At 48.2% G+C, this 44545-nt stretch carries 41 protein-coding genes, 1 pseudogene and 2 riboswitches (1 of these 44 running past the window's edge); of the genes and pseudogenes, 3 read left to right on the forward strand and 39 right to left on the reverse strand.

Annotation, left to right across the window (positions count from 1 at the left end; genetic code table 11):
* From REC12_RS07475 to cbiE, 13 genes are all read right to left on the reverse strand, one after another.
* Positions 1-201, reverse strand: the 5' portion of a protein-coding gene (locus REC12_RS07475) for a GHMP family kinase ATP-binding protein (protein ID WP_308893274.1). It extends 726 nt beyond the left edge of the window; the window shows 201 of its 927 coding nt (coding positions 1-201); its start codon is at positions 199-201; the stop codon falls past the left edge of the window.
* Positions 201-758, reverse strand: coding sequence for a cob(I)yrinic acid a,c-diamide adenosyltransferase (locus tag REC12_RS07480; protein WP_308893275.1), 558 nt, complete (start codon positions 756-758; stop codon positions 201-203). Before REC12_RS07480 ends, REC12_RS07475 begins: the two co-directional genes overlap by 1 nt.
* Positions 759-2180: a cobyrinic acid a,c-diamide synthase CobB gene (locus REC12_RS07485; RefSeq protein WP_308893277.1), complete on the reverse strand. Its 1422-nt coding sequence runs from the start codon at positions 2178-2180 to the stop codon at positions 759-761. It lies immediately after the preceding gene.
* An 83-nt stretch (positions 2181-2263) separates the two neighbouring features.
* Positions 2264-3223: an adenosylcobinamide-phosphate synthase CbiB gene (gene cbiB / locus REC12_RS07490; RefSeq protein WP_374214185.1), complete on the reverse strand. Its 960-nt coding sequence runs from the start codon at positions 3221-3223 to the stop codon at positions 2264-2266.
* Positions 3223-4830 carry a cobyric acid synthase gene (locus tag REC12_RS07495; RefSeq protein WP_308893280.1) on the reverse strand — a complete coding sequence of 536 codons (1608 nt, stop codon included), beginning with the start codon at positions 4828-4830 and terminating at the stop codon, positions 3223-3225. Before REC12_RS07495 ends, cbiB begins: the two co-directional genes overlap by 1 nt.
* A 43-nt stretch (positions 4831-4873) precedes the next feature.
* Entirely contained in the window at positions 4874-5506 is a 633-nt protein-coding gene (locus REC12_RS07500) for a precorrin-8X methylmutase (protein WP_308893281.1), read from the reverse strand.
* Positions 5503-5871 carry a sirohydrochlorin chelatase gene (locus tag REC12_RS07505; protein ID WP_308893283.1) on the reverse strand — a complete coding sequence of 123 codons (369 nt, stop codon included), beginning with the start codon at positions 5869-5871 and terminating at the stop codon, positions 5503-5505. Before REC12_RS07505 ends, REC12_RS07500 begins: the two co-directional genes overlap by 4 nt.
* Entirely contained in the window at positions 5868-6653 is a 786-nt protein-coding gene (gene cobK / locus REC12_RS07510) for a precorrin-6A reductase (protein ID WP_308893285.1), read from the reverse strand. Before cobK ends, REC12_RS07505 begins: the two co-directional genes overlap by 4 nt.
* Positions 6650-7339 (reverse strand): precorrin-3B C(17)-methyltransferase, encoded by a 690-nt coding sequence (gene cobJ / locus REC12_RS07515; RefSeq protein ID WP_308893286.1) that lies wholly within the window; start codon positions 7337-7339, stop codon positions 6650-6652. The genes cobK and cobJ overlap by 4 nt, the downstream gene beginning before the upstream one ends.
* On the reverse strand, positions 7336-8442 hold the full coding sequence (locus REC12_RS07520) for a cobalt-precorrin 5A hydrolase (RefSeq protein ID WP_308893288.1): 1107 nt from the start codon (positions 8440-8442) through the stop codon (positions 7336-7338). Before REC12_RS07520 ends, cobJ begins: the two co-directional genes overlap by 4 nt.
* Entirely contained in the window at positions 8439-9227 is a 789-nt protein-coding gene (cobM, locus tag REC12_RS07525; protein WP_308893289.1) for a precorrin-4 C(11)-methyltransferase, read from the reverse strand. The genes REC12_RS07520 and cobM overlap by 4 nt, the downstream gene beginning before the upstream one ends.
* On the reverse strand, positions 9214-9945 hold the full coding sequence (gene cobI, locus REC12_RS07530) for a precorrin-2 C(20)-methyltransferase (protein WP_308893290.1): 732 nt from the start codon (positions 9943-9945) through the stop codon (positions 9214-9216). The genes cobM and cobI overlap by 14 nt, the downstream gene beginning before the upstream one ends.
* Positions 9942-11183: a precorrin-6y C5,15-methyltransferase (decarboxylating) subunit CbiE gene (gene cbiE / locus REC12_RS07535; RefSeq protein WP_308893291.1), complete on the reverse strand. Its 1242-nt coding sequence runs from the start codon at positions 11181-11183 to the stop codon at positions 9942-9944. Before cbiE ends, cobI begins: the two co-directional genes overlap by 4 nt.
* 224 nt (positions 11184-11407) lie before the next feature.
* Positions 11408-11589, reverse strand: a riboswitch (cobalamin riboswitch).
* Between the two features lie 319 nt (positions 11590-11908).
* Here cbiE and REC12_RS07540 point away from each other — a divergent pair.
* On the forward strand, positions 11909-12313 hold the full coding sequence (locus REC12_RS07540) for a YtxH domain-containing protein (RefSeq protein ID WP_308893292.1): 405 nt from the start codon (positions 11909-11911) through the stop codon (positions 12311-12313).
* 24 nt (positions 12314-12337) lie between these two features.
* On the opposite strand, the gene cbiD is transcribed toward REC12_RS07540, so the two are convergent.
* From cbiD to REC12_RS07570, 6 genes are all read right to left on the reverse strand, one after another.
* A complete protein-coding gene (gene cbiD / locus REC12_RS07545; protein WP_308893293.1) occupies positions 12338-13513 on the reverse strand; it encodes a cobalt-precorrin-5B (C(1))-methyltransferase CbiD in 1176 nt (391 codons plus the stop codon).
* 184 nt (positions 13514-13697) lie between these two features.
* Positions 13698-14510: an energy-coupling factor transporter transmembrane component T family protein gene (locus REC12_RS07550; protein ID WP_308893295.1), complete on the reverse strand. Its 813-nt coding sequence runs from the start codon at positions 14508-14510 to the stop codon at positions 13698-13700.
* Positions 14510-16276, reverse strand: coding sequence for an ABC transporter ATP-binding protein (locus REC12_RS07555; protein ID WP_308893296.1), 1767 nt, complete (start codon positions 16274-16276; stop codon positions 14510-14512). Before REC12_RS07555 ends, REC12_RS07550 begins: the two co-directional genes overlap by 1 nt.
* A 27-nt stretch (positions 16277-16303) precedes the next feature.
* A complete protein-coding gene (locus tag REC12_RS07560) occupies positions 16304-16819 on the reverse strand; it encodes an ECF transporter S component (protein ID WP_308893297.1) in 516 nt (171 codons plus the stop codon).
* 76 nt (positions 16820-16895) lie between these two features.
* Positions 16896-17636, reverse strand: a complete 741-nt coding sequence (locus REC12_RS07565) for an AIR synthase related protein (protein WP_308893299.1) — start codon at positions 17634-17636, stop codon at positions 16896-16898.
* Between the two features lie 95 nt (positions 17637-17731).
* A riboswitch (cobalamin riboswitch) is annotated at positions 17732-17906 on the reverse strand.
* A gap of 89 nt (positions 17907-17995) precedes the next feature.
* A complete protein-coding gene (locus REC12_RS07570; RefSeq protein WP_308893300.1) occupies positions 17996-18814 on the reverse strand; it encodes a flavodoxin family protein in 819 nt (272 codons plus the stop codon).
* A gap of 170 nt (positions 18815-18984) precedes the next feature.
* On the opposite strand from REC12_RS07570, the gene REC12_RS07575 reads away from it, so the two are divergent.
* Together REC12_RS07575 and REC12_RS07580 are read left to right on the forward strand one after the other, a co-directional pair.
* Positions 18985-19158 carry a DUF1540 domain-containing protein gene (locus tag REC12_RS07575; RefSeq protein WP_308893301.1) on the forward strand — a complete coding sequence of 58 codons (174 nt, stop codon included), beginning with the start codon at positions 18985-18987 and terminating at the stop codon, positions 19156-19158.
* A gap of 363 nt (positions 19159-19521) precedes the next feature.
* Entirely contained in the window at positions 19522-19716 is a 195-nt protein-coding gene (locus tag REC12_RS07580) for a PspC domain-containing protein (RefSeq protein ID WP_308893302.1), read from the forward strand.
* Positions 19717-19761: 45 nt separating this feature from the next.
* Here REC12_RS07580 and REC12_RS07585 read toward each other — a convergent pair whose 3' ends face one another.
* The 20 genes and pseudogenes from REC12_RS07585 to REC12_RS07680 form a co-directional block, all read right to left on the reverse strand.
* Positions 19762-21534, reverse strand: coding sequence for an ABC transporter ATP-binding protein (locus REC12_RS07585; protein WP_308893303.1), 1773 nt, complete (start codon positions 21532-21534; stop codon positions 19762-19764).
* A 1-nt stretch (position 21535) separates the two neighbouring features.
* Positions 21536-23290 carry an ABC transporter transmembrane domain-containing protein gene (locus REC12_RS07590; protein ID WP_308893305.1) on the reverse strand — a complete coding sequence of 585 codons (1755 nt, stop codon included), beginning with the start codon at positions 23288-23290 and terminating at the stop codon, positions 21536-21538.
* 211 nt (positions 23291-23501) lie between these two features.
* Positions 23502-23849 (reverse strand): bacillithiol system redox-active protein YtxJ, encoded by a 348-nt coding sequence (ytxJ, locus tag REC12_RS07595; RefSeq protein WP_308893306.1) that lies wholly within the window; start codon positions 23847-23849, stop codon positions 23502-23504.
* A 101-nt stretch (positions 23850-23950) separates the two neighbouring features.
* Entirely contained in the window at positions 23951-24721 is a 771-nt protein-coding gene (locus tag REC12_RS07600; RefSeq protein WP_308893308.1) for an ABC transporter permease, read from the reverse strand.
* Entirely contained in the window at positions 24718-25473 is a 756-nt protein-coding gene (locus tag REC12_RS07605) for an ABC transporter ATP-binding protein (protein WP_308893309.1), read from the reverse strand. Before REC12_RS07605 ends, REC12_RS07600 begins: the two co-directional genes overlap by 4 nt.
* A gap of 55 nt (positions 25474-25528) precedes the next feature.
* Positions 25529-26512, reverse strand: a complete 984-nt coding sequence (locus REC12_RS07610) for an ABC transporter substrate-binding protein (RefSeq protein WP_308893310.1) — start codon at positions 26510-26512, stop codon at positions 25529-25531.
* 220 nt (positions 26513-26732) lie between these two features.
* Positions 26733-27683, reverse strand: coding sequence for an EamA family transporter (locus REC12_RS07615; protein WP_308893311.1), 951 nt, complete (start codon positions 27681-27683; stop codon positions 26733-26735).
* 30 nt (positions 27684-27713) lie between these two features.
* The gene (locus tag REC12_RS07620; RefSeq protein WP_308893312.1) at positions 27714-28859 is read right to left on the reverse strand and encodes a M20/M25/M40 family metallo-hydrolase; all 1146 of its coding nucleotides are present in this window, start codon (positions 28857-28859) and stop codon (positions 27714-27716) included.
* 257 nt (positions 28860-29116) lie between these two features.
* Positions 29117-31363, reverse strand: a complete 2247-nt coding sequence (locus REC12_RS07625) for a YcdB/YcdC domain-containing protein (RefSeq protein ID WP_308893313.1) — start codon at positions 31361-31363, stop codon at positions 29117-29119.
* A gap of 740 nt (positions 31364-32103) precedes the next feature.
* Positions 32104-32973 carry a DUF3102 domain-containing protein gene (locus tag REC12_RS07630; RefSeq protein ID WP_308893314.1) on the reverse strand — a complete coding sequence of 290 codons (870 nt, stop codon included), beginning with the start codon at positions 32971-32973 and terminating at the stop codon, positions 32104-32106.
* A 270-nt stretch (positions 32974-33243) separates the two neighbouring features.
* On the reverse strand, positions 33244-33480 hold the full coding sequence (locus REC12_RS07635; protein ID WP_308893315.1) for a MarR family transcriptional regulator: 237 nt from the start codon (positions 33478-33480) through the stop codon (positions 33244-33246).
* A 228-nt stretch (positions 33481-33708) separates the two neighbouring features.
* Positions 33709-33801: pseudogene (locus tag REC12_RS07640) on the reverse strand (flavodoxin family protein); the annotation flags it as partial.
* Between the two features lie 13 nt (positions 33802-33814).
* A complete protein-coding gene (locus REC12_RS07645) occupies positions 33815-34666 on the reverse strand; it encodes an aldo/keto reductase (RefSeq protein ID WP_308893316.1) in 852 nt (283 codons plus the stop codon).
* A gap of 116 nt (positions 34667-34782) precedes the next feature.
* A complete protein-coding gene (locus tag REC12_RS07650) occupies positions 34783-35019 on the reverse strand; it encodes an aldo/keto reductase (protein ID WP_308893317.1) in 237 nt (78 codons plus the stop codon).
* Positions 35016-36173, reverse strand: a complete 1158-nt coding sequence (locus tag REC12_RS07655) for an MFS transporter (protein ID WP_308893318.1) — start codon at positions 36171-36173, stop codon at positions 35016-35018. The genes REC12_RS07650 and REC12_RS07655 overlap by 4 nt, the downstream gene beginning before the upstream one ends.
* 264 nt (positions 36174-36437) lie before the next feature.
* Positions 36438-37337, reverse strand: coding sequence for a LysR family transcriptional regulator (locus REC12_RS07660; protein WP_308893319.1), 900 nt, complete (start codon positions 37335-37337; stop codon positions 36438-36440).
* Positions 37338-37766: 429 nt separating this feature from the next.
* Positions 37767-38123, reverse strand: a complete 357-nt coding sequence (locus REC12_RS07665) for a DsrE family protein (protein WP_308893320.1) — start codon at positions 38121-38123, stop codon at positions 37767-37769.
* A 45-nt stretch (positions 38124-38168) separates the two neighbouring features.
* Positions 38169-38480: a hypothetical protein gene (locus REC12_RS07670; protein WP_308893321.1), complete on the reverse strand. Its 312-nt coding sequence runs from the start codon at positions 38478-38480 to the stop codon at positions 38169-38171.
* Positions 38481-38684: 204 nt separating this feature from the next.
* Positions 38685-42491 (reverse strand): phosphoribosylformylglycinamidine synthase, encoded by a 3807-nt coding sequence (locus REC12_RS07675; protein ID WP_308893322.1) that lies wholly within the window; start codon positions 42489-42491, stop codon positions 38685-38687.
* A 249-nt stretch (positions 42492-42740) separates the two neighbouring features.
* Entirely contained in the window at positions 42741-43907 is a 1167-nt protein-coding gene (locus tag REC12_RS07680) for a MalY/PatB family protein (protein ID WP_308893324.1), read from the reverse strand.
* Positions 43908-44545: the final 638 nt, after the last annotated feature.

Consider the following 44545-nt stretch of genomic DNA (forward strand, 5'->3'; position numbering starts at 1 on the left):
TTCTTTCAATAACTCCAGCACCTGGAGAGCTTTGGTTTTCCGGAGGGGGATATGCCAAATTCCAGCCTGGATGTCCAGGTCCACTTTGACCTCTGAAAAGCGGTCAATTGGACAATCGATAAGAAAAGGAACTCCGGCGCGAGCCCCTTGTACCCATTCCCCACATGTCCCCGGACATCGGGCCAAACCGACGGTGTTCATTAATACTCAATCCCCCTACGACTGTGTATCCCTTGAGCAAAAGGATGTTTTAACGGGTTCAAGTCCCACCAGGAATCCACCCAGGGCTCTACCTCTTTGGGCATCCCCCGGCCCGTAAGGACCCAGTTGAGGGAAGAACCTGCCAGCAGAAGCTGCTGCAATTGGTCAAAGGTCAAAAAACCCTTGTTAAGAGCATGACTGACTTCATCCAGAATAATAACTTGATACGTGCCGCCGCCGGCTTCCTTGAGAACAAAGTCATAGGCCATGCTCACTAAATCCAAAGCAACTTCCGGATCTCGGTTCTGCCGAAAACATTCGCCGCATCCTGTGCAATGTTTCAGGCCGGTACGGATCATTCCTGACCAGCGGCATCCTACACCGAACTGCAGCAGCGGGATTCCCAGCCTGCTAAGCCCTATTAATTCCCCACTGTAGGTACTTCCTTTCAGAAATTGTACCATCAGAACCTTCTTACCTGCCGAAGAAGCCAGCAAAGCTTCGCCTAAGGCTGAGGTTGTTTTTCCTTTTCCCTGCCCCGTGTAAACAGTGATCATTCAGGTTCCCCTTCTCTGGCCGGCAGAATTAAACCAGTGTTCCAGCAACTCCGGATGACCGGCAAAGTTGAGATGAAGATAGGAGGCGAAGAGGTTGTCTTGCGCATAGCCTTCTCTGCGCACGGCCTGTTCACCTTTGAACAACTCGTAAGCGGCCGGTATTTCCGCCTCATAGGTGACTTTGGAATAATGAAATTCATGCCCTTGAACCGCAGTTCCGCGGGAGCCTAAAAAATTATCCTTTTGAAAAACTCCCCGGCGATACCCTATTCCTTGCAGACGTTTGGTCATTTCTGCTTTCATGGGAATGAGCCCGGCCATAGGATACTCCTCTCCCGCGAAATTTGTAATCGATTTTCCCAGGTACATGTATCCTCCGCATTCGGCATAAAGAGGCTTCCCACTGGCGGCAAAGGCCCGGAGGGAATTCAGGAAGGAGGTGTTTTCACTCAACTCCTTAAGGTGAAGCTCAGGGAAACCGCCGCCCAGAAAAACTCCGTCCAGGTTTTCCGGCAGAGAGGGATCGTGCAAAGGGCTGAAAGGCACAAGGGTATAATTTAAGCGTTCCGCCAAGTCCAGGGCATCTTGATAATAAAAAAGGAAAGCTTCGTCCCAGGCTAAACCCAAGCGAAATTTGTCGCCGTGATGAGACTGCGCGGCAGAAAACGGACTTCCGCCATGAGCTTTGGCATCAAGAGGTGAACCGGCCCCGCCGGCCATCATCGAGTCGCTGAAGTCAGGAGCACTGTGCATGATGCGCTCTACTTGATCCAGGTCAATATGATCCGTGATCAGCTTAGACAGGGTGTCAATAAATCCGGCCAGCAGCCCGCCTTCCCCCACAGGAATTAAGCCTAAATGCCGTTCCGGAAGATGAAGGGATGTTTCCTTCGGCAGGACGCCAAGGACCGGTACCTGAAGTTCCAGCAGAGCTTCTCTGAGTATTTTTTCCTGAGCCGGCGATTTTACGCGGTTGAGAATGACTCCTTGAAGGCTGACCCCGGGATCGTAGGTTTTAAACCCGTGGACTAAAGCCGCAACACTGCGGGACATCGAAGAAGCGTCAACAATCAGGAGAATGGGGGCGTTGAGGAGTTTCGACACGTCTGCCGTACTGCCAAAACCGGCGGTACCGCTCATGCCGTCAAAAAGTCCCATCACACCCTCAATGACGGCCCATCGTTCTCCGCTGCTTTGAACGAAAGCGGAAGGAAGATGGTCTCCCAGCAACCAGCGGTCGAGATTGCGGGAAGGCCTTCCGGTCGCTGCCGCATGATAGCTGGGATCAATATAATCCGGACCAACTTTAAAGCCTTGAATCGGCCGCCGGCGCTGCTTCAAAGCGGCCATTAATCCGGTTGCCAGAGTTGTTTTGCCTACACCGCTATGTGTACCCGCTAGGACAATGCGAGGAATTTTCACGTTATCTCTCCCTCATTGTAACTTATGAAATCCTGATAGATTATAAACACTGCTACACATTAGAGCCTAATCGCTAAAGACGGCTAATTCAACAGAAAAGCCAAACAGAGAGTGGGTAAAAGAGAGAGCCAAGTCGCCGTTCGAACCAGTTTTTGGCAGCAGACAATGTCGGCAAAGTTTGAAGGATGCAGAACATCGCCCATTTCCGCCCGGTGGTGAAGCTGCCCGTGATAACTATTGAAACCGCCAAGCTGAACGCCCAGCAATCCGGCAACGACACTTTCCGGGTTTCCCCCGTTGGGACTGGGATGCCCTGAGGCGTCCCGCTGCCAAATTTTAAAAGCGCGCCGGGCGGGCATTTTTCTCAACCAGCCGGCTAAGAGCAAGAGCGGTACGGATAAACGTGCCGGAAGATAATTAGCCCAATCATCGCTGCGCGCTGAAAACCAGCCAAAATCCTTATAGCGCTCATTGCGATACCCAACCATAGAATCCAGAGTACTGACTGCTTTAAAGGCCATTGCCAGAGGTGCTCCTCCCAGAGCGGCATAAAAGAGCGGGGACAAAATCCCATCTACAAAGTTTTCAGCCAAGGTTTCAATAGTCCCCCGCACGATCTCTTTTTCAGCAAGATTCTCCGTATCCCGGCTGACAAACCAGGAGAGTTTCAGCCGTGCTTCTTGAATGTTCCCTTGCTCTAAAGGAATGAGCACGCTTTGTCCGGCATCTAAGAGAGACTTGCCGGCTAAAGTCGTGAAAATGAAATAAACGCTGACCGCGAGTCCCAATAAAGGATGAATAAGCTTGGCGCCTGAAATCAGCGCCCAGGTTACCAAGTAACTGCCACCCACAACCAGACAGGTCAGAAAAGCTCCTTTTCTTCGCCTTTCCTTTGGGGACCCCTGATTAAGCTGTCGTTCCAAATAGGCTATGACTTTGCCGATGCTCACCACAGGATGCGGCCAATTCCGGGGATCTCCCAGCACTTGGTCAAGGACAAAGCCGAAAAGAACCGCCAGGGTAAGAAGACTGATTTTTCCCATCATCCTCCTACCTGACCGCTTCTTTCTTCGACAGGAGCTTTCCCATCGGCCGAAATTTGGAATCCTGCGCCGGAAGGCAAGCCCATAATAGCCCGGATGCGCTCAAGATCGACACTTTTGCGCACTGAATCTGCCAGCTCGTTAAAGGCGGATTCGCGCAAGGCTGCCTGAGACTGGGTCACGGCACAGGGTCTTGTGCGGTCTTTGCGCTGCCAGAGCCAATTCAAAAGGGAATTCCTTAAACTATCGTTATCGAAAATTCCATGTAAATAAGTCCCATAAGCATTGCCTGCCTGCAGACCGTCAGAGTAAGCTACTCCGTTGGAGGTTAATTCTAAAAGCGGCGCCTGGCCCTCGTCCGGCATAGACCGCCCCATATGAATTTCATAGCCCACAACGGGTTCCCCGGTACAGGCCTGAAAAAATCCTTGCGTCGCTAAAATCCTGCCTTTGCTCTGGACGGTATGTTTTTGAGGGTAGAATTCCGTGACCATGGGAAGAATCCCCAGACCGGGAACCTCTTCCAGGTCAGACTCGGTATGCAGAGGGTCTTTCACCAGACGCCCCATAATCTGATACCCGCCGCAGATCCCCAAGATGGGAAGATCCTCTTGCCAGAACTTATAAATCTGAGCGCCTAATCCACTCTCGTGCATAAAACGCAGATCAGCCAGAGTGTTTTTACTGCCCGGAATAATGACAAGATCGGGCTTGCCCAGGCTGTCCAGTTCCGTGACATAACGCACGGAAACGTCCGGTTCGTCTTGCAGGGCATCGAAATCCGTAAAATTAGCAATATAGGGCAACCGGATCACGGCTATATCCAGTTGATCGGTGGTGGCAACGCGGGGCTTCTCTGCCGCTTCACTGATGGCCACAGAGTCCTCGTCCGGTATGCGTATTTTGAAATAAGGAACGACTCCCAGGACCGGAATTCCCGTTCTTTCTTCAATAAAATCCAAAGCCGGCTGCAAAAGGGCAATTTCTCCCCGGAATTTATTAAAAATGATCCCTTTAATCAGAGCGCGTTCTTCCGGTTCCAAGAGCTCCAAAGTACCGACGACAGAGGCCAGGGCTCCGCCGCGATCAATATCGGCAACGAGCAAAACAGGGGCATTTGCTTCCAGGGCAACCCGCATATTGACGATGTCGTTGGATTTGAGATTGACCTCGGCGGGACTGCCGGCGCCTTCTATCACAACAATCTCGTATTCCCTAAGCAAGCCATGCAGGGCGTCCTGAGCGTAGGGCCAAGTCAGGCGCTGATATTCTCCGTGATAACGCAAGGCTGTGACATTTCCCTGGGAGACTCCCATTATGACTACCTGGGAACCTGTTGGTCCACTGGGTTTGAGCAGAATAGGATTCATGCGCACGTCGGGTTCAATACCCGCAGCCTGAGCCTGAACAACCTGAGCTCTGCCCATTTCTCCGCCCGCGGCGGTGACGAAAGAGTTGAGAGCCATATTCTGCGCTTTAAAGGGACTCACTTTGTAGCCTTCCTGATAAAATATGCGGCAAAAAGCGGCAGCCAGGACGCTTTTCCCCACGCTGGAAGAAGTTCCCTGGATCATAAGTCTTGCCGCCGGCAGATTCTCTGTTGACATTTTTTCACCCTCTTTTCTAAGGTGGGCTTTCGCTATCGGCACATCAGCCTTCACGCAAGGCCGTATATATCAAGGCATTGACAACGGTTGCAGCCAAAGGGCTTCCTCCCCGTGTTCCCAGAACAGTGATGGAGGGAATATCCTGACGTTCCCACAGCAAATCTTTCGACTCCTTGGCGCCGACGAACCCGACAGGAATGCCAATGATTAAGGCCGGACGCGTCTCAGCTTGTTCAGCTAAGCGCAGGACTTCGAGCAGGGCTGTAGGGGCGTTGCCGATGGCCACGATGGCCCCTTGCAACCGCTCCGGATGCAGGCGAAAGGCGGTCATGGAGCGGGTGATGCCCCACTCTTTGGCTTGTTGGGCAATCTCCGGGTCGTTCAAATGGCATTCCACCGAACCGCCCAGCAATTTAAGCTTTTCCTTGGCTATGCCCGCCCGAACCATTTCCACATCCGTTATGACCGTCGCGCCTTTTTTTAGTGCCTCAAGGCCGCAGGAAATAGCTTGGGGATGAATGGCAATGACCTGCTCTAAAGACGGGTCCCCGCTGGTGTGAATTAAACGTTCAACGACGGGATATTCCTGGTCCAGCCAGGGACGTTTAAGGCCGGCCCGAATGATACGCATGCTTTCCATCTCGATTTGACCGGGCTCCAAGATAAACTCCGTCATCCTGCCACAGCCTCCTTGATGCGGTCACAAGCCAGGCTTGCTATGCTGTCATCCGCTCCCAGTTCTTTAGTATAGATAACTTCGACATTGGGATGCTGTTCCCTGAGTTCACGCAGTTCTTCATGAATATCCACCGTAACGTGAATTCCCCGAAAAAGAAACAGGGGCATGATGACAATCCGCGCCGCGCCTTCGCTTATTTTTTCCGCAACCGCTTCCGGCAGGCTGGGACGGTCATGAGCCATGTAGGCAGGTGTCACTGGTTGTCCAAGCAAAGAACTTACTTTCTCGGCGACCACTAAAAGACCTTGGTTGGCTTCAGCACGGCGGCTGCCGTGTCCTAAAAGAATGATCTCAGTTTTCATAAAAGTTCCTCCATTTGTTTAATAAATTCGGGAATTGAACTGACCGCTATGGTTTGACCTGCCTGGCTGTTTGAGAAATCAACAGCTGGGCGTTTCAAGAGGATTAAAGGGATGTTTAAAGTGAGACAAGCCTGTACTTTTTCTAAGGTTCCGCCCACTTTGCCGCTTTCCTTGGCAACTACGACCTCAATCTTTAATTGCTTGAACATTGCTTTGTCCCATTCTTCGGAAAAGGGTCCCTGGGCAGCAATAATTTGCTTGGGGCTAAAGCCTAAAGTTTCGCAGCGGGCCAAGACCTGAGAGGTAGGCAGCACTCGGATAAAAAGGCTTTTACCCCTTAAGCAGGGCTGTGATGTCCATTCCGGCAAAGAATTGCTGCCGGTGGTAAGCAGCAGACGATTGCCGAGGCTGGCCGCAGCCTGAGCTGCCGCCGGGATGTTCTCAACCCAATGAATCAGGGGATGACTCTCAAGCTCAAGAGCTGAGCGTTCCCAGCGAAAATACGGGACACTTAGTTCTGCACATACCTTTTGGGCTATTTCTTTGACGCGCAGGGCGTAAGGGTGGGTGGCATCGACAAGAGCCGTATAAGAATTACTGTTAAGAAACTCTGTGAGAAGCTCGGCATTCATTGCTCCCGAACGGACTGACAGTCCCTGTTCCGAAACCAGATCCGCCCCATAGGCGGTTAGGGTGGAAACTAAGACATCATGTCCCCGCTTTTTTAAAGCTTCCGCGAGTTGCCGTCCGTCTTCAGTCCCGGCCATGACAAAGAGTTTCACAGTTTATAGCCTCGGGGAGTGACCATATAAGATCCGACAATCCGGGTTTGCGAGTTGCCGACGATGACGGTTGTCAGCATATCGATAGGATAATTGGTAAAATCCGCAAGGTTGGTAATCTGGACGTTGGATTCCTCGCCGCGCAACGCTTCCCGGACAAGACCGACAGGAGTGTAAGGATGACGGTAAGTCAGAAGGAGTTCCCGCACGGTTTCAATGTGCTGTGTGCGGCCAAGGCTCTTGGGATTATAGATGGCCAGGATGAAATCTCCCTCGGCAGCCAGACGCACTCGCTTCTCGATAACTTCCCAGGGTGTCAGGAGGTCGCTTAAGCTGATAACGGCAAAATCGTGCATTAAAGGTGCGCCAAGCATGGAGGCCGCAGCAGATGCGGCAGTGACGCCCGGCACAATCTCTAAAGGAAGCTCCAGCAGCCCCTCCTGCTCCAGACATTCGATAATAATTCCGGCCATACCGTAAACTCCGGCATCCCCACTGCTCACAACGGCAACCCGATGCCCTTCCCCTGCCAAACGAATTGCTTCCCGGCAGCGGTCAATTTCCTGGCGCATGCCTGTGGCAACCACTTGTTGATGGGTTAAAAAGTTACGAATCAGGTCGATGTAGGTCTTATAGCCAACAATATATTCCGCTTCATTTAGTACGGACTGAACCCGTGAGGTCATATGAGCGGCGTCTCCCGGTCCAAGACCGACGACAAAAAGTTTTCCAGGCTGATCGCTACTGTGACCCCCTGTCCCTTGATTTTGGGCAGAATCAGCCGCCCCCTGTTTGCTCCCAGTAAACTCGCTGCTTCGCATACTCCGTCCACTCCTATCGTTTTGTTTACAAAATCTGACCGCTGCAAGTGTTCTTGTTCATTGACTGTTTGAAGTTCTTCCGCCGAAAAAGTTTTGAAAGGAACGCCGAGGTGTTCGGCGGCTTCCACCAGTCCCGCTTCCTCTGCTTTTAAATCAACACTATAAATTCCGGACAAAGCTTGCGGAGAGGCTCCTATTTGCTTAAAGGCAGAGGAGATCATTTCTAAAATCACTGTACAGGAAATCCCCCGCCGGCACCCGACCCCCACACTTAAAACGGGAGGAACAAGATAAAGGCAATCTTCCCGGATATGCTCGCTTGGGAAAGCGTCGAGCATAACCTGGGCTTTATCTTTTTCCTGAGCCGTTAAAAAGCGATAGTGAGAATCTGTGACCAAAGCTTGTTCCGGATTAAGCGGATAAGGCGTAAAAACGTTGAGAAACCCTTGTTCCAAAAGCAAACGGTTGACAGCGGGCAAATGGTCTACCGGTTCTACCTTCCAGCCATACCTGCGGGCGTATTCATCGGGAGCCACCAAACCGCGGCCGTCTGTGGCAGTGGTGATAACTGCCTGGGCTTTGATTTGCTGGGCAATCTGCCTGGCCCAGGCGTTCGCGCCGCCTAAATGGCCGGAAAGCAAGGGAATCACGAACTTTCCCGCTTCGTCTAAAACCAACACCGCCGGGTCCCGGTCTTTCTTGTCTATCAGGGAAGCTATCTGACGCAGGACAATTCCTGTGGCCATGACAAAAATAAGCACAGAATGAGTTCGCCAGAGCGCAGGAACGAGCTCACTCAAACGCCGGAAGCTTTGCAGCTTTCCAAATTCCTGACTTTGACCGCCGCCGGCAGGCAAAGCTTTCTCATGAATGCAGACTGTCTGAATTGCCGAACCCGGGAGCCCCTCGCCAATTCGCAAGGCCGTTGCCAGACCTCGATCCGTCAGGGCCAGTAAGGCTATTTTCACCTGTCTGTTCCCTGACGGTATTCATGGGTGAAGGTCGGGTCGTAGAGCTTGGAACGGGCGTATCCTCCTGTCGGGTCTAAAAAATCGCCGACAAGAATCTGGGCCTGTTTGCGGATTCCTGCCGCTTGCACTTTGGCAACGATGGTTTCTAAGGTTCCGAAAAGAACTTCTTCATCAGGCCAGCTCGCCTTGGCGACAACGGCAATGGGTGTAGAGGCTTGGTAGCCTCCTTCCAGCAAGGCCTCAACTACGGCCCCCATATCCTGGACACTCAGGAAAATCGCCATGCTGGTTTGATGCCGGGCCAATTGGGCAAGCGCCTCGCGCTCAGGCACCGGAGTTCTGCCCGCCAAGCGGGTGAGAATTAAGGTCTGACTAATATCCGGCAAGGTGAATTCACGCTTGACTGCGGCTGCGGCAGCAAATACGGAGCTGACTCCCGGAATTACGGAATAGGGAATTGCCTGCTCCTCCAAGTAATCAAACTGTTCTTTAACAGCCCCATACATGCTCGGATCTCCGGTGTGAAGACGTACAATCGTTTCCCCACGTTTTGTTCCGTCAAGCATCAAAGCCAGCACTTCTTCAAGGGTGAGTGAGGCACTGTCATGGCAAGGAGTTCCCGGCCGGCACAGCTTGAGCAGCTCCGGGTTGACCAAAGACCCGGCGTAGATCACACGGTCGGCACGCTCCAGGGCCCGGGAGCCCTTGATGGTGATCAGTTCCGGGTCGCCCGGCCCCGCACCAACGAAAATCACTTCCCCGTCAGTTTTATTTTGGCTCACTGTTTTCCCTCCCCGCTAATTTCTTCTTAACTAAAAGAAGACTGAGGTAATCGATTTTATCCGCGGCAAAGTCTTGCGGCTTGGGCTCCCAACGGATTTGTTCTCCGGCTTGCCCCAAGCGTGTTAAGAGAACGGCTTTTCTTTCACGCTCTTCGAGCAGGGTTAAGATTTCAGGCAGCCTGCGCGAAACTTTCATTAAGACTAAATTGGGAAAATCAAGATACTGTCCGACATCGTCTGTACTGGGCAGAATAAGCAGGGGTTCGTCCCCTGTGGCGAGAGGCAAATTAACTTTCGCAGCGGCAGCGGCCATGGCCGTAATTCCGGGCACGGTGACAATAAATTGCGAAGGCAATTTCTCTTGCAGAATGTTTAGCAGGTAGCTGTAAGTACTGTAGAGGGATGGATCTCCCAAAGTAATAAAGGCCACAGATTTACCGGCTTTTAACTCACTGAGCAGCGTTTCCGCACCATCTTGCCATGCTTTGGCCAGAACTTGCTGATCAGAGGTCATCGGCATTTCCAGTTCGAGGAGGCGGACCTGGGGCGGACAGTGAACTTTGGCGATGTCCCAAGCGACACTTTCCCGCTCCATCTTCGATTTGGGAATAGCCACCAGATCAACGGAGTGTAAGATTTCCACTGCCTGGAGAGTCAAAAGACGGGGATCTCCCGGTCCGACTCCCACTCCATAGAATGTCCCCCATGTAAGCGTCATGATATTACCCCTTTTCGTGCTGATAGTATAAAGACCGGATTTAAGGCTTGGGCCATATGCAGAGTTTGAACGGGCTGCCAGCGGACCGCCTGAATAGAAACTACGTCAATATCCTGATAGTTAAGTTCACTGAGGAATTTTAAGCTTTGGGCTATCGTTTCAAGGGTCACGGCGGTAATAACAATCCGTCCTCCTGCCAGGAGAGGGACTTTAGCCAGGATATCTTCCAGCCGGCCATTGCTCCCGCCAATAATACAGACGTTGACCGGCGGCAGCTCCCCGAAAACATCGGGAGCGCTCCCCGAAATGAGCTGAAGATTAGAGACTTTAAACTTGCGTTGATTCTCCAAAATAAGAGCTTGTGCTTCCGGATTGTGTTCGATGGCGTAAACAGTTCCTTGAGAAGCCAAGCCGGCGGCTTCAATACTAATACTTCCTGTGCCGGCGCCAATGTCGGCAACCGAGTCGGATCTGGAAATTTGGGCCTTGGCGAGCACTTGAACGCGAACTTCCGCTTTGGTCATGGGCACTTTTCCCCGCAAAAACTCTTGGTCCGGAATGCCGAAGCGGCATTCCCGGGCAGGTTCGGCTTCGGGTGCAGAATGCGCTTCTGTTTTCAGGCTTAATGTGGGATGTAAAATCATCGTCGCATTTTTTAACAAGGCTTTTTCCTGAGCCAGATGCTCCGCATCCGTTGTCAACCAGATTTCTTCAGGATAGCCAAGGGAATTGCCTACGGAAATATCGGGATTGCAGCCTTTCTGCCAATAGAATTGAGCGACTTTTTGAGGAGTGTTATCTCCGCCGGTCAGCACTCCCGTCGGACGAGTAATGATGTCGGGGAGCACCGCTAATTCCCGCCCATGAACACTGACAAAGGTGGCCTCCTGCCAAGGAAGCCCCGCTCTGGCGAAAGCAAATTGGAGGGAACTGATCCCGGGGTAGACCTCAATTTGTTCTTCCGGAAACTCTTTCTTAAGCCTGGGCAAAAAACTAAAAAAACCCGGATCTCCCGAAACGAGAACTCCTACCATGTTTTTTCCTGAAAGTGCCTCAGTGATCACAGAAAGGCTGGATTTAAGATCACCCGACAGACAGTGCCGGTTTCCCGAAAAATCGGGAAAGAGTTTAAGGGCTCGTGATCCTCCGATTAAAACATCACAGTGCTTTACGAGTTCATAGACGACCGGAGGCACCCATTCCGGTCTGCCAGGGCCAATACCAATCACCTGAATCATTCAATACCCCTCTTCCGCATAGATTGCAGAGAACTTAACCATTCACAGCCGGCAGTCCCCTCCCGCTTTCCGGGACATTCGGCCGTCCCTGACCTGCCGCTGGCTGTTCCTTTGTTGCCAAAAGTCTTTAAAAGGACATTATACTTTGCGCCATAAATAAAACGAGCCTTGAGCGGCTCGTATGGTTTACCCTAATAAACACACACATTTCCTATCGCTCGTAGGTTTGTGATTTACTTAAGGAAGGTTTCCTGACTTCAGATCATCATTCTCTTCCCACTATCTCGACTCGAACCAAGACAGCGGGAAAGAACTCCCCGTTCACAGTGGCGGGACCGTGTCGGATTTTCACCGATTTCCCCTTCAAAATTCTCCTTGCAAAGGAGCCTTAAGTATTATTGAATTAATTCTCATTTCTGAATTTGAATTGTAGTTAAATAATTCTATAAGTATATGCTAAATTCCTCTTTTTCAAAAGAATTTAAAAACAGAAGATTCAAATCTTCTTAGGGTTTATTAATTTAAAGCATTTTAAAATTTAAAGGCCTTCGTCCCACAGCATTAACAGTTTGTTTACAATTACATCCATATTGAGGTAAAAGATTTATTTATTACTGAACTTTTATCCTTATTTTAGGTATTTTACCAAAAGAAAACTGGCACCTCAATATTTTTTTAGAATAAGATAGCAATGCAGAAACACGTAAGAAAGGAGCTTATGATAAATGCCCAAAAACAAAAATATGGGTACGGTTGCTGTCGCTGCGCTCATCGGGGGAGCGGCTGGTGCCCTTGTCAGCGTAATGATTGCCCCTAAAAGCGGCAAAGCATTGCGCAAAGACATTCAAAATAAAGCCGAAGTCCTTATTGAGCAAGTTGAAGATACTACGTCTCAGCATGCGGAAGCCTTAAAGCAAAAGAGCACTGACTTAGTTAATAAAGGCAAAAAAATCAAAGCGGACCTCCAAATGCTATTTCATGATCTAAAGCCAAGTAAGGTAGGTTACATTGATATTACTCAATCTGCCCCGGAAGAAACCTCTCCCGAGCCTGAGGCCAAAATTAGTCCGGCCGAATTCACCGAATCCCCGAACATCAACTTTGCGGATGATATTGAAACCCTGCCGTAATCTCTAAATTAACAACAAGGAAGCTCACTCTGTATCCGGGGGCTTCCTTTTCTCTTCACAGATCAGCTGACAATACGGATTGACCGCCCAAGTCCAACCTTGCTCCTTGACAATATCTTGGGCTATGGCATCCCAACCGATGGGTTGACCGTTTAACAGGGTCATAACCGTTCCAACTCGCAATTGGTCAAACGTGAAGGCCTGAGCACGTTTGCTGGCCAAATGGGCTAAATGGTGAAGCACTGCCTGTTGATCAAGATTTAAAAGTTCCAGAGCAGCCCCTTCGGCTGTGGGCAGCTCGGCGAGGTAGTTAAGCGTGTCCTCTTGTACTCCGGCAAGTGCGGCGTGAGCTAATAAAATTTCCGCGCGGGCATCGGCAACACGATTGTGAGTATGGAAAATCCCGCCTGAGACCTTAATCAATTTGCCGATATGTCCTAATAATATAACCCCTTCGATCTTCCGGTAAGCGGCTTCCTCCAGAAGAAAGCCAACAAAATTGCTCATTTGAATGACAGCTTCGGCCGGAACTTTAAAACACTCTGTCGCCACGCGAAACCCGTAATGTCCGGGAGTCAGAACAATGGTTTTATGTCCGTAAGCCACAGCCTGGTCTAATTCCGGTAAGATCGAGGTTTTAAAGGCCTCTTCGGACATCGGACGGACAATTCCGCTGGTGCCAAGAATAGAAATTCCTCCGACGATACCCAGGCGAGGGTTAAGAGTGCGCAAGGCAGTTGCCTCTCCCTCGGGAACTTCTATTGTGACTTCAAGCTCAGCCTGAGGAAAAACCTCCCGCACAGCGTCCCGAATCATGACCCGAGGAACAGGATTGATAGCGCTTTCCCCTACACCTTGGGCCAATCCTTTTTTGGTAACAGTTCCTACACCCCGACCGCCGCGAATGTGGACATCCCCTTGAGGCGAAAGCCGGCGCACCAGCGCGCGAATTTCCAAACCGTCCGTGATATCCGCGTCATCCCCGCCATCTTTAAGGATGCTGGCAGTGGCCTCTAAATCTCTCAATTGTCCGGTATGGACCGGCAGTGTCAAGCGTGCCTTGCCGGGCAAGGGAATCTCTACACGTTCAGGCAAATCCTCCCCTTGCAGAAGAAAGCAGGCCGCTTTAGCGGCGCCGGCGGCACAGCTCCCTGTCGTATACCCTTCGCGCCAAGTATGTCGATCTTTATTTCGGGCCATAATTCATACTCCTATATCCAAGCTAAATATTCTTGATGGATTGCTGAAAAATCCTCAGGTCGTTAAAGCGATATTGTGAACTGTGCAATAAGCTCATTATTTACCCGGAGCAACAATAAAATTATAAATTATGCTTTGCCGAAGTGCAACGAATCGGCAAGGGCAAGGCAGACCGGCCTATTCTTTACAAAACCCCAAGGTGCAGCTTGAAACGGGCAAAAATGGCCCCCATCATTGCCAAAACAATCAGAAACATGGCCCGGAAATCCCTCAAGGCCAAGGATTTTTGACAGTTGGGAGTCCAGGCCCGCGTTCTGCCGTACCCTCTGTTAAGCATAGCCATGGATAGGGAGTTGGCCATTAATATGGAGTTAATAAATAAGGGGATCATAATTGGGAGATAGGAACGAATGGAGCCGGTAATTCCCTGGCCGTTAAATTTGGTTCCTCTTGCTTTTTGGGCTTCCAGAATAAGCCGGCGTTTTTTATCTAATATGGGGATAAAGCGCAGGGCGGTTGTAATCATCATGGATATTTCGGCGGGAACCTTCATTTTAAGAAAAAATTGTGTAAAATCCTCCAGAGACGTGGTTGAAGTTAGAACTGAGGAAGCCATTAACATACTCCATAAGCGGAGGAGAAACGTAGTACCGAGCAAAAATCCCCCGACGGACGCCCCTAAACGTTTTCCCGGGAAAAGATAGAAAAGGATTTTCTGACTGGAGACCTGTTCGAAACGCTGCGGTGCAAAAGTAAAGCCCGTGAGGAGAATAATCGAAACAACGATAGGCAGTAAGGGAATTATCATTCTCCCGATTCTGCCCAAAGGAATACCTGTCCAGAGAGCTAAAAAACCTGCTGCAGCGACGATGGCCAGCTGATAAACAGGGTCCTGAAACATAAAAGAAACAGCGATCATCCCCACGAAGCCAAGCACTTTGGTGCGGACATCCAGACGATGGATTATGGTATCTCCCGGTGCATAGCCGACAAACATTATGGTATTTCCTCGCTTTCCAACAGCGCCGTGAATTCTTCCGGTTCGAGCCGAATCTCCTGAAAAATATCTCTCAAACGCAGGGAAAGGCGGCAAAGCTGAGGTGGAACTATAGCGGCTTCAAACAGAACCTTTTCCTTGGCAAAGACCTCCCGGGGATGACCATCGAGCAAAATCCCGCCCTCATGCAAAACAACGACCCGCTGAGCATAACGGGCAACTAGCTCCATATCATGACTAATCATAATTATTGTTGTCCCGCTAAGATGAAGCTGTTGAATTAATGTCATGATCGCCTGAACTCCAGACCAGTCAGCACCTGTCGTTGGTTCGTCAATAATTAGGATTTGAGGCTTCAGCACAAGGATTGAGGCAACGGCAATCATTTGCCGTTCTCCTTTCCCCAGGGTGAAAGGATGAACTTGCCGATATTGTTCTAATCCCGTGTCTTTTAGAACTTGGTTAAGGCGATCCTTGATTTCCACATCTTTAAAACCGGCATTTTTCAAGCCATATGCCAATTCCTTCTCTACCGTCGCTGAAAAAATCTGATGATCCGGGTTTTGGAAGACATATCCCACTGTCTTTGACAAATCAGAGGTATCATACTCCTTCGTGTTCATGCCCTGGACAAAGACGTCTCCGCTTGTTGGTTGCAAAAGGCCATTTAAATGCCGGGCTAACGTGGTTTTGCCGGCGCCGTTCTGACCAATTAAAGCTACAAATTCACCGGCTGTTATGGTTAAGTTTATTCCGCTTAAAGCAGGTTGATCTGAATTGTATTGATAAGAAAGGTTGTTAACCTGCACAGCTTTTTCCTCAGAGGCGGAAAAGTACTTCCTGTCCTGAGACACATTGAAATTTTTCCTGCCTTGCCCATACTTGAAGAGCATGGTTCTGATTAAGCGTTCCGCTGAAGGGATGTCTAAGGGGATATTGTCCAGGGGAATCCATCCTTTTTCATAAAACCTCCAGCCTATGAGACTAACTGGTAAAGGCCTTAGGCCATGTTGCTGCAGGAGGGGAATATTGCGAAAAAGCTGTGCGGGTTCACCCCGCCAGATTATCTCGCCCCCACTGATAACCACAACCTCATCTGCTGTTTGGATCACATCTTCACTGGAATGTTCCAGCAACAAAATGGTTAAATCTTTCTTTTTGCGCAAATCGTCCAACGTTGCCAAAATTTCCGCTCGTCCTATAGGATCAAGCTCCGAAGTCGGCTCGTCGAGCACTAAAACCTGGGGTTCCATCACGAGAACTCCGGCAATCGCCAAGCGCTGCTTCTCTCCGCCGGATAATTCTTCAGTTAAGCGCTGATTGTAGCCCTTAAGTTTTACTTTCTCTAAGGTATGATCAACTTTTTGCTGAATCTCTGCCAAGGGTACTGAAAGGTTGCGGGGACCAAAAGCCGTGTCTTCCTCGACTGTCCGGCCAATAAGCTGGGTTTCCGGGTCTTGGAGAACGAGCCCCAGGAATTTGGACATTAACTGTACGGGAGTTTTGCTTACATCCCGGCCGGCAACTTTTACTTGACCTGTCAGTTTCCCTCCTAAAAGTTGGGGGATAAGCCCATTAAGACATAAACTTAACGTCGTTTTTCCGGCGCCGGTTTTTCCCATCAGTACGATGAATTTCCCCTTTTTCACGCTTAAGGATATATTTTTTAAACCGGCTTCCTCAGTGTTGGGATAATGATAAGAAAGGTTTGTCAGTTCAATGGCTATGTCCTTTGCTGATTCTCCGTCAGCTTTTGCAATTTCCACGGCTTCTAAGGTTTCCTCCTTATGAGTTTAAATTAGTCTGCTGCCCTTTATGGCTTTATAGACGATCGCAGAAATAATCACATTAAGAGCTGAGCCGACGACCAGAAAAGGAAGTACACCCAGAGCGCCGCCCATACCCATGATCGGAACCATAGCAAAAGAAGAGACAACTCCGTTGAGAATTATGCCGGCGATGACTGCCGGTATGAGTCCCAGAGTTTTGTTTACCCAGCGATAGACCAAGGCCCAGAGAGCCATTTGAAAAGCAATATAGAGATGGACAGGAATTGTTAAAGGAAAGCCGACCACCGCGGATGACAATAAATGACCTAAGGAAATAACGACTGCCCCTTCGCTGCCGCCAAAGGCTAAGGCGCTAAAAAATCCCGGCGCTGAATCCATGCCAATAGTTCCGACAGGACTTGGGATTTTAATCAAGGCTCCCACAGCGCTCAAGGCAATAAAAACAGCCATGATGGAAAGCCGTCTGACATTCCAGGCGGATAGTTTGACATCTTTAAATTCCGGGTTTATTTGACTCATGAATTTATTCCTCCTTAAACAAGCTTAAGTGTTTGTCTGAAAGCAAAGAGCTAAGCGCGGTATTGTTAAAAACCGTTTAGATTAGTTTTCCGATTTTATGGATAGGCATTTGTTTAAAATCCGAAAAAACAGGACCGGTTACCGGGCGGGACGCGGAAAGAATCAGACAGGTAGAAGGTCCGGCCGATTTAGCCAGATTTAAGGGACAAGACGGATCAACAAGCAGCCGGCTATGACTATTTGAGGCAAGTTGATCGGCTTCCGCACGAATTCCTCTCGAACCGACGGGGATCATGTCATGAATTTCTGAAATTCCTAAAAGCCGCTTCAGGTGCATTAACTGGATAATTTCAGGGTCCTCAGGGTTAGCGGCTTCAGGTCCGACTTTAGGCAGACCTAAACAAAAGACCTCGTCTCCCGGCTGTGAGGTGCCAATCCGCAATTGTTTTTGCCCAACCAGGCCAACGACACTGATCCCCAGGGCAGTTTCCTGAGTCTTCATGTTTTTTTCCGTGCTGATAGCCATAGGAAGGGTCAGTCCGGCGAAGGCCAACTCTTCATTCACCCCCTTTAATAGTTCTTCACCCGTCGGCTGAGGTTCATTGGAAATTGCCACAGTCATAACTTGAGGGCCCGCCCCTACAGCTAAAATTTCCAGCAAAGCTACCCGGGCCGTCAGTCTTCCCGTGATAGTCCAGGGAACTTGGACCACATCGAGAATTTTTAAGCCGATCGCCCCGCAAGAATCACAAGAAGCTACAAGATATTGTTCCGGGTTTATCGCAACAACTTCAATATCCCGACCTCGATATCCCAATGTCTCTCCTCCTTTCCCCCTAAAAGCAAAAGTTCACAATCAATTTTCCCTCCCTGAAGAATTAGGAAAATTGACCGTGAACTTTACCTTGATCCAGGTCATTTACATTATAGGCAGGTCTCCTGACTTAGAATCAACGACTTATACTCCTTCCCGGTTTCCCAGTGGTCAATGTATAAATCTCCTCATTTACAGTGGTGGGTCCGTCCGGGATTTTCACCCAGTTCCCTATTCTCCCTTTTCAAGGGCACCTACAACAATAACTATTGAGTTAATCGTATTTTAATCTATGGAGAGCCAGAAGACAAGAGTTTTTTCAATCTTCAGCTTTACTCTGAATTCGGGGTTATTCAAGACTTCTACCCTTTATAACGATTCCGTACAACTGCCAGCTCTTTGCGGCGTTTGCCAAATTCCCGGACTTGATCCCTTAACCAAACCTGAAAATGCTCTTTTAGATGGTCCTGGTTGAAGCGGCTGGCTTGAGCTTCGAACAGCCAGCGCAGACCTTTGCCGTCAGCAGACGGCAGGATAGTCGCTTCCTGACCGCAAAACGGACAGACGGCATGATCAGGTTGGGGAAACTTCCAGAGATCGGACCAGCATGTGGGACATTGCCCCGCTTCCAAGGAGTGAGGCTCGCCGAACAAGGACGCTCCGAGAGACTGTATGCGCTCTTGGGCCTCAGGTCTTAATAAAGTTTCGCCTGGAAGGGCGCCAATAAACATATGGGCATCCTTAACATTCAACCCCAGAAACCGGGCATTGGCAATTAAAGCAGACAGGGTATATCCCTCCCACCCTTTGATTCCCGCAGTTCCAATAATCACACAGGGTTTCCCCCAGATTTCATCGAGATGCTGAGCCAGCGCAATAATCCTGTCCCCCAGCATTTTGGTTATTCCCGCGGGACCTAAGGCATAGCAGGGAGAAGAAACAATGATCCCATCCGCCTCTTTTAGGCGCTCAAAAATCGAATATAAATCATCCTTAAGGGGGCAGCGTTGATCCGGAACTAAACAGGCATAACAGGCCTTGCAGGGCTGAAGGTTGAATTCCGGCAGTTTAAGAAGCTCCAGTTTTACTTCCTCTCCGATTGAGGCGGCAGCTTCTTTGATAAGGACTTCGCCATTGCCTAATCTTCGCTGTGAAGCAATAAGTCCTAGGACTTTTTTCATAATCTCTCTCCCCTTTTTCCAGATATCTTGGCAACCTATCGTGATGAAAATTTTGAATATTTGAAAGGAATTTCAGTTTATTATACCAAATTTTCAGGTAGAATGTGGAAGTCATTAAATCGGCTAAAATGGAAACCATACTAGAGAATCTAATTTAAGGAGGAATTCACATGTCCGGACAAACTAAAAAAATGCCTCAACCTAATGGCGGAATTAAATGTCTTGTTAATACCTGTCACTATTATGGTACAGGAGATCACTGTCATGCCGAGAAGATCGAAGTTCACGCTCCGAACGCTCAAAGCTCTGAGATGACTGACTGCGCCACCTTTCTTCCCGAATAACATTTATTAGTTTGTTTTCAGGTTTCCAAAAGTTTTTTGATTTATAAAGTATAAGGCTTGTTTCAAGGCAAGCCTTATACTTTTTATTTTTAAACCTGCATTATACTTCAGCATAAAGGCAACAGGCGGTCGCCTGCGCCGGACGGCCCCTTTTCGCCATCCTTGGCTTCAGGAACACCCGGACATCCGGGCCGGCGCTTCTCCGCTGTACTGCCCCTCCGAAGCCAGTGTCTCCGGGCGCTGCGGCAAAGTTTTCTTTTCCGGCCTGTAACATTTAATTCAGCGTATGCGTATTAAGGGGTGAGAGACTGCCGTCAAAGTGCCTTAAGAAACGATGATTTCGAGGTAAGAGGAGGAAAAGGAATGTCCAAACGTTTGTATAGATCCAGTCATGATAAACAATTAGGAGGAGTCTGCGGTGGTATTGCCGAGTACTTAGACCTCGATCCCAGTCTTGTTCGCCTGGGAGCTTTACTCCTTCTCCTAGTGGGAGGAACAGGGTTTCTGGCTTATCTTGCCGCTTGGTTCATAATTCCCAGTGAGAAACGAATCACATAACTTAAGAAATAAACTAAATTTATAATTTTAAGGAACAGCCGGAAATCAAGAGGAAATTAACCGGCTGTTTTTCACTGATGCTTCTCCTTGTTGAAGCATAAACATTTTATAGTACAGTCCTTCTGTGGCCAAAAGTTCAGCGTGGCTACCTCTCTCGACAATTCTTCCGTGGTGCAGGACTAAAATCAGATCGGCATCCTGAATGGTCGAAAGTCTATGAGCGATAGCGATGGTCGTACGACCCTTGCGCATCTTGCTTAAAGCTGTTTGAATCGCTTCTTCGGTTTCCGTATCCACGTTTGCTGTTGCCTCGTCCAAAACCAGAATTTTGGGATTACCGGCTATGGTGCGGGCGAAACAGATTAGTTGGCGCTGCCCATTGGACAAGGTTGCCCCTCGTTCTCCGATCGGTTCTTGGAACCCTTGAGGAAGTTTGCGGACAAATTCTTCCGCCTGAACAAAGTCAACTGCTTCCTCTATCTCTTTCTTGCGCACAGATGATCTGGCAAGGGCAATATTGCTGGAAATGTCGCCTACAAATAAAAAGGGGTCCTGGGCGACAAGACCAACTTTGGCTCTCAGCTCTTGATCGGAAATTTCGGCAAGTGAAATCCCGTCTATGAGAATTTCCCCCCGTGTGACCGGGTAAAAGCGCATGAGAAGATTGGCTACGGTACTTTTGCCGCTGCCGGTGTGTCCGACTAAAGCCACTGTCTGACCGGGGTGGGCGGTAAAGCTGACGGATTGCAAAACATCCGGCACAGCATTTTCCAAGCTGTCATAGGAGAAGCTGACATTTTTAAATTCTATCTTCCCCCGCTCAATGAATTGCAGGGCCCGGGGCTTGACACTTGCGGCCAGGCGCCGGTCATCCAGTAATTCAAAAACCCGTTCGGCGGCAACTAAAGACTGCTGGAGTTGAGATAACCTTTGCATCATCATGTTAATCGGTTCAAAAAAGCGCTCAAGGTAATTGATAAAAGCGTAAAGCACACCTATTTGAATGGGACCGAACAGAGATTGAAAGCCGAAATAATTTAAAACCAGGATGAGGACAAAGGTATAGATTAAATCGACGGCCGGACGAACAAAAAGGCTTTCCAAACGGATATTGGTCATAGAGGCCCGGTAGTAAGCGTTGTTGATCTTTTGAAATTCCGTACGAAAACGTTTCTCCTGCCGCATGGCCTGAATGATAAACATACCCTGTATCGATTCATTCAGTTTAGCGTTGAGGTGGCTCAGCTCTTTGCGCATAACCCGGTAAACTTTGATGCTAACCTTGCGGTATAAATACATCAGGCCGATAATGATGGGAAGCAAAACTAAACAAAAGGCCGCCAGCCGCAAATCCAAACTGAACATTGCCCCAAAAACGCTGAGAATAAAGACAATATTTTGGACAAAAGCCGCCAAAACTCCGACAAATAGTTCTTTAATGGCTTCAGTGTCGTTGGTAATGCGAGAAATTAAAGCGCCGGCCGGTGTCTTGTCAAAAACCTTAAATTCCAACTTTTGAACATGACTAAAAACGTCAATCCGGAGCTGCTGGACCACTTCAAGCGCGATTTGATTGAAACTGACTAATTGCCGGTAGTGCAAGCCAGCAGAAAGAATGTTCAGGCCTAAATACGCACTTCCGAGCAATATAAGGGCCGGGCGGTCAAAAGAGCGGGGGACTAAATGCTGGTCAAGAAAAATTTTGACCAGAATCGGGCCTGCGACATCCGCAAAGGTGGCCAGTAAAAGAAGAGCAGAAGCAAGCGTTAAGGCCTTTTTGTGGGGAGCCAGATACCTCAGCAGGCGGCGAATGATCATTTCAATCCCCCTCCCCTTCTTCAAGCGAAGATTCTATCTGTTGACTTCGATAGGTTGAGGCGTACCAACCATCGAGTTCCATAAGCTCGGCATGAGAACCTTGTTCAGAAATTTGACCATCTTTAAGGACAATGATTAAATCCGCGTGTTCAACGGCACTGAGACGATGGGAGGATATAAAGGTGGTTTTTTGAGTCCGGACTTCCCGCAGCCCCTGTAAAATTGATTTTTCCGTCTTAGCATCGACAGCGGACAGAGAATCGTCCAAAATCAGTATTTCCGGTTCTGTCAAAAGCGCCCTGGCAATGGATATTCTTTGCTTTTGCCCTCCGGACAAGGTAACTCCCCGGTCTCCGACCAAGGTGTCATAATTCTTTGCCAAACGTTCAATATCGTTATGAATATCCGCGATCTTGGCCACCTTCTGAATTTCCCTCAAAGATGCCTCCGGTTTGCCAAAAGCTATGTTTTCGGCAATGGAAATAGAAAAGAGAAAATGATCCTGAGGCACATACCCTATTGTCTTACGTAAAGCATCTAAGGTGACAGCGTAAATTGAAGTTCCGCCAATTCGCAGGTCTCCGCCGGAAAGGTCAAATTCGCGCAGGAGAAGTCTCAGGAAGGTTGTCTTCCCGCTCCCTGTTTTGCCGACAATTCCCAAAGTTTGCCCGGAGCGCAGCAGAACATTCAGGTCTTGCAAAACAGGCGTGCTTGTTGCGGGATAAGTAAAGGTGGCTTGGCGGAACTCAACATCTCCCATGGGCAAAGAGGATTTTGCTTCTTCCCGCTCGCAGATGTTTTGTTTGATGTTCAGTAAACTATGGACCCGGTCATAAGAAGCCCGGCCGCGCTCCAGGATATTAAAAAGCCAGCCGAAGGCCAGCATAGGCCAAATGAACTGTCCCAGATAAATCGTAAACTGAGTGAGCTGACCAAAAGTCAGGTTCCCCTTAACTACATCCTTGGCGCCGAAAACAAGAGCCAGGAAAAAGGAAAACCCGATGATGAGCTGGATTGTGGGGTCAAAGAGGGCATCTACCTTGGCAACGGCAATATTCTTCTCAACAACGTCGGCGGACAGCCTCCGGAAAGCTTCTGTCTCCGCTTCCTCTTCGCCGAAAGCCTTGACGACTCTAACTCCGGTGATGTTTTCCAGTACTTTGTCATTGAGATCGGAAAAAGCTGCCTGGGCCCGGTGGAATCGCTGATGAAGCATCGTACCATAGCGGCTGGTGGACCAGGCCATCAAAGGCATAGGCAGTAAGGTGATGAGGGTGAGCTTCCAACTAATCACTATAGCCATGGAAATAACTACCAGTCCGCCGGTTGTCAGGGAGTCCACGAAGGTCAATACCCCCATGCCTGCCGTTGTTTCAATGGCTTGAATGTCATTGGTGGCATGGGCCATTAAATCTCCGGTGCGGTGCTGCTGATAAAATTGCGGAGACAGGCGCGTAAAGTGGTCAAAGAGTTGTTGTCTCAGCAGCCTGCTTAAGCGGCTTGCAGCGCCGAAAATCATTAAACGCCAGACGAATCTTAAGCCATAAACCACCAAGCCTGTTCCTGCCAGCCACAAGCTCCATTGCAGCAAGGATTTCAAAGTCAGATTGTTATGACTTACGCCATCAACAAGCACACGTACAACATAAGGCGGAAATAAATTGAGAACAGCAACAAAGACTAACATAACAATTCCTACACTGTAGCTTTTCTTTTCTAATTTAAAAAACCACATCAGATCTTTAAAAAGAAGCATATAATCTCCTCTCGTATTTGGCCAAGGAATTCACACCGCAAAATAGCAAAGCTACTACTGTAAGATAAAGTCAGCCGCGCTGGATGTGCTAAAATTATAGCATAAAAAGGCTTGCCCCTGTTCCAAAGTTTGATTAAATTCAGGTTATAAGTGTCCTTAAATAAAAAGAAGAAGCCTTTCACTCTTGAACAGAATGAAAGGCTTCCGAAGGCTAGCCGTTGTTGTTTAAAGCCTGGATAAGGTTAAGCAGAGTGATTGCTTGGTGCGACGTATGCCAAAGTACATTTTTATCCCTCAAGAGGATCACTTGAGGAGATTCATGTTTGATTCCTAAATCGTTAGCGACCTGATTAGAAAGAGAACGGGATTCGATAACTTTGATCATAACAATTAGAACATCATCGGCAGTTTGCTGGAGATAATTTCTGACTTCCTGCCAGGCATGGGCACTAATAGGACACTGGGTGCTGTGTTTGAAAATCAGAACCTTGCGGCGGCAAGACTCCTCCAGTGCCGCTTGGAAATCCTGAGATGTTGTTAACTCCTTTAATTCAGCCATAAACTCAACTCCTTTAGTTAAAGCGGTATCTTAAAAACAGCGCCGGATTAGGGCTAGATTAAACTTCAATCTGCCTTTTCAGCGAAGGCAGGATCTGAAAATCAAGAATTCTTGAGATGCTGCCAGCGGCAAAGAACTGTTTCTAAAAGGTCGACAATAATGAACAGCCCTACACCCAATAATCCCATCATGATAATTCCGGCGAACATTTCGTCCGGTGCGGCCCGGCTCCAGGCATCCATAATAAAATAGCCCAGACCTTCCGTGGTGGCAAAAGATTCTGCGAAAAATAAAACGGCGATAGCGGTTCCCATGCTGAGGCGCAAGGAAGTGAGAACATCCGGCAGGCTTGCCGGTAAAAGTACATACCTATAGATTTGCAGCCGGCTCCCTCCCAGAGAACGCAGAGAAGAAATTGTTTCGGCGGGCACTTTACGCACGGCATCCCTTGTTGTGACTAGAATTTGAAAAAAAACAATAAAGGTAATCAGGAAAATTTTCGATGAGTCCCCCAGACCCAGGAACAAAAGAATTAAAGGAAGAAAGACGATTTTCGGAATCGGATACAAAATATAAATCAGCGGGGCTAAAAAACGGTCAATTCTCCGCTCATATCCCATTAGCAAACCGCCGGGAAGCCCTAGAAGCAAGGAAATTAAGGTAGAAAGCACAACTCGATAGGTGCTGATCCAGAGATGTTTTCCCAGACTGACAGTTAACAAGCGCGCCGTGGCTCTGAAAGCAGAGCCCGGTGTCGGAAATAACGGTGTTTTAAGGGCCCAGGAAGCATACTGCCAAAGCAGAAGCAAGAATAATCCGGCTCCCAAATAGCCCAGAAGTTGTTTTTGCAGCTCTCTTTTGCCTCGGGTCATTCTGCGCTTCCCCCTTCTAAAAGAGAGCGAATGTAGCTGGCTTTCTGGAAAAACTCTGAAGTTTGGCGATAACCGCTTTGCCCTACTTGAGGATTAAAGATTTCGCCCACGATCTGCGTGGGGCGGCCATTTTTCAGAACGAGGATACGGCTGCCTAAAAAAACGGCTTCTTCGATACTGTGAGTTACCAGAACTGTAGTCAGCTTCTGCTCTTGCCAAATTTCCAATAAAAGTTTCTGGAGCCGCTCTCGTGTTAAAGCATCGAGGGCGGATAAAGGCTCATCCATCAGAAGTAAATCCGGCTTTAAGGTCAAAGCCCTGGCTAAAGCAACTCTTTGTTTCTGCCCGCCGCTTAATTGGCTGGGAAAATGATGCTTTACTTCCGTTAGCCCCATTTTGTGGATCATTTCATCGACAATATATCGATAAACTTTTTTAGGCTGATGCCTTACCTTTAACCCCAGGCGAACATTCTGTTCCACATTCAGCCAAGGAAAAAGCCCGTACTCCTGAAGAATTATGGCTGTCTTCTGGCGAGTCTTGCGCAAAGGTTCGCCCCAAATTCTGATTTCCCCGCCGCTGGGCTTCAACAACCCCGATAGAAGATAAAGAAGAGTGCTTTTTCCACACCCTGACGGGCCAATCAGCACGAGGCTCTCCCCCGGATCAATTTTCAAATTAAAATCAGAGTAGACCTTGACCGGCAGTGCCCCTTGACTATAGGCCAGATCACAATTCGCTACGTCAATCACTGATTATTATCTCCTTATTTCTGAGGTCGGAAATTAACATTTCAACGCTCAATGGCTATTGAGGCAGGAGAGTGCCGTCTACCAGATCATTGTAGCTGTAGGCTTGAGGAATAAGTTTCTTGGCGACCATCCATTTCATTACGCTGTCAATTTCATCCTGCGTTGGCAATTGAAGTTTTGAGAAGGTTGGCGTTTTATAAGTTTGCTGAATGTCAGCAGGAACCTGGGCTTTTTCCAAAAACAGACTGTGGTACTGATCCGGATGATCACTTAAAGCTTGTCCGGCCAGACCATAAACCCGAACAGCTGCTTTTATGCCCGCGGGATTATCCTGAATGCTTTGGCTCCTGAACAAAAATACAGTCTGACTGATGTTGCGATAAGTATCGTCGGCTACTAAGTGTGCTCCCTTGGCTTGAGCCAGTGCCGCTAAAGGATCAGGCAAGCAAGCGGCATTAATTTGATCTGAAAGCAGCATGTCAAGGCGCACTGGCATTTTGGGAATGGACATTTTCTTAACCTCACTGAGCGGAATCCCCTTGTCAGTGAGCAGCTGATCGCTGACATAATCAATGATCGAGTTTTCGGAGATTCCCAGGGTAGCTCCTTTAAGAGCATTTAAATCCCGGATATTTGATTTGGGTGAGGACAGAATGGCAAAACGCCCTTCTTGCGGAGTTGCCCCGAGGCCAATAGCCGCAATTTTTACATCTGTTCCGCTTTTCTTTAACAAGGCCACGGCAACCAGATCGGCGACTTCACCGTCAATTTGACCGGCTTGCAAGGCTGTGTCGCGTTCCACGGCGCTGGCAAAGTTGACCAACTGAACTTGCACGCCTTCCTTCGTGTATAATCCATCTTTTTCCGCAACATAAAAAGGCAGGTTATCTTCTATCGGCAATACTCCGATTTTTACCGGTTTGCTTGTCGTCGCTGAAGATTGATTGGTAGGCGCCGGAGACGCAGCGCAACCTGAAACTATTAAAGCCAAACCCAGGACAACCGGGACTATCTTGAACCAGAAACTTCTTTTTTGCATAGTTTTGCCACTCCTTATTCCTTAATACTTCACTTAAAGCACAACTTTCTCTATTTCGACAGAGATCATTGTATTCCTTTTTTGCTGTTTCAGTTTCTGATTTCAATCCTGATTCCGCTCTTAATCTTAATTCTAACCTGAAACATCTTCAAAAATCAGCAGACCCCAAAGGCAGCTCCCCCTCCGGGAGTGAACGGATGTAAGAGCTGGCGCCTGTAGTTTAAGGAACAAAGTTCTTACCTGTCGTCTGAATTTCAACTCTCTCGGCCTTCCCTTTGCGGTTTGGGGGAAAGGAAGGAGCAAGAACTGCCACTATACCGCCCAAGATCACCAATACCCCGCCGGCCATTTGCAGCAGTGAGAGATGTTCACTAAACAGGAAGACAGCTAAAACCACAGTCATAACCGGCTCTAAAGTACTGATAATTGATGCTGAAGTAGCTCCGATCAGTTTCATACCCTGAAAGAAGGTCAGCATGGCAATAATCGTGGAAAAAAGGGCTATGCCCCCTATGCCCATCCAGGTTCCCCAGGAAAGAGTCCAGGTTGTGCCGCCGGTTGCCAAGCCTACAATGCCGTAAGTGACAGCGGCTGAAATAGAGATCATAGAGGTGCTGACCAAAGGAGTCGTTGTCCGTAAAACATGATTGCCTAAAAGAATGTAAACGGCATAAAGGAAAGCCGCGCCAAGAGCCAGGGCTATTCCCAGGGGATTAATTCCTTTTAACGCTAAACCTAAAACGAGTATGAGACCAAGGGTTGACAGCAGCAGCCCGACAAGTTTCAAACCGGAAAGTTCTTCCTGACGACTTAATACGGCTAAAACTGTAACGATGATTGGATAGGCGTATAGAAGTAAAGCCGCTAAAGAAGCGGGAATATAACGAACCGAAGACAAGTAAAAACCGGCCATCAGAGAATAGCCAATCCCCCCCATACACCACATAGTTAACCAGGTCTTGCCAGGCAGGTGAGGGAAGCCTTCGCGTATTAAAGCAATCGTCCCAAAAAACAGGGCAGCAAGAATAAAACGGACGAATAAAACCGTAGCAAGAGCTGCGCCGCCGGCAAAAACGAATTTGCCGAGAATCGGGTAAACACTAAACCCTAAGGTAGAAATAAAGATCAGAACGGCGCCTGGGCCAACCGCTTGTTTTTGTTGATTACCCATTGTCAAAAACCCCGATTTCCCTAAGTTTTACTATTTTTTTAATATCTCATCTTTCGTTTTCAAAGCGGCAGCCTTAATGATTTCCAATACTAATTCGGTAGTCCTGAGAAGATCCTTTTCCTGGATATATTCCTCCGTTGTATGAAGCTTTTGCATGCCGGTCGATAAAACGGCACAGGGAATTCCATACTGATTATAATTATTGGCGTCACTTCCTCCGCCTGTGGCCAGGAATTCCGGATGCAGGCCGGCCGCTTGGGCTGCTTGAACCGCCAGAAGCGCCACTTCCGATTCTCTGGACAGCTTAAACGGAGTGTACAGCCTTTGTACCTTAATCTCTGCCTTAGCTCCCATTTCTTCCGCCGTCTGCCGGAATGTTTCACACATTTGGGCAGTAAGCCGTTCCAGTTTAGTCAAGTCGCGGCTTCTTGACTCGCAGGCGATAGTCACGTTTTCGGCGACAATATTTGTAGCCAGGCCACCCTGAATTGTTCCGATATTCGAGGTCGTTTCCTCGTCAAGGCGTCCTATTGTCATTTGAGCGATAGCCTTTGCGGCCACAACAATTGCGCTGATCCCCTCTTCGGGTGCAATACCGGCATGAGACGCCTTGCCTTTTATTGCTACGTTAATTCGGTCCTGACCGGGGGCTTCAAGAATTATTCTCCCGGGAGCTCCCCCGGAGTCCAGCACAAATCCGTAATTCGCCTTTAACCGGGATTGATCAAGATTTCTGGAGCCGTTAAGACCGCCTTCTTCCGCAACGCTGAAAATCACCTGGATATCTCCATGAGGAATCTCTTTTTCTTTGACAACCCTCAAGGCTTCTAAGATTGGTGCAATTCCGGATTTATCATCCGCCCCTAAAATAGTGGCGCCTGCAGATGTAATGATTCCCTCTTGACTAACAGGCTCAATATTGAGACAAGGCTCCACCGTGTCCATATGCGCGGAAAGCAAAAGTACGGGGGCCTCGGGCAGGTTGCCTTTCAGATAGCCAAAAATGTTTCCGCAGTTCCCGCCAATGAGATCACCGGTTTGGTCCTCGCTGACCTCCATACCTAAGCCTAGCAGGCGATCCTTAAGAATCTCGGCAACCTGCCGCTCTTTACGTGTTGGGGAATCAATTTTTACAAGTTCCAAAAATTCAGCGATCAACCGTGATTGATTAGGCATTTCTCTTCTTCCTTCTCTCTTTAAGATTTCTTACTTTAAGATTTCTTAACCGTATGCGCTTAAAGATGCTTCTTAAATCAGCATATCTATAATTCAACAATTTTACTCCAATTCCTGCTGTTATGTCAAAGAGCCCGCCTCTTGCTGCCGGAAGGCGCTGCTCTCTGCATTGTCTGCGGTATAACAAAAACCATGAAGTCCTGGCCTCTCAGGCCGAAACTCCATGGTTAAAACGATCATCCGTATATCCGGCTGTATCAGTTGTGCCAGTTCAGAGCTCTAAACAGCGCCCCGGCGGCTTCCGCACGATTTACCGCTTCATCCGGGGCGAAATTAGTCCCTCCGGCATTCAAGATCCCGGTACTCGTGGCCAGAGCAACGTATCCCAGGGCATCCGGAGCAATTTGAGCCGCATCCCGGAAATTAACCTGGTAAATGTTTTTCAGTTCTGCCAGCTTGTTCAGCTGCAGGTAGCGGATAAGGAACTCGCACAGGAGTTCCCGCTTGACGGGATCGCCCGGCTGTAAGTCCTCTTTTAACCACCCTTGTTCTTTAGCTTTAGCCATGATTTCCAGATCTGAAAGGGAAGCGTTTCCCCAGAGGCCGAACCGGCTCAGATACATGGCCCGCAGCAGAGAAGCAACAGTCATCGTTTCACGGGGTTTAAAGCTATTCCCGAAATCTCCGAATAATCCCGCCTGCCCAAGAGCCGCAATCTCCTGCTGCTCCTCAATTCCCGCCAAATCAAAGAAACTATAGGGTTTAGGCTCCTCTGACAGGGGCTGCCCCTGATAATCGAGCATCTCTCCGCTCCTGGCATCGATGATATTGGCGGACTGAACGCTTTGACCCTGATTTAGATTTAAAGGAAGATAGACCAAGCGGACATCGCCGGGAACTCCGTTAGAGTATATCCGAACATAAGCCAGAGTCAGAGGACGGGAGGTCAGAAAAGCCCCCACCGCTTGGTCTTTGCTCAGTATTCCGGAGGCACTCGGAAAATCAAGGTCTGACCAATTAAGCTCATAATTGGTAATCGTCCCGCTTGCGGGATCGACATTCACTGTCATGCCGTTATTGGGAAAATCAAGGCCGTTGACAATACGCTGATAGGAGAAATTGCTTGCGTCAATAGGCCCGACAATTTTTTGCTGATCACTGCTAACTCCTGAATCGGAATCCGCATCCGTATTGCCGTCTAAAGCCACCTGGCTGAAGCGATTGGGCTGAACTTTTTTAAGAAAATCCTCCGCCAGTTTTTGCAGGGCAGCTTTGTCCAGCTCGGTATCCGCTTTCCCGGTTTGCGGGTAAGCAAGATTGAAACCAAGCAGCTCGCCGCTGGAGGCATCAATTCTGGCGTTTAAGTATTGAGCTTTACCGTCCGTACTCTCCGGACTGGGGTTAGACCAGTCAAAACTCCATACGCGACTATCCGCACTCCTCCAGTCAGTGCTTAAATTGGCACTTCTCAAGGTTAAATTGTCGGGAATACTAATCCAACGCTGGACCGCCGCAATCGCTTCATCCTGTTTAAGAAGTTTGGCAGTTTGATCGATTTCTTGCTGTTCCTGAGGGGTAAGCGCCGAAGGCTGGCTGGATGCCGATCCGGCCATATCTCCCTTGCCTCCGATTCCGCCACTGAGCGCCGACGTTTCATCAATCCAATCTCCAGGGTCCAATTTTAGGGGCTCCCCTGTCAAAGCGTCGATGGCCCCTCCGGTTTGCCCGCTTAACTGGTAAACGAGCTTAGCTTCCTGTTTTTGGCCAAGACTGAGAATCCGATAGGGAGCAGGCAGCCAATAGAGGAGTTTAAAGAATGAAGCTGAGGCTAAAGCTTGCCGGGCTTGATCGGCACTAATTACCTCTTTTTGCTCAGGAACCTGAAGATTGCTCCAATTGAGATTGTACGAAATGATGTGTCCATCCGAACCGGACACTTGTACATTGACCCCGTCCCCTAAAACGGGAATATCCTTAATAAGCCGCTGATACTGGAAGGAATAACTGATCGGTCCGTAATTATTGAGGGGTAAAATCTCCTGATCCTTGGAGAGAAGCTTTATCTGCCCTGCCCGGTCTCCCAAGAGGCGGGCCAGAAGATCGTCACTGATTGTTTGCGCACTGGTCTTCGTAATGGCCGGAAGGGGTGCAGCCGCCGCAGAGTCCTCATTTCTCCAATAATTCAAACTTAAGATATCTCCATTGTCGGCATTGACTTCAGCCGAAAAATCCCCGGGGTTCCCCGGATTATTCCAATGCAGTGACCAGGCGTGCCGGTCATCACTCGTATTGTAGTTGGACGTGAAGTTGCTTAATTCCGACGGAATTTCAAAATTTGTTTTAACGATCTGGATTGCTTTTTCTAAGGTTATTTCCGGCGAAACCTCTGCCTGAGAAACCGGTTCGGAAACATTGACCGCCGCTAAGACCGGCGAAGAACTCATTTGCAGAAAAAATATCATGGATATAATTCCCGCCATGGCTTTCTTGTATTTTTTATGCATTCTCTTACCTGCCTTTCCTTCTCTTAATCCCACATTACTCTCAGCCTGCTGACTTTAGGCCCGGATTGGGAATAAATATTGACGTACTTACTACATCCCCCCTCTTCCCCTCTTCTTAAAATAAGAGCTCGCTGCTTAGTTATCTTTTATTATAGAATATAGACGGATAAACCTTTGCTTTTCTGGCAAAAGAATTTATCGACTTTAAATTACAAATTTCGTATTAAAAGCTCCTGAGAATTACTGCACCACTTAGTTTTAAAATTCAATTAGCTTATCCTCGTTAGGGGATTTAAACGAAAAACAGGTTCTCCCCAAAAAGACGGGAAGTTACAAGGAAAGTTGTGACCCTACCCCATAAGGCCAACTGAATACGGAAAACACCTCATTTCCGAAGCCACTTGGAAATGAGGTGTTTCAATATATAAGTAACAATGAAAACAACCATTAACTCCTGTTGATCTGTGTGGTTGAATAGACCAAATTATAATAGTGCATTTAGTGCATATTACTATTGATAATTTGGAATTGCGTTTTATTTCTTACTATAATATATCACCCATGCAGCATCTACTGAAATACTTAAGGGCAGCCAGAACTGCGTTGTGACCAATCAATGCACCATCCCCGATGGCAATGCCTCTAAGACCTGCTTTTGAAAAATGATTACCAAGAAACAGAGCCTGTTGCACGTTTTGTGTAACAGACCCTTTGATTTATCGGTCTATAAGCCGCCTATCTCAAGACTCAGTGACCAAGAATCGGGGAATAGGCGGCCATACTTCCAACTGCTTGGTCAGGTTTATCAACATTTTATAGGCCTCTTGCCGGCTTTTTTCTTTCCTCTCCGGATCTTTGCAGTTCAGCTCTTTAAGCGCCTTCTGTATTTCCTCAAAGAGTGTAACGATCTGTTGGCGGCAATGGATGACCTTGGCTTCAGCTGCCTCTATAGCAACCAAATCCTCCGGAGTAATGACCGGGCCGGACCCAGCGCCGGGCTTATCGGACAAGACGGTGGTGATACTGACCTTTGAGGGTCTGGTTTTGTTTTTCACCACATGGATTATTTCAATCCCTTGATTTTCCTGAACAGTCTGGCTGCTCTCCGGTAAGGGCTGAATGGTTCCTTGGGGTTGGGAATGGGGTTGAGGCTGGGGCTGGGGCTGGGGTTGAGCTTCCGCCTGCAGAGACTGGCTTTCCTTGACGACCTGAAGGAGTTCCCGTTTACTCATACTCCCGAGATCATTGTCCGCCATGAATTGTTCCCGCTCTTCTTCCGGGACATCCAGAAGGATCAAGGCTTGGGTGTAAGTCAGATTTCCAACCGGTTGGAAATCTGGCAAGCTTTCGCCGGCGGAAGCAGCTGACATCCTGGGCCCATATTCCTGATAAAGACGCATCAGGTTAGCCGCGGTACTCTTGGAATACCGGACCGATTCCTGCAGCCATTGGCCCCATGCTCCATAGGGAACCAAATCCTTGGCTTCCTTCAGCCGCCGCCCGATCTCGACGGCATTGGTCAGGAGGATTTTTCCGGTCTGTTGGTTGATCTGGTTGATTTCCGCCGCAATCACAGTTGGTGTGCGCTTTGATACTGTTGTTCCGATCATAATCACCTGCCTGTTTGCCTATTACATTGACAGAATATGCAAACAGGCTTTCCAGCGTGACGAGCTAAATATACTTGCTCCCTTCCCGGATGCTGTGAGGCGCCATCTTTTTTTCCCTATACTATCCGATAAAAAATGTAGCTTTTAACTTGAGTAGTTAGGTGAATATAGATGCCAATATTCAACTTCGTATCTATGTAGTGAGAACCCGTGTTACTCCAAATAGTTCTAAGGCATAAACGCGGCCGTCGTCAGAAGAAATGGTTCTATTTACCAATCCTTTTTTTCAAACCTCTTAATAATCCTACTCATGTAACTTTTATCAATGTTCAGTCTGGACGACAATGCGTTCGCAGTGCAGCAGCCAAGATCGCTCAAATCAAACAAGATTCTTGCTTCTGTCAGCGAAAAGTCAGATAAATAATGCTGGTTGAGCAGTCCCAAAACATTCGTATAAAAGCGATTGAACTCACGGATGTGGTCAATCAATACGATATCTGCGCCCATTATGTGAACTCCTTTCCTATAAATAGTAGACTAAATCCACTATTTATAGGGCTTCAAATAATGGACTATGTCAACTATTTATTAAAAAACAGCATGCAGAGAGATAGAGTCAGCGTACTGATACTGTTTTTACAAACAATTTAATTCAATCACAATATTGCCACCTTCCAGCTATTTAACAACGACAGGCAATTACACATTCAAAAGTTGAATACAGACCCTCATAAAACCCGCACTATTTAATGCTTCAGACACTTCGCACAGTGCGGTATAGGTGCAGCCCTTTTTATGAGGGCTGCCATTCACCAATAACACTTTCATACCATACACCTTCCTATACGTTACGGACTAAGTTTGCCAGTTTTTCTACAGCGGCCGGGTCGCGGTGATCAAAGAAACTGCTGGTATTCATGTCCAGCTTCGCAATCTCCGCCATATCGTTTTCTGTCAGCCGGAAATTAAATATATCAAGGTTTTGCTTCATCCGCTCTTTGCTCACTGTTTTGGGGATACAGACAATTTTCCTCTGAATCAGCCAGCGAAGAACCACCTGTGCCACGCTTTTTTCATAGCGGCTTCCAATCTCCCGTAAAGTTTCGTTTTCAAACAGATTGTAGTGTCCTTCAGCAAACGGCGCCCAGCACTCCATCTGTACGTCCTTTTCTACCATGACTTTTTGTGCATCTTCCCGTTGGAAGAACACATTTGCCTCTATCTGATCGACTGCCGGTACTACACGATTAAACGCAATTAAATCCACCAGACGGTCAGGATAGAAGTTCGATACACCAATCGCCCGCACTTTTCCCTCTTGATATAATCCCTCCATTGCCCGCCATGCACCGTAGTAATCATTCAGGGGCTGGTGAATCAGATATAAATCCAGATAATCCAACCCCAATTTGTCCAGAGATTTGTAAAACGCTTTTTTAGCCCCTTCATAGCTTGCATCTGTAATCCACAATTTTGTAGTAACGAACAGCTCGTCACGGGAAATTCCGCAGCGCTTGACGGCTCTGCCAACAGCTTCTTCATTTCCATAGGATGCAGCCGTATCAATGAGCCGATAACCGGTTGAGATCGCCTCCACGACGGCCTGCTCACATTGGGCAGCATCGGTAATCTGAAAAACTCCATATCCTAAAATCGGCATTTTAACGCCATTGTTTAAAGTTACATATTCCATCTCAAATCCTCCTGTCTAACTTTGCTTTCCGGCTTCATAAGCCATGTGCCCGCTCTGCGAGAGCCGCTGGATAATATCAAAACCTTTTTGCTCATAAATTTGTCCTCCATCCCTGCTTACTTTCCGGCCCTCTTATCATAATCCGATCCCACCGGATAGCGAGCCCCGGAGATTTGGATTTGGGCCAGCGCCTCGCCCACCAGCTTCTCATTTTCACCCTCGTCGTAGGCTTCGGTGATATCAAAGAAGGTGACGCCAAGCTCCACCGTCCGACGGATGAGTCTGATGGCTCGTCTTTGTCTGCGGCGGGGACCGTAGCCGTGGCTCATGCCCATACAGCCAAGGTCGATCATAGGTACTTCAAACGGGAAAAAACGAAAATCAGGATCGCCGCCGCAGCGGCAGCGGCACTGATCCATGTGATTGCCATGACCGACCATCCTCTTACCGTGATTCCACCGATACCGGCGCCGAGAGCAAAGCCAAACTGTACGAATGTGCTGTTTAAACTGAGTGCAATTCCGGAAACCTCTGGAGCAAGCGACACGAGATTAAAGTTTTGAGTCGGTCCAAAAGTCCAGCAGGCAACCTCCCATATCATAAGCAGTATAATGGTGGTTATTACCCCGCCGGAACTGACAGGCACCAGTATAAGAACAATGGCTTGAACAAGCATTGCGCCCAATAATGTCCGAACGATGCCGAACCGATCTGCTAAGATGCCGCCCAATTTAGACCCGATCAGGCTTCCAATTCCCAAAGTCATGAGAATCATGCTTATTTTTTCTTTCATCATCGGCATGGAAGCGCTTAGAAACGGTGTGATATAGGTATCAATCACGGAAAATCCGATAAACACGAGTAAAGTCACACTGAGCATAAAGGCTATGCTCGGATTTTTTAAAAGTGCAAGCCGTTTTACAAGGGGAGTGGAATCTTCGCTTTCAAAAGTAGGGACTGTTTTTTTAATAACAAACAGTGCAATGAAAGTGAGAACTCCGATAATCCAAAAAATAGTTTTCCATTGATGTGCTCCTGCCGCCATTCTGCCCAATGGAACTCCGAACACAAGGGATGAACTGAATCCCATTGATACATTTGACATCGCACTGCCCTGCCGTCCGGGAAGCGCCAATTTCGCAGCCACTCCATAGGCATTGACTATGAAAACTCCGGTACCAACCCCGAGGATGGCGCGGGCGACCATTAAGAGTGCAAACCCTGGGAGCACCAGCATGGAAGCAATGCCCACTAATATCATTCCCAGGGCGAACAGGAGCTGCCTGCTCTGATTCATCTTTGCCATCGCCACAACGACAAGCGGGGTTCCTATAGCGTTACTGAGAGCAAATACTGTCACAAGCTGTCCCGCCGTCGCTACGGATACACCGACAGAATCAGCAATCTTATCGAGCATCCCCACGATACCGAATTGCGTTGTCCCAACCACAAAGCAAATAATCGCCAGGATATATATTTTCCGGCTGTTATTCATTGTTTTATTCATGGTGTGTTGTATTCTCCTCTGCTCATAATTTTCTGTTTTGTGATGGCGAAGCTCTGGAATCCGTATAGTCACTGGCTTTTTTGAGCAGTAGATTTTGTGGGATCGTCGGGTTTCGCAATCTGTATTTTTCACATCTTCACTATAAAACAAGGAATCAGCGACAAGAAGTTTCAATAAGTTCATTAGCGGCAACCTAAAGGTTATAGCTCTTAAAACAAAAAAATCCACGAGGTCAATTCCTCGTGGACTTCTTCAGCTTTCTTATTATTTTTTCAAATCAAAAACTTGGCTGACAGCATAAATGAGAGAGAGGACACTGTCAGACGGAGAGGGAGAATACAGCAGGCCAAAGGGGATCTGATGCTCCCATTCTACCGGCAAAATTTTCAGTAATGGATGCACATTCTCCCAAATTCCTACAGCCATCAGAACATCGTTGCTGTTTTCACACTGGTTGAATACACTCACATCATAAAACTGAAAGTCTTGCACGGTAATTTGCGGGTAGTTCCTCCAAATATCATCCCGCAGGAGGTCAACATAGCTGTTCCAACCGCGCCGTATCAGCATAAAATTCTCGCCAAATAAATCCTGAATGGTCAGGCGGTCTTTTTTCGCCAGTCTGTGATGGATGGATACCGCACAGCAAATCGGTGTTTTGTAAAGTTCCAAGGCATCACACCCCCGATACTCTCTGATGTTTCCATCAATAAGGCCTGCCACTAAGTCGATTTTTCGACCCAAATTTGCTAAAATTTCCGCAGCATTTTCCGGCGTGTTTTCAAAGGGGATTAATTGAAATTTAAGGTTTGGACAATGCTCTTGAATTTGGGGCCATAATTCCAATAAAAACTGACTCGGTGTCATAAACGATGTACCGATACGAATAATATTATTGCTGCTCTGTGCCGCATTTCTCGCTCTCGCCAGTGAATCCTTCGCATACTGGATGATATACTTGCTATCCTTATACAGAGATTTTCCGGCCTCCGTCAAAATAACGCCTCGATGCGTCCGGATCAATAGCTGTAATCCTAAATCTTTTTCCAGCAAATTGATCTGCTTAATAATCGCAGTAGAGCTTATAAATAAACTCTGTGCAGCCTTGGCAAAACTTCCGGCATCCGCCACCTGTATAAATGTGTCTAATTGGCGGTTGTACACAATCTTCACCTCCCGTCTAAGTGCAATTGAGAAAGTGGAAGTCGGTGAGCGTAAGGAAAACTAGTCTCACACCGCCGCACAGGAAATCAATAGTTACTATCGGGATATTGAATTGCCGGACAATGCGAGCGGACAGCAAGTCGAACAAGAACCACCAAGCGATTCACCCGAGGTCGCATAAAATGGCAACCGGCAGACAGCGAAAATTTCACTGTCTGCCGATACATAGCGTCCACTTCACCACGGTTTAGAAAATGTCCCTATCACACCGTGGAGGAGAAATAGGAAAACCTGTTTTCAGTGTCTCGCGTTATAATTAATGCCATAAGTACAGCTGGCAATTTTAAAGCTTTCTCTGCAACTAAGTTTAGAGTATCGCATCAGAGTATCCCATCAAGGCATCGCAGTAGTTCTGGCAATGAGAATTCATCAAAATGTAAATACCTTGGATTCGGCCGCTAAATCAATCAGGCGGCCTGCCGTTGACAATTCAGCGCCGGCGATAAATTGATCTTCCCCGAAGAGTCTGGTCCGGGCACAGGGAGTACAGACAAAAAACGGCACGTTTTGGCTGACGAGATAATCCAGGTACTGTTTGGCATTATCTCCTGTTGGCGCCGTCACACTGTCGGCTAATCCCAAAATTGCGTATGAAACAGCGTCATCAACTAAGAAAATATTAACTTCATGCCCCTTTTCCTTGGCGACTTTGGCCAGGTGAAAGGCCCGCGTGGCGCGGACAGGATCTTCGAGTCCTCGACTCAGCACAAATAAAAATTTTTCCAAGCTAATTCCTCCTCTACTTTTGGGGTGCAGGAAGATCAGAATTTTTTACATATCCTCCACCTCTTTGCTTGGGCAAGAGTTGCTCAAATCAATCTCTGCCGTAATTTCTTTCCAAGGTGCTTCTTTAATATTAATGCTTTCCAGCAAAAGGACCAAATCTGATCTGCCATAATAAGCCGGAGTTCCTTGATTATCGAGTGCCATGAGCATAACCGGCATTCCCGGGAAAATCGGCAGCAAGGCTTTGATAATCATAATCGCGTTATTCGAATTCTGGAATATGGAAGGCTGGACGGAAACCACCGCAATGGTTTTACCTTGTTCTGTGACAACTGCTGCTTCAAATTTAGTTTCCATGAAGTTCATCTCCTAATTAATTTGTGATTAATTTTTGTGCTTTAACTATTCCTACTCTGTTGCTAGGATAATTTTGTCTGTGGATATGTCCTGTCTATGACTTCGACATACACTCCTAAAACCCTGCTATAGAAATGTTTTCAAGCTACTCCTCGCGTAGAGCTAATATCGGTCTTCATCATTGCCAAGGGCAAACTAAACGCTTTACCCCCTGAAATAATTGACGCCGCCTGCGAAAATAGGCTGATACTTATTGCCCGGAATATTGCACGCCACCCCATAGCCGGTTCGCTCAGAATGAGCCATCTTGCCTAAGATTCGCCCGTCGGGACTGGTAATCCCCTCAATGGCGGCAAAGGAACCGTTGGGATTGTGGAGAATATTGTTGCTCGGATTGCCGTCGAAATCAACGTACTGGGTGGCGATTTGCCCGTTAGCCGCCAAGGTCTCGATGATGTTCTGACTGGCGACGAATCGTCCTTCTCCGTGGGACACAGGAATTGTATGAATCTCCCCCAGTTTCACTCCGCTGAACCAGGGAGATAAAACAGACACAACTTTAGTTTGGACCATACAGGAAACGTGCCGCCCGATTTTGTTATAGGTAAGGGTCGGAGCTTCAGCGGTTAAATCCAGGATCTCACCATAAGGAACCAAACCAAGTTTAATGAGGGCCTGAAAACCATTACAAATCCCCAGCATCAGGCCATCCCGCTGCTCTAAGAGTTGGGAAACAGCCTCTTTAATCCGAGGATTTCTGAACATGGTCGCGATAAATTTGCCGGAACCGTCGGGTTCGTCACCGGCACTGAAACCGCCGGGCAGCATGACAATTTGGGCTTGGGCTATCATTTTGGCCATCTCCCGGATTGATTCCTCCACAGCGGCGGGACTTAAGTTGCGAATGACCAAGGTTTCCACAGACCCTCCGGCTGTTTCAAAGGCTTTAGCGGAATCATACTCACAATTGGTTCCGGGAAAGACAGGAATAAAGATCTTAGGTTTTGCCAACTTAAACGAAGGCTTTTGCGTATTGCGCAATTTATAACTCACAACCGCCGGGGCGGGCATTGTCTCAGCTTGGGTCGGGAAGATTTTTTCCAAAGGCTGCTCCCAGGCCCGTTGGGCCTCTTCCAGCTCAATAGTTGCTCCGTTGACCGTGATGACGGGATTGTTGTGGGTGAAACCGAGCAGTTGATAAGGCACATCGCCGAAAGCATCCTTTAAATTGGCGGTTGCGGCGATTTCTAAAACCAGTGAACCATAATTGGCCGTGAAAAGATCGGACAAGTCAAGGGGTTCTTTCAGCGTAAGGCCGAGGCGATTTCCGAAAGCCATTTTGCTGAGAGCCGCGGCAAGCCCGCCCACGCGAACACTGTGGGCAGACAAAACGCTGCCTGTTGGAATCAATTCCCGGACCTTCCGATAATTTTTCATCAATTGCTCGAAATCAGGAATTTCCTGCTCATCCCGCGGTACGGAAACTAAGACAACCTGACTGCCCGGCTTTTTAAACTCCTGAGACACAACCTGATCTACGTCAAGGGTAGCGACGGCAAAGGCCACTAAAGTCGGCGGCACGTTTAAATCCATGAAGGTACCGGACATACTGTCTTTTCCGCCGATAGCCGGAATCTGGAGTTTTTTCTGGGCATAGAAAGCTCCGAGCAAAGCACTGAAAGGTTTGCCCCATTTTTCCGGATCAGACCCCAGTTTTTCGAAATACTCCTGAAGGGTCAGGCGGACCTGGCGATAATCCCCGCCTAAAGCTACAATCCTGGTCACCGCATCCACGACGGCATAAAGGGCTCCGTGAAAAGGGCTCCATTTTGCCAATTGAGGATTGTAGCCAAAGGTCATCACCGTGGCCAGCTTGGAGTCCCCGGACAAAAGCGGAAGCTTAGCGACCATGCCCTCGGCCGGAGTGATTTGATACTTGCCGCCCAAGGGCATCAAAACCGTAGACATGCCGATACTGCTGTCAAACCTCTCAACGAGACCTTTTTGACTGCAAACGTTTAAATCTTGTAAATTTGCCAGCCAAGCCTGCTTAACTGAAGTATTGCCGGAAGGCTCCTCCAGGAAGGCTGTCAGAGCGGCGGGCAATCTTTTAAAGTAGTTAGTGGCTGTCTCCGGCAAATTGACCCGAACCTTTGTCCTCTGTTTAACCCCATTGGTATTCAGAAACTCCCTGCTCAAATCGACAATCAGCCGGCCTCTCCAGGTCATTTTAAGTCTCGGATCAGAACTCACTCGGGCTACCGGTGTGGCTTCCAGGTTTTCCCCGCGGGCAAACCGAATAAATTCCTCCAGATGTTGGGAATCAATCACAACGGCCATACGCTCCTGGGATTCGGAAATCGCCAGTTCCGTTCCGTCAAGTCCCTCGTATTTTTTCGGTACGGCGTCCAGGTTAATTTCCAATCCCTCGGTTAATTCCCCGATGGCCACGGAAACTCCGCCTGCTCCGAAATCATTGCAGCGCTTAATCATGGTGCTGATTTCCGCTTTGCGGAAAAGACGCTGAATTTTACGTTCCGTGGGTGGATTCCCCTTTTGAACTTCCGCACCGCAGGTTAACAGGGAGTCGGCAGTATGCTCTTTGGAAGATCCCGTTGCCCCGCCGCATCCGTCACGACCTGTTCTGCCCCCTACCAGAACGACGACATCTCCTGCCTGAGGAACCTCACGCTTTACATTTCGGCGTGGTGCCGCCGCAATAACCGCCCCGATCTCCATACGCTTCGCTATAAAGCCTTCATCATAGACCTCGGCGACTTGTCCTGTTGCCAGACCAATCTGGTTGCCATAGGAACTGTAACCGGCCGCAGCACCCTGAGTGATTTTCCGCTGCGGCAATTTGCCCGGTAGGGTATCTTCCAATTTACCTCTGGGATCGCCGCTTCCCGTGACACGCATGGCTTGATAAACGTAGGTCCGCCCCGACAGGGGATCACGTATGGCTCCCCCTAAACAAGTTGCCGCTCCTCCGAAAGGTTCGATCTCCGTGGGATGATTGTGAGTTTCATTCTTAAACATTACCAGCCACTCTTCGGCCTGACCGTCTACATCTGGCTTAACGACAATACTGCAGGCATTGATTTCATCGGATTCATCTAAATCCGGAAGCAACCCTCTTTGCTTTAATTCTTTCATGCCTAAAGTTGCCAGGTCCATGAGACTGACGTCTCGCTTCCCTATACTTTCTGCATAGACGTAATCCCGTGAACTAAGATACTCCCGGTAAGAGCGCTGCAAAGAGACGGCAAAGTCTCCCTCAGGAATGGAGATTTCTTCAATTCTGGTGTTAAAGGTCGTATGCCGGCAATGGTCGGACCAATAGGTGTCAATGACTCGAATTTCCGTCAGCGTTGGATTCCGCTTTTCAGTTTCCCGGAAATAGGTCTGGCAAAAGGTTAAATCTTCAAAGCTCATAGCTAAACCGCATTCCCGCCAAAACTCCTGGAGCTCCCCGGGTGTTTTAGCCATAAAATCAGAGATAACTTCCACATCCGGAGGGACGACGGACTCAAATTCCAGGTCAGCCGGTTTGGCCAGAGAAGCTTCTCTTGATTCTACAGGATTTATACAATAATTCTTGATGGCCTGGAAGTCCTCTTCCTTTAAAGGTCCTTGCAAAACGATAACTTTCGCGGAGGCAATATTAGGCCGCTCTTTTTGGGTGAGAATTTGGATGCATTGAGCCGCGGAATCCGCCCGCTGGTCATATTGCCCAGGCAGGTATTCCATGGCAAAAACTCTTTCCTGGCTTGGGATATCCAGAGTTTCATCGTACACCAAATCGAGAGGAGGTTCGGCAAAAATAATCGGACGGGACTGTCGGTATTCCTCATCCGTAATGCCGGAAATATCATAACGGTTGATAACCCGCACACCTTTTAACGACGTTACCCCCAGGTTTTCGCGCAAATCGCTCAATAAGCCCTGAGCCTCAATATCGTAGCCAGGTTTTTTTTCCACATAAATTCTCTTGACAGTTTGCGATTCCATAATGACCTCCCTCGTTATTTGCTGAAAAGTTATGGACTTATCTCTTGGAGCCCCGGTACTGAGGCGACAAAATATGTTAAGGCCATAGCACTTTGTCTATGACCTCGTCGTCAAATAATTGACGCATCCAGTGATGCAACAATACTCTTAGCTTGCATAATACCATGATTCTAAAATAAATTAAAGCCAAAACGGCCGGCCCCCGGGAATTAATCCTCAGCCAACGGCTGCTCAAGCCTTGGCACTTATCTAAGCCCAGGCTCTTTTAATTCTTTCCAGCCCTTCCGTTAAGATTGAGCGCGGACACCCAATATTTATCCGCTCAAAGCCCTCTCCGCCCGGCCCAAAGGAGTACCCGGCATTTAACCCCACGCCGGCCTTGTGGACTAAAAATTCCTGCAAAGCTTTTGGCTCTAAATTCAAAGCTCTGAAATCAAGCCAAACCAAATAAGTCCCTTCAGGCTGGACGACACCAAGCTGCGGCAGTTCACGGGCCGTGAACGACGTCAGAAATTCTAAATTGCCCCGCAAGTAGACCATTAACTGCTCCAACCATTCCCTGCCCTCCCGGTAAGCCGTTTCCAAAGCTGTTATGCCAAAGAGATTGGGATGATGAATACCGGTTAAGCCTGCGGAAGATTTATAGGCCGCTCGATACTTCTCGTTGGGAATGATTAAGTTTGAAGTCTGCAAACCCGCCAAGTTAAAGGTCTTACTGGGAGCAGTACAGACGATTGACTGGGAAGCCAGCTCCGGAGTAAGAGATGCCAAAGGGATATGGCGATATCCGTCGTAAATCAGATCGGAATGAATTTCATCGGAAATCACCAGGACGTCATAAGTCAGACAGAGCTGACCTAAGCGTTCCAGTTCTTCACGCCGCCAGACTCGTCCCACCGGATTGTGCGGACTGCACAAAATCATCATTTTAACGCCGCCCGCAAATTTCTCCTCCAGGTCCTCAAAATCCATAAGGTATCTGCCGTCGACCAAGTTGAGCCGGCTGTTGACTACCTCACGGCCATGATTCTTAATGGCCTGAAAAAAGGGTGGGTAGACCGGTGATTGAAGCAGGACTTTTTCTCCCGGTTTCGTTAAAGCCCGCACCAATTCATTAAGGGCCGGCACGACTCCCGGACTGAACACGATCCAGTCCCGTTGAATTTGCCAGTTATGGCGCTCTGCCATCCAAGCTGTCAGCGAATCATAGTACTCATCCATTCCGTCAGTATAACCATAAATCCCATGCTTCGCCCGGTTTACTAAAGCCTCTACTACAGCCTCCGGCGCCAGAAAATCCATATCCGCTACCCAAAGGGGCAAGACATCCTCGCGGCCAAAGATTCTTTGATTGAAGTCCCATTTTATGGAACCCGTGCGGCGGCGATCGTATAGTTGGTCAAAATTGTAGTTCACTTTAATGACTCCTTTCTGAGTGTAGTCCTGGCCTTGTTCCCTTAAGTTTTACAGCGAACCGGCGCTAAGACTTCGCTTTCTTTCTCTCGCTGCTAGAGTTAACTGCTGCTCAGTGTTTCACTTTTTTCTTAGTTTTCTTAGTTTAAGATAATTTCACGTCAAAGATTCGCACTATAACCATTAAAAAGCTCCCATCTCACTAAAAGACAGGAGCTTGTATTGATCCTCATCTTAAGTCATTAACTGTTTTAAAGAAGCAAACGTTTATCCGATGACTAATCCGCTCTAAGACTCCCGCTTTGGCAAGCGGTGAGTCAAGAGCGGCTAAGTCCCTGGATAAGTGAGACTAAGATTCAGATGGAGTTAAAAGACCCCATTAAAAATTGTTCTTTTTAACCTCACTAATACGATATAATACTCCCGTATCGGCAAGCGGTGAGTTAAGAGCTGCAAAGTCACTGGCTAAATGAGACAAAGATACAGCTGGAGTAAAAACTCCACCTGAATCAAGTCTTCATTATTCCTCCGGTATTCCTAAACCTTTATCTGCAATAAACTCCATAAGAAGTTTGGCCGTCCCGCAAGTTATTTTTAAACAATATCTGAGATGTTCAGGAGAATCAAACTCGTGAGGATTT

It is taken from the genome of Candidatus Desulfosporosinus nitrosoreducens (assembly GCF_030954495.1).
GTDB classification, from domain to species: domain Bacteria; phylum Bacillota; class Desulfitobacteriia; order Desulfitobacteriales; family Desulfitobacteriaceae; genus Desulfosporosinus; species Desulfosporosinus nitrosoreducens.

Bases quoted from the DNA above. Each gene is read 5' to 3' on its own strand.
- REC12_RS07505 (WP_308893283.1), bottom strand. From the start codon at position 5,871: ATGAAAACTGAGATCATTCTTTTAGGACACGGCAGCCGCCGTGCTGAA.
- REC12_RS07590 (WP_308893305.1), bottom strand. From the start codon at position 23,290: ATGCTTCTTTTTAAAGATCTGATGTGGTTTTTTAAATTAGAAAAGAAA.
- REC12_RS07610 (WP_308893310.1), bottom strand. From the start codon at position 26,512: ATGCAAAAAAGAAGTTTCTGGTTCAAGATAGTCCCGGTTGTCCTGGGT.
- REC12_RS07580 (WP_308893302.1), top strand. From the start codon at position 19,522: ATGTCCAAACGTTTGTATAGATCCAGTCATGATAAACAATTAGGAGGA.
- REC12_RS07575 (WP_308893301.1), top strand. From the start codon at position 18,985: ATGTCCGGACAAACTAAAAAAATGCCTCAACCTAATGGCGGAATTAAA.
- REC12_RS07625 (WP_308893313.1), bottom strand. From the start codon at position 31,363: ATGCATAAAAAATACAAGAAAGCCATGGCGGGAATTATATCCATGATA.
- REC12_RS07635 (WP_308893315.1), bottom strand. From the start codon at position 33,480: ATGGGCGCAGATATCGTATTGATTGACCACATCCGTGAGTTCAATCGC.
- REC12_RS07620 (WP_308893312.1), bottom strand. From the start codon at position 28,859: ATGCCTAATCAATCACGGTTGATCGCTGAATTTTTGGAACTTGTAAAA.
- REC12_RS07630 (WP_308893314.1), bottom strand. From the start codon at position 32,973: ATGATCGGAACAACAGTATCAAAGCGCACACCAACTGTGATTGCGGCG.
- cbiB (WP_374214185.1), bottom strand. From the start codon at position 3,223: ATGGGAAAAATCAGTCTTCTTACCCTGGCGGTTCTTTTCGGCTTTGTC.
- REC12_RS07600 (WP_308893308.1), bottom strand. From the start codon at position 24,721: ATGACCCGAGGCAAAAGAGAGCTGCAAAAACAACTTCTGGGCTATTTG.
- REC12_RS07655 (WP_308893318.1), bottom strand. From the start codon at position 36,173: ATGAATAAAACAATGAATAACAGCCGGAAAATATATATCCTGGCGATT.
- REC12_RS07645 (WP_308893316.1), bottom strand. From the start codon at position 34,666: ATGGAATATGTAACTTTAAACAATGGCGTTAAAATGCCGATTTTAGGA.
- cbiE (WP_308893291.1), bottom strand. From the start codon at position 11,183: ATGATTCAGGTGATTGGTATTGGCCCTGGCAGACCGGAATGGGTGCCT.
- REC12_RS07570 (WP_308893300.1), bottom strand. From the start codon at position 18,814: ATGAAAAAAGTCCTAGGACTTATTGCTTCACAGCGAAGATTAGGCAAT.
- cbiD (WP_308893293.1), bottom strand. From the start codon at position 13,513: ATGGCCCGAAATAAAGATCGACATACTTGGCGCGAAGGGTATACGACA.
- ytxJ (WP_308893306.1), bottom strand. From the start codon at position 23,849: ATGGCTGAATTAAAGGAGTTAACAACATCTCAGGATTTCCAAGCGGCA.
- REC12_RS07615 (WP_308893311.1), bottom strand. From the start codon at position 27,683: ATGGGTAATCAACAAAAACAAGCGGTTGGCCCAGGCGCCGTTCTGATC.
- REC12_RS07650 (WP_308893317.1), bottom strand. From the start codon at position 35,019: ATGATCGACCTTGGCTGTATGGGCATGAGCCACGGCTACGGTCCCCGC.
- REC12_RS07585 (WP_308893303.1), bottom strand. From the start codon at position 21,534: ATGATCATTCGCCGCCTGCTGAGGTATCTGGCTCCCCACAAAAAGGCC.
- REC12_RS07495 (WP_308893280.1), bottom strand. From the start codon at position 4,830: ATGTCAACAGAGAATCTGCCGGCGGCAAGACTTATGATCCAGGGAACT.
- REC12_RS07675 (WP_308893322.1), bottom strand. From the start codon at position 42,491: ATGGAATCGCAAACTGTCAAGAGAATTTATGTGGAAAAAAAACCTGGC.
- cobJ (WP_308893286.1), bottom strand. From the start codon at position 7,339: ATGACCTCACGGGTTCAGTCCGTACTAAATGAAGCGGAATATATTGTT.
- REC12_RS07560 (WP_308893297.1), bottom strand. From the start codon at position 16,819: ATGAGTCAAATAAACCCGGAATTTAAAGATGTCAAACTATCCGCCTGG.
- REC12_RS07540 (WP_308893292.1), top strand. From the start codon at position 11,909: ATGCCCAAAAACAAAAATATGGGTACGGTTGCTGTCGCTGCGCTCATC.
- REC12_RS07670 (WP_308893321.1), bottom strand. From the start codon at position 38,480: ATGGAAACTAAATTTGAAGCAGCAGTTGTCACAGAACAAGGTAAAACC.
- REC12_RS07500 (WP_308893281.1), bottom strand. From the start codon at position 5,506: ATGACGGAGTTTATCTTGGAGCCCGGTCAAATCGAGATGGAAAGCATG.
- REC12_RS07480 (WP_308893275.1), bottom strand. From the start codon at position 758: ATGATCACTGTTTACACGGGGCAGGGAAAAGGAAAAACAACCTCAGCC.
- cobI (WP_308893290.1), bottom strand. From the start codon at position 9,945: ATGACGCTTACATGGGGGACATTCTATGGAGTGGGAGTCGGACCGGGA.
- REC12_RS07550 (WP_308893295.1), bottom strand. From the start codon at position 14,510: ATGTTTGTCGGCTATGCACCGGGAGATACCATAATCCATCGTCTGGAT.